A 55,629-nucleotide genomic window follows, 5' to 3' on the forward strand; every position below is an offset into this window, starting at 1 on the left:
GGCACGTCCGCCGTGCCTTCCGGCACCAGGATCTTCGCCAGCGTGCCCTCGTCGATGGCCTCGACTTCCATCGTGGCCTTGTCGGTCTCGATCTCGGCGATCACGTCGCCGGGCGCGACCTTGTCGCCTTCCTTCTTGAGCCACTTGGCGAGGTTGCCCTTCTCCATGGTGGGAGACAGGGCCGGCATGAGGATCTCGATCGGCATATCTGCTCTCCGTCCTCAGCAGCTTCAGCGATAGGTCACGGCCCGGGCGGCCTCGACCACTTCCTGGACGTTCGGCAGCGCGAGCTTCTCGAGATTGGCGGCGTAGGGCATCGGGACGTCCTTGCCGTAGACGCGCAGCACCGGCGCATCGAGATAATCGAAGGCCTGCTCCATGACGCGGGCGGCGATCTCGGCGCCGACGCCGGACTGGCCCCAGCCCTCCTCCACCGTGACCAGGCGGCCGGTCTTGCGGACCGAGGCGAGGATGGTCTCGGTGTCCATCGGGCGGATGGTGCGCAGGTCGATCACCTCGGCGTCGATGCCGAGCTTGGCGAGCTCTTCCGCGCCCTTCAGCGCGTATTGCATGCCGATCGACCACGCCACCAGCGTCACGTCCTTGCCGGGACGCGCGATGCGCGCCTTGCCGAGCGGGACGATGAAATCGTCGAGCTTCGGCACCGGCGAGGCGTGGCCGTAGAGGATCTCGTTCTCGAGGAAGATCACCGGGTTGGGATCGCGGATCGCCGCCTTGAGCAGGCCCTTGGCGTCGGCGGCGGTATAGGGCGCCACCACCTTGAGGCCGGGAATGTGCGAGTACCAGGCAGTGTAGTCCTGGCTGTGCTGCGCGGCGACGCGGGCGGCGGCGCCGTTGGGGCCGCGGAACACGATGGAGCACTGGATCTGGCCGCCGGACATATAGAGCGTCTTGGCGGCGGAGTTGATGATCTGGTCGATCGCCTGCATGGCGAAGTTGAAGGTCATGAACTCGACGATCGGCTTCAGGCCCGCCATGGCGGCGCCGACGCCGACGCCGGCGAAGCCGTGCTCGGTGATCGGGGTATCGATGACCCGCTTGGCGCCGAATTCCTGCAGCAACCCTTGAGTGATCTTGTAGGCGCCCTGATATTCGGCGACCTCCTCGCCCATGACGAAGACGTCGCCGTCGCGGCGCATCTCCTCGGCCATGGCGTCGCGCAGCGCCTCGCGCATGGTCTGGTTGACCATCTCGGTGCCTTCCGGCACCTCCGGCTCGGGCGCCGGGGCGGAGACGACGGCCGGGGCCGCCGGGGCGGGCGCGGCGGTGACGACCGGCGCCGGCTCGGCCGGGGCAGCGGCCACCGGTGGCGCGGATTCGGCGGCCTTCGGGGTCGGTGCCGCGGCGGCGGCGCCGGCATCCTCGCCCTCGGCGAGGATCAGGGCGATCGGCGTGTTCACCGCGACGTCCTGGGTGCCTTCTGGCACCAGGATCTTGCCGAGGGTGCCCTCATCGACCGCCTCGACTTCCATCGTGGCCTTGTCGGTCTCGATCTCGGCGATGACATCGCCGGACTTCACCGTATCGCCCTCTTTCTTGATCCACTTGGAGAGGTTGCCCTTCTCCATGGTGGGCGACAGGGCGGGCATGAGAATTTCGGTCGGCATGGCGGCGTTCCCCAAAGAACGAGCGTCGAGATCGCGCGTCACTGATGCGTCTGCGCCGGGAGCGCAAACGTCAGGTTGCTGTAGACGGCCAACGAAGCGGTGGCCACGAGAAAGGCGACGAAGAGGGCGACCAGCATCCGCGAGAGGCGTTGCGAAAGATTGGCCGCCCGGTCCGCCGGCGCCCCGGCGAGGTGGCGTATGGCGAAGGGCCACACGACCATCTTGATCCAGTCGACAGCCGCGTTGCTGCCGCCGCCGGCGCGGACGCCGGAAAGAATGCGGAACGCCGTGCCGACGGAAAACACCCACAGCACGACGATCGCCGATGCTCCGGCGACCCACAAACCCCAGAACAGCCAGGCGAGCATGCCCCCTACTCCGCGATCAGCGGAGGACGTCGGTGTAGAGCTCGGAGGGATCCGGCTCCGGGTCGTGGCTGGCGAAATCGGCGGCGGCGTTCATCACCTCGCGGATCTCGGCGTCGATGGTCTTGAGGTCTTCCTCGCTGGCCCAGCCCTTCTCCAGGAGACGCGCACGGACCTGCTCGATCGGGTCGTGCTCGGTGCGCATCTTCTGCACCTCCTCCTTCGACCGGTACTTGGCCGGGTCGGACATGGAGTGGCCGCGATAGCGATAGGTGAGCATTTCGAGGATGTAAGGGCCCTTGCCGGAGCGGGCGAACTCGACGGCGCGCTCGCCGGCGGCCTTGACCGCCCGCACATCCATGCCGTCGACCTGCTCGCCGGGAATGTTGAAGGAGGCGCCGCGCTTGGAGAAGTCGGTCTGGGCGGAGGCGCGGCTCACCGCGGTGCCCATCGCATACCGGTTGTTCTCGATGATGTAGACCACCGGCAGCTTCCAGAGCTCCGCCATGTTGAAGCTCTCGTAGACCTGCCCCTGGTTGGAGGCGCCGTCGCCGAAATAGGTCAGGCAGACATTGCCGTTGCCGCGGTAGTGATCGGCGAAGGCGAGGCCGGTGCCGAGCGACACCTGGGCGCCGACGATGCCGTGGCCGCCGAAGAAGCCCTTCTCGATGCTGAACATGTGCATCGAGCCGCCCTTGCCCTTGGAATAGCCGCCGCGGCGGCCGGTGAGCTCGGCCATGACGCCCTTGGGGTCCATGCCGGTGGCCAGCATGTGGCCGTGGTCGCGATAGCCGGTGATCACCTGATCGCCGGTCTTCAGCGCCATCTGCATGCCGACGACGACCGCTTCCTGGCCGATATAGAGGTGGCAGAAGCCGCCGATGAGGCCCATGCCGTACATCTGGCCGGCCTTCTCCTCGAAACGCCGGATCTCCAGCATCTGACGATAGGCGGCGAGTTCCTGGTCCTTCGAGAAGTCCAACTTTGCGGCGGTCCGTTCCGACCGCTTCGCGGGAGCTTTCGGCGCGGCGCTCTTGGCGGCGGCCTTGGGGGCGGGGGACTTCTTCGCAGCGACAACCATAGGCGCATCCCTAGCTCGTTACCGGATTTTGCCAGTGTCTTAGCGCAACTCCCCCGTCATTGCTACGCGCAGAATGCATTGCTGCGACGCACAACATGTTGCCAGCGCAAGGGTTTCCAATTTTCAACTTAAATCGAGTTAAATATGACATTTAACTCAAATCAGATTAAGCTATTGCGATCTATCGCTTTCCCATTGGTATGCCAGACATGCACCCGCGCGGGGCGCTTTTCGCGCCCTGCACGAATTAAACCTGTGATCGAGGTCTATTGCGCCAGAACCGCGTGGGCGCGCGGGCGCAGCAGGACGAGATCCTTGGGATGGACGAGATTGAGGAGCGAACGCGCCTGCTCGTCGAGCATGTCGGCGTCGACCAGCTCGGGCGACAGCAGGCGGACCTTGGCCTCGATGGCCTGGCGCTGGGTGCGCAGGACATCGCGCTCCTGCGTCAGCCCCTGCATCTGCTCCTCGAAGTGCCGCCGGGCGACCAGGCCGTACTGGCCGTTATAACCCTGGAAGGCGAAATAGCCGATGAGGCAGGCTGCGCCGAGATGCAGCGTGATGGTTTGGAGAATCGAGCGCCAGCGGGTTCTTGCTATCATGGAAGCGGAGCGTAGCCGGATCCGGTTTCAGCTCCGTTAACCGTAAGCGACAAATCGCCGGCAAGGGCGGTGGCGGGAGCCGGGAGCCGGTTCGGCGGCGAGGCCGGAGGGGGGATGTCGCGAGCGAAAGGGGCTTGGGGCGTCGAGGGCCCCTCACCCCACCCCTCTCCCCGACGGGGAGAGGGAGGCGCCCGGGTCTGCGCGGGGTGTGCCTGCGGGGTGGCGGATCCTGGTGGGGATGGGAGTTTCGGCGGCTGGGCGGAGGCGCAGGACGGGTGCGTCGCCGGGGACGGCCTTATCGGGCGGGGAAATGTCGAGGATCTGCAGTGAAGCGGCAGGCGCCCGGGTTGTGCCTCGGGGTCGAGGGGGATGCCGCGGGCGAAGGGGTTTGGAGTGTCGAAGGTCCCTCACCCTACCCCTCTCCCCGACGGGGAGAGGTAGGCGCCCGGGGTCGGTGCGGGGCGCGCATGCGGGAGACACGGGGCGCCGGTGGTGGCCAGTGCCGCGTCGGGATGAAGTGCCGGGCCCGCCCCTCCCCGCCGGGAGCGGGGCAGGCCCGGCAACGGGATCAGGCGAGCGCCTTCAGCGCCGAACGGCCGGCATAGATCGCCTGCGGGCCGAGTTCCTGCTCGATGCGCAGCAGCTGGTTGTACTTGGCGGTCCGGTCGGAACGCGCCAGCGAGCCGGTCTTGATCTGCCCGCAATTGGTGGCGACCGCGAGATCGGCGATGGTCGAATCCTCGGTCTCGCCCGAGCGGTGCGACATCACCGCGGTGTAGCCGGCCTTGTGGGCCATCTCGACCGCGTTGAGCGTCTCGGTGAGCGAGCCGATCTGGTTCACCTTCACCAAGATCGAGTTGCCGACGCCCTGCTTGATACCCGCTTCGAGCCGCTTGACGTTGGTGACGAACAGGTCGTCGCCGACCAGCTGCACCTTCGAGCCGATGGTGTCGGTGAGCAGCTTCCAGCCCGCCCAATCGTCCTCGGCCATGCCGTCCTCGATGGTGGCGATGGGATAGCGGGCGACAAGATCGGCGAGGTACTTCACCTGGGTCTCGATGTCGCGCACGACGCCCTCGCCCTCATAGTCGTACTTGCCGTTCTTGAAGAATTCGGTGGAGGCGCAGTCGAGGCCGATATAGACGTCCTCGCCCGGCTTGTAGCCGGCGGTCTCGATGGCCTTCACCACGAAGGCGAGCGCGGCGTCGGCCGACGGCAGGTTGGGCGCGAAGCCGCCCTCGTCGCCGACATTGGTGTTGTGGCCGGCATCCTTCAGCGCCTTCTTCAGCGTGTGGAAGATCTCGGCGCCGGTGCGCAGGCCTTCCGCGAAGCTCTCGGCGCCGACCGGCAGGATCATGAATTCCTGGAAGTCGATCGGGTTGTCGGCATGCGCGCCGCCATTGACGATGTTCATCATCGGCACGGGGAGCACGCGGGCGTTGACGCCGCCGACATAGCGGTAGAGCGGCAGCTCGCGGGCGGCGGCGGCGGCCTTGGCCAGCGCCAGCGACACGCCGAGGATGGCGTTGGCGCCGAGGCGGGCCTTGTTCGGCGTGCCGTCGAGCTCGATCAGGATCTGGTCGAGGGCCGCCTGGTCCTCGGCGTCCATACCGCCGATGGCGTCGAAGATCTCGCCGTTGACGGCGTCGACCGCCTTCTCCACGCCCTTGCCGAGATAGCGGGACTTGTCGCCGTCGCGCAGCTCGACCGCCTCATGGGCGCCGGTCGAGGCGCCGGACGGCACCGCCGCGCGGCCCTGGGAGCCGTCCTCCAGGATCACATCGACCTCGACGGTCGGGTTCCCACGGCTGTCCAGAATTTCGCGGCCGATAATGTCGACGATGGCAGTCATTCGCTTCCCCAATGCGTCATGGTGGGCGGTGTCGCAGGCGGTGCCTTCGGCGCTTCTACCGTCTCACCATGACATGCGAAAGAGGTACGGCTAAAGAACGCGGCCGGGGACGGGGCGAGGAGACAGAGATGACCGACGACATGCTGCAGCTCGGGCGCCAGACCGCATGGCCGGCCTCGCCGGAGGAGGCGGTGCTCGACCGCGTGCCCAACCCGCAGGCCGATACGCTCTACGTCGCCCGCTTCACCTGCCCGGAATTCACCTCGCTCTGCCCGGTGACGGGGCAGCCGGACTTCGCGCATCTGGTCATCGACTACGTGCCGGACGGGTGGCTGGTGGAATCGAAGTCGCTGAAGCTCTACCTCGCCAGCTTCCGCAACCACGGCGCCTTCCACGAGGACTGCACGGTGGCGGTGGGGCGCCGGCTTCACGATCTGCTGAAGCCGCACTGGCTGCGCATCGGCGGCTACTGGTACCCGCGCGGCGGCATCCCGATCGACGTGTTCTGGCAGAGCGGGGCGCCGCCGAAGGATATCTGGCTGCCGGACCAGGGCGTGCCGCCCTATCGCGGCCGCGGCTGACGCGCCTCGCCGGCTTGACACCGGCTGCCCCCGCCGGGAAGGTTCGTGCCCTCATGGAGCGGCTCCGGCCGGCATGAAAGGAGCGCTCCGTGCCGACATCCTTCGCGGTGGTGGTCACCAACTACAATTACGGCCGCTTCGTCCTCGACGCGGTCGGCAGCGCGCTGGCGCAGACCCGCCCGCCGGAGCGGGTGATCGTGATCGACGACGGCTCGACCGACGACTCGGCGATGCGGCTGACGCGGGCCTACGGGCAGGATCCGCGCGTCGAGCTGGTCTTTTCCGCCAATCGCGGCCAGCTGGCCGGCTTCGCCGCCGGCGTCGGCCGGGCGAGCGCCGACGTGGTGTGCTTCCTCGACGCCGACGACCTGTGGGAACCGGACTATCTCGCCCGGATCGGCGCGCTCTACGACGCCCGGCCGGAGGTCGATTTCGTGTTCTCCAACCTGCGGCAGTTCGACCAGTCGACCGCTGTCGAGGCCTTCGCGCCGGAGGAGGAGGATCTCGGCCATACGGCGGTGATGACCTATCTCACCGGCACCTGGTACGGCGCCTCGACCTCGGCGCTGTCGCTGCGGCTCTACTGGGCGCGGCGCTGCACCGACTTCCCCGAGCCGTTCCTGCGCATGTGGCGGCTCTGCGCCGATGGCTGCCTCGTGCTGTCCGCCAGCCTCTACGGCGCCCGAAAATATTACCTGCCGACCGATGCCGTCCGCTATCGCGTGCATGGCCATAATGGCTGGTACGGCAACCGGACCGACGTGTCCGACTACCGCGAATCCCTCGCCAAGCGCACCACTCTCAACCATTGCGCCCGGCTGATAGGGCTGGAGCCCAATTGCGCGGCGATGCTGCCGCTGGAGCTCGCCACCAAGCCGTCGCCGCCGGAGCGCGAGGTGGCCCGCTATCGCGCCCTCATCGAGCAGATGGCGCGCGACCCGGCCTCGGTGCATCCGCTGGCGCACGTACCCGCGCCGCGCCGGGACCTGACGGCCGGCGCCGCCGCGGCGGGGTACGATCCGCTGCGTCTCGCCGCCGCCCTCCGCGACGCCGGGGGGCTGCCGCGGATCCCGGACCCGCTCCTCGTCGTCGGGCGCCGCTCGCCGTGGCGCCATCCGCGCCGCTACCTGCGCGACGTCCTGCGCGTGGTGCTGCAGAAGCCGAACCTCTGATCCCTCACTCCACGGTGACGGATTTGGCGAGGTTGCGCGGCTGGTCGACGTCGGTGCCCATCTGCACCGCCGTGTGATAGGCGATCAGCTGGATCGGGATCGCGTAGACCAGCGGCGTCACGAAGGGGTGCATCTCCGGCAGCACCAGCGTCGCTTCGGTCTCGATGCCGGCCTCGGCGGCGCCGCGCGCATCGGTGAGCAGCACGATGCGGCCGCCGCGCGCCGCGACCTCCTGCATGTTCGACATGGTCTTGTCGAACACCTGGTCATGCGGGGCGATGACCACCACCGGCATCTTCTCGTCGATCAGCGCGATCGGGCCGTGCTTCAGCTCGCCGGCGGCATAGCCTTCCGCGTGGATGTAGGAAATCTCCTTCAGCTTCAGCGCCCCTTCGAGCGCGAGCGGATAGGAGGTGGCGCGGCCGAGATAGAGCACGTCCTGCGACTTGGCGAAGGAGCGGGCCAGCACCTCGATCTGCGGGCCGAGCCGCAGCGCCTCGTTCATCAACCGGGGCACCTCGATCAGCGCCCGCACCAGCTCGCGCTCGCGCTCCGGCGTCAGCACGCCGCGCGCGCGGCCCGCCGCCACCGCGACGGCGGCCAGCGTCGCCAGCTGGCAGGTGAACGCCTTGGTGGAGGCGACGCCGATCTCCGGGCCGGCGAGGGTCGGCATCACCGCGTCGCTCTCGCGGGCGATGGTGGAGGTCGGCACGTTGATGACCGCCATCACCTTCTGGCCCTCCTGTCGCGCATAGCGCAGCGAGGCGAGCGTATCGGCGGTCTCGCCGGACTGGGAGATGACGATGGCGAGGCCGTTCTTCGGCAGCGGCGCCTCGCGGTAGCGGAACTCGGAGGCGACGTCGATCTCCACCGGCAGGCGGGCGATCTGCTCGAACCAGTATTTGGCGATCAGCCCGGCATAATAGGCGGTGCCGCAGGCGGCGATGGAGATCCGCTCCAGGCCGGTGAAGTCGAACGGCAGGTCGGCTTCCAGCAGCACGGTCTCGGCGGCGAGGTCGAGATAATGCGCCAGCGTGTGGGAGACCACCTCGGGCTGCTCGTGCATCTCCTTGGCCATGAAGTGGCGGTGATTGCCCTTCTCGACCAGGAAGGCGGTGGCGGAGGAGCGCTGGATGGGGCGCACCACCACGTCGTTGGCGGCGTTGCGGATCTCCGCCCGGCCGCGATGCAGCACCGCCCAGTCGCCGTCGTCGAGATAGCAGATCTGGTCGGTGAAGGGGGCGAGCGCGATGGCGTCCGAGCCGAGATACATCTCGCCCTTGCCGTAGCCGATGGCGAGCGGCGAGCCCTTGCGGGCGCCGATCAAGAGGTCGTCCTCGCCATCGAACATGAAGGCGAGCGCGAAGGCGCCCTTGAGGCGCGGCAGCGAGGCGGCGACCGCCGCCTCCGGGCCGGCGCCGCTGCGCAGCTCGCGGGTGACGAGGTGGGCGACGACCTCGGTATCGGTCTCGCTCTCGAAATTGGCGCCGTCGCGCAGCAGCTCCTCGCGCAGCTCGCGATAATTCTCGATGATGCCGTTATGCACCACCGCCACCTGCGTGGTCGCATGCGGGTGCGCGTTGGCGACGCTGGGCCTGCCGTGGGTGGCCCAGCGCGTGTGCCCGATGCCGATCTGCCCGGCGAGCGGCGCCTGGGCGAGCTCGGTCTCCAGGTTGCGCAGCTTGCCCTGGGCGCGGCGGCGATTGAGCCGGCCGGCTTCCAGCGTGGCGATGCCGGCGGAATCATAGCCGCGATATTCAAGACGCTTGAGCGAATCGACGAGCCGATCGGCCACGGGGGCGGTACCGACGATGCCAATGATGCCACACATGGCGAAGACCTTTCGCGCGAACCAGCACAGAAGCTTACCGGTACGGGTTTAACCGGGTGTCACCGCACTGCAAAAATCAATTCGGATGACGATTCGTATCTCATCCCTCGGCGGGGGCTTTTCGGAACGCCTGAAGGCGTTCGCGCAGGCGGGCGGCAAGGCCCGGCTTGTTGACCTGCCGGGCGCGGCCGATGGCCAGCGCATCCGCCGGCACGTCCTCGGTGATGACCGAGCCGGTGCCGACATAGGCGCCGTCGCCGATGGTGACGGGCGCGACCATCAGGCTGTTGGTGCCGATGAAGGCGTTGGCGCCGATGGTGGTGCGGTGCTTGTTGAAGCCGTCATAATTGCAGGTGATGGAGCCGGCGCCGATATTGGTGCCCTCCCCGACCGTGGAATCGCCGACATAGGACAGGTGGTTGACCTTCACCCCCCGGGCGAGCTCGGCGTTCTTGATCTCCACGAAATTGCCGATGTGCACGCCCTCCCCCAGCGCGGCGCCGGGGCGCAGGCGCGCGAAGGGGCCGGCCGAGACGCCGGCGGCCAGCGTCGCGCCCTCGATATGGCTGAAGGCGCGGATGACGACGCCGTCCGCTACCGCGACGCCGGGGCCGAACACCACGTTCGGCTCGACCACCACGTCGCGGCCGAGGCGGGTGTCGGCGCTGAAGAACACGGTTTCCGGCGCGACGAGCGTGGCGCCGCCCTCCATCGCCGCCCGGCGCAGCCGCTGCTGCAGCACCGCCTCGGCCTCGGCGAGCTGGGCGCGGGTGTTGACGCCGGCGACCTCGCCGGCCTCCGCCTCGCTCACCGCCGCGGTGCGGCCGCGGGCGATGGCCGCCTCCACCGCATCGGTGAGGTAGTACTCGCCCTTGGCATTGGCGTTGCCGATGCCGGCCAGCAGCTCCAGCGCCAGGGCGCCGTCGAGCGCCATCAGGCCGGCATTGCACAGGTCGATGGCCTTTTCCGCCGGGCTGGCGTCCTTCTCTTCGCGGATGGCGACGAGACGCCCGTCCTGCGTCACCAGCCGGCCATAGCCGGCGGGATCGGCGGGACGGAAGCCGAGCACGGTGACGGCGGCCCCCTGCGCCAGCGGCGCGCGCAGCGCTTCCAGCGTCTGCGGCTGCACCAGCGGCGTGTCGCCATACATGACGAGGATGTCGTCATAGCCGCGCGCAATCGCCTCGCGGGCGGCGAGCACGGCATGGGCGGTGCCGAGCCGCTCGCGCTGCACGAACACGCCGGCGTCCGGCGCGACGCGCGCCACCTCGGCCGCGACGCGGTCATGATCGGGGCCTATGACCACCGCGATCTCGGCGGCGCCGGCCGCCCGCGCCGTCTCCAGCACATGGCCGACCATGCTGCGGCCGGCGACCTTGTGCATGACCTTCGGCAGAGCCGACTTCATGCGCGTGCCTTCTCCGGCGGCGAGGACGATGACGAGCAGGCGGCGCATGCGCTTATTCTCCGAATGGCGGGCGCCCGTATGTACCGCAGCGCCGCGGCTGCCGGGAAGCCGCAGCCGGAAAGACCGGGAAATTCCGGCCGTTGAATGGCGGCCGCCGCCGTGGCATCCAAGGGCGACTGTACCGGGCGCCCGCACAGGGCGCCCGCACGAGCCGAAACGAGGAGCCGACGATGAGCCAGCGCAATTTCATGCCGGGCGCCCGCGCCTGGAACGTCATCCTGGTGCTCGGCGGCTTCGCGCTCGGCTGGGCGATCTACATGCGCTACGCGTTGGTGGAGCAATCGGCGGTGGGGCTGGCCTGCCTCGGCGTCGAGACCGGCACCTGCACCGTGCGCGCGGCGGTCATCCAGCTGTTCGGCTATTCCGCCTTCGGCATCCTGGCGCTGGCGACCTCGGCGATCCAGCTGATCCGCCCGTCCGTCCCGATGTTCACGATCGCCGCCATGGCCACCGGCGCCGGGCTGGTGATGTACAACAACAACCTGTCCGGCGTGGCGGCGGGCCTGCTGCTCATCTCGTTTGCGCGGCCGTGGCGAGGCGCCAGAGGCTGAGCGCCATCACCACCAGCAGCGCGCCGGTCCACAGGCCCTGCCAGTTGGCGAGGGTCTCGTTGACGACGATGTAGAGGCCGCTGCCGAGGAACACGGCGGCGGCGATCTTTTCCGCCGCCGACGCTTCGGCGGTGATGCGGGGCGGCGCCAGCAGGGCATAGAAGGCGAAGGCCATGACGATGGGCGTCAGGCCGGCAAACTGGAAATCCTTGTAGCGCGGGTCGAACACCAGCCCGAGCGCCACATGCGCGATCAGCACCACGGCGGCGGCGAGCAGCAGCGCCATCACCCGCTCCACCGGCGCGGCGCTGCGGCGCACCTCGCCGTCCAGCACCTGGGTGAGCGCCGCCGCCCTCGCCTGCCGGCCGACCGCGAAGGCGGCGGCGAGCGGGACCAGGACCGCAAGGGCGAGAATCGAGCCGCCGCGGATCCAGCCGCCGACGCCGAGGCTCTCCACCGGCACCGAGACGAAGGCGCGGCCGATGGTCAGCCCGGAAAACAGGGCAATGCCGGACACCGCCAGCCAGCGGCGGGCGTCCATGCCCGCGAGGCGTCCGCCGAAGGCGCCGGCGGCGAACACGCCCAGCGCCAGCAGCACGCCGAGGAGCGCCTGGCGCAGCCAGGCGGGATGATCGGACACCGCCTCGCCCCAGCCGAACTTGAAGTCGCGGCTATAGGCATCGAGGAAGCCCCAATGGCCGCCGACCGTGCCCTCGGAGGCGCGCTTCCACGGCTGGTCGAACGCCTCGATGACGTTGATGCGGTAGCCCTTGTCCTTGGCGAGCGCCAGCAGCTCCTGGATCACCATCGCCTGGTTGGAGGGGGACGGCAGCGCGCCCTCGCGCATGCGCCCCTCGCTCGGCCAGCCGGTCTCGCCGATCAGGATCTGCTTGCCCTCGAACACCTTGCCGACATGCTCGCGGATCTCGCCGATATGGGCCGCGGACTTCGCCGCCGACACCGGCAGGTCCTCCCAGAACGGCAGAATGTGCACGGTGACGAAGTCGACATATTGCGCGAGCTCGCGATTGCGCTCCCAGAACTCCCAGACATCGGCATAGGTGACGGGCACCGGCACCTTCGACTTCACCTCGCGGATCAGCGCCGCCATGCCGGTGGCGGACTGCTCGCCGCGCAGCAGCACCTCGTTGCCGACGATGACGGCGTCGATGACGTCGGGATTGTCCTGCGCCGCCTTCACCGCCGCATCGATCTCGACGCGGTTCTTCTCCTCGTTGCGGCCGATCCAGATGCCCTGCAGCACCTTCAGCCCGTGCTTGCGCGCCATGGCCGGCACGACGTCGAGGCCCATCTCGGTGGAATAGGTGCGCACGCAATGGGTGATCTTCGCCAGCCGGGCGAAATCGTCGTCGATCTGCTCGGGCGGAATGACCAGCCCCTCGATGAAGGGCGACTGGCCGGGACGGAACGGCGCATAGGACACGCAGGGCATCTTCTCCCCGGCCGCCAGCGGCGTGGCCGGCATCGGCACAGGCTGTCCCAGCCAGGCCCAGACGGCGACGATCACCGCGCTGACGAGGGCGGCGAGCGGGAGGGCGATGCGCATGCGGGAGATCTCCAGCGGCGGGACAGGAAACGGCACCGGTTGGGGTAGCCGCGCAACATGGCGAGCGCAAGGGGGCCGCAGCGGGGTGGCAAAACCGTGTCCGCGCGCCCATTCTCCCCGATCCCGATGAAGATGGGGGGAGCCATGCGCGGGTCTTAATCGTCCGGTGAGCACAGTTACGCACAACGAGGCGGCATGGGCGCCGCGATGCTGACAAATTCAGCAGCTTCACCTAGTGTCTTCGAGCCCGTTCGGTTTTCCTCTCGCGTGTGACGAATTCTTCCATGTTGTGCTCCGTACGCCCCTTCGCCGCCGCTCTGTTCGGCGGCCTCCTCCTTACGGCCGCCGTCACCGCTCCGGCGTTCGCGCAGAACAGCGCTTCCGAGCAGAAGCCGGCCGAGCAGCAGTCGCCGGAAGAGCAGGCCAAGGAAGCCCAGCGCCGGTCGATCGAGGAATATAACGAGGCGGCCAAGCTGCCGGGCAATGCCGGCCTGCCGGAATGCGTGTGGAGCGGCCGGCGCATCGCCATGCTGCTGTGGCGCGACGACGTCGACACCGCCAAGCGCCACATGGAGCTCTATGAGCGCTTCGGCTGCCCGACCGAGCACCTGAAGATCGCCTTCCGCTGCCTCGTGCGGCAGGGCAACATAGATCCCAAGGCGCAGGAGCGGCTTTCCGAGCGCGTCCACGCCTGCTGGGTGAACCCGGATTCCACGCCCGCCGCCCCGGCGGCCCCGGCCGCGGCGCCGCCCGCGCAATGATTTGAGCCCAATGATTTCATGGCGTGGCCCCAGCCTCGACATGCCGTCGCCACAGACGGGAACCATCTTCCCCTCCGTGCGTTTGAAACAGGCCGCAGGCACGAATCGCTTTTTTTGCGATGCAGCCATGCGGATGCTGCAAAAGCGTAGAGTTTAAATTATATATTCGCCCGTTACCTCTCAAAAGCTGGTGGGTAGTTCCATGCGTCCCGCTGTTCGTGTCGCTGCCGCTGCGATTGCGGTAGTCACGTCCGTGCATGCCTTCATGTGGCTCGCGATGCGTTCGGAGGCGACAGCCCCGGCGATCCCCGACCGTTTGGCGAGCATGTCCTTCGCCCCCTATGGGCGCGACGCGAACCCGGACAAGGGCGAGCCGACGACCGAGGCCCAGATCCGCTCCGACGTGGAGGCCGTGGCGCCCTACACCAAGGCGGTGCGTACCTACGCCTCCACCGGCGGGCTGGAAAACGTCGCCCGCATCGCCTCGGAAAAAGGGCTGAAGACCACTGTCGGCGCGTGGCTCGACATGGACGAGGACCGCAACGCCCGCGAGATCGCCAACGCGGTCGACGCGGCGAAGAAGAACGCGAACGTCGTCGGCATCGTGGTCGGCAACGAGTCGATCCTGCGCGCCGAGCGCACCCCCGAGCAGCTGATCGACACCATCCGCCGCGTGAAGCGCGAGGTGAACGTTCCCGTCACCACCGGCGAGACCTGGGACGTCTGGCTCGAGCATCCCGAGCTGGTTTCGGCCGTCGACTACATCGCCGCGCATATCCTGCCCTATTGGGAAGGCGTGCCCGCCGACCAGGTGGTCGACCGCACCATCAACATCTACAACCGCCTGCGCGCCGCCTATCCCGGCAAGCGCATCGTCATCGCCGAGTTCGGCTGGCCGAGCGCCGGCTACAACCGCGACGCCGCGGTGCCGGGCGAGCTGATCCAGGCGCAGGTGATCCGCGACTTCGCCGCGCGTGCCGACGCGCAGGGCATCGACTACAACCTCATCGAAGCCTTCGACGCGCCGTGGAAGAGCTTCGAGGGCTCGGTCGGCCAGTACTGGGGCATGCTCGATGCCGACCGGCACCTGAAGTTCCCGCTCTCGGGCACGATCACGCCGGTGAGCTACAACGCCACCGCCGCCATCGCGCTGCTGTTCGGCATCGCCTTCTCGCTGCCGCTGTTCCGCTTCGCCCGCCTGACCTTCACCCAGGCGGCGGTGATGGCCGGCGCGGCCAATCTCGTCGGCGCGTGGATCGCCACCGTCACCGACCACTGGCTGACGCACTATGTCATCGGCGGCAACAAGATCACCTTCGTGGTCTCGATCGTGCTGCTGGTGCCGCTGGTCATCGTCATGCTGTACCGGGTCGAGGAGCTGGCCACCATCGCCTTCGGCCGCCGCCCGCGCCGGCTGATCAACAATATCGACGGGCCGATGCCGGCCCGCACGCCCAAGGTGTCGATCCACATCCCGGCCTACAAGGAGCCGCCGGAGATGCTGAAGCAGACGCTCGACAGCGTCGCCCGGCTCGACTGGCCGAACTATGAGTGCCTCGTCATCATCAACAATACGCCCGACCCGGCCTTCTGGGAGCCGATCGAGGCCTATTGCCGGCAGCTCGGCGAGCGCTTCAAGTTCATCAACCTGCCCAAGGTGGAAGGCTTCAAGGCCGGCGCGCTGCGCGTCGCCATGGAGCAGACCGCGCCCGACGCCGAGATCATCGGCGTGATCGACGCCGACTATGTGGTGGCGCCGAACTGGCTGCGCGATCTCGTGCCCACCTTCGAAGACCCGACGGTGGGCATCGTGCAGGCGCCGCAGGACCACCGCGACGCCAACCGCACCCTGCTGAACGAGGCGATGAACACCGAATATGCCGGCTTCTTCGACATCGGCATGGTCCAGCGCAACGAGCACGACGCCATCGTGGTGCACGGCACCATGTGCCTGATCCGTCGCGCCGCCATGGTGGAGGCCGGCGACTGGTCCAGCGACACCATCTGCGAGGACACCGATCTCGGCCTGTCCATCGTCGAGCGCGGCTGGAAGAGCCACTACACCAATGCCCGCTACGGCTGGGGCCTGCTGCCGGACGACTTCGCCTCGTTCAAGAAGCAGCGTCACCGCTGGGCCTATGGCGGCATGCAGATCATCAAGAAGCACTGGCGCCGCATGCTGCCGAACGGCGGCACCCGGCTCAACGCCGCCCAGCGCCGCGAATTCTCGATCGGCTGGGTGAGCTGGCTCGGCGCCGAGAGCATCGGCGCGCTGGTGGCGGTGCTGTCGCTCCTGTGGGCGCCGGTGGTGCTCGGCCTCGGCATCGCCGTGCCGCAGCGCATCCTCACCGTGCCGATCGTGTTCTGCTTCGGCATCTATGTGCTGCATTTCTGCGCCCTCTACCGCCTGCGGGTGGCGACCACGCCGCTGCGCATGCTGGGCGCGGCCTTCGCGGCGATGGCGGTGCAGTTCACCGTCGCCAAGGCCGTGTATGACGGCTTCCGCTACAAGGACCTCGCCTTCGCCCGCACCGCCAAGGGCTCGTGGCTGGCCGGCGCCGCCCGCGCCTTCCCGGCGCTGCCGGAGGCGGTGATCGGCGGCGGGCTGATGCTCAGCGCCGTCGCCCTGCGCATGACCAACTGGCATGCGGTGGTGGAGGTGAACCTGTTCGCCCTGGCGCTGGCGATCCAGGCGCTGCCCTTCCTCGCCGCCGCCTTCATCGGCTGGCTGGAGGGCTCGAAGTACAACGAGTTCGCCACCTGGACGGCGCTGCGCACCCGTGCGCTCGCCCTGCTGCCGGGGCGCACCGCCCAGCCGCTGCCGGTCGGCGTGACCGTCGGCACCTCGGTGGCCGAGCGCAACCCGGCCGGCCCGCAAATGTGAGCCGGGCCGCCGGGAACCTCCCGGCCGCCGGAGAGAGACTATCGGGACGCCGGCTCCTCGCGGGGCCGGCGTTCTGCTTTTGACGGCGCGGGGGCGGGCGGTGGCGGCCGGTGCGCTCAGGATCGTTGCGGAAGGGCGGCGCCTCGGCGGGCCGCGTGTGTCACGCCGTGGTCTCGGCGAGGATCGCCCATTGGCCGTCCTGCTCGACCAACGCCTCGCGGATGCCGGCGCGCGTCACCACGTCCTCCGCCATGCGGGCATAGGCGGCGCCGGCGGCCTCCAGCGAGCGCACCCAGAGATAAGGCACGGTCCGGCCGATGAGAGGACCGAGATCGGCCTGCGGCTGCCGGTGGGCGTGACTGTCGGCACCTCGGTGGCCGCGCGCAACTCGGCCGGGCGGTAGAGACGAGATCGTGCAGCCGGAACGATCGGGCCGGCGGGCGGGCAGGGAAACGCCGGTCTCCTGCGGGCCGGCGTTTTTCTTTGGGCGATTGGGGGGCCGATGGCATGACCGGGATGTCGGATCCGTCCCGCGGCTCTCTGCAAGGTCCATCCTTCGAGGCTCGCTGCGCTCGCGCCTCAGGATGAGGGTGCTCTTGCGTGAAACGCTTCCGTCGTCATCCCGGATGGTCGTAAGGCCGATCCGGGGATCGCGAAACTCGGCGAGCCATCCCGGCTCTGCGCTGCGCTCCGGCCGGGTGGCAGCCTTCGTCGAAGGCGCCGCCATGCCGAGAAATCGAGGCATCCATGGCCGCTCCATAGCGCCCCTCATCCTGAGGCGCGAGCGCAGCGAGCCTCGAAGGATGGACCTCTTGATGCGTTCAGTGCGCCCGACGAGCGTCCTTCGAGGTCCAAGCGTGGGGGCCGATAGACGCGCCCCGGACGACGGCGGCAAGCGCGTTGTCAGACAGAAGAACCCAGCCAATGAAAAAGGCCCGGAGCGGGCTCCGGGCCTTGATCGATCGTCGCGACGGCGCGCGCGCCTCACTCGGCGGCGCGGACGTCCGGCGCGGTGGCTTCGGCGGTGAGTGCGTCGAGCGCCTCGTCGAGGCCGGCGGCCGTCTGGTTCGGCGAGCCGAGGCGGCGGATGGAGACGGTGCGCTCGGCCGCCTCCTTGCGCCCGACCACGATCAGCGCCGGCACCTTGGCCAGCGAATGCTCGCGGACCTTGTAGTTGATCTTCTCGTTGCGGGTATCGAGCTCGACGCGCAGGCCGCGCTTCTTCGCCAGCGCGACGATCTCCCGGGCATAGTCGTCGCCCTCGGAGGTGATGGTCGCCACCACCGCCTGCACCGGCGCCAGCCACAGCGGGAAATGCCCGGCGAAATGCTCGATCAGGATGCCGGTGAAGCGTTCCATCGAGCCGCAGATGGCCCGGTGGATCATCACCGGCGTCTTCTTGCCGCCATCGGCATCGACATAGAAGGCACCGAACCGCTCCGGCAGGTTGAAGTCGATCTGGGTGGTGCCGCACTGCCATTCCCGGCCGATGGCGTCACGCAGCGTGTATTCGAACTTCGGCCCGTAGAAGGCGCCTTCGCCCGGCAGGATGCCGGTCTTGATGCGGCCGCCCGACTGCTCCTCGATCTGCTTGAGGACGCGGCTCATCACCTCCTCGGCATGATCCCACACCTCGTCGGAGCCGACGCGCTTGTCGGGGCGGGTGGAGAGCTTCACCACGATCTCGTCGAAGCCGAAATCGGCATAGGTCGAGAGGATGAGATCGTTGATCTTCAGGCACTCCGCCGCCATCTGCTCCTCGGTGCAGAAGATGTGGGCGTCGTCCTGGGTGAAGCCGCGCACCCGCATAAGCCCGTGCAGCGCGCCGGAGGGCTCGTAACGATGCACGGCGCCGAATTCCGCAAGCCGCATAGGCAGATCGCGGTAGCTCTTCAGGCCATGCTTGAAGATCTGCACATGGCCGGGGCAGTTCATCGGCTTCAGCGCGTAGACGCGGTCATTGTCCTCGGTGTTGCCGGCGGGCTGCACCTTGAACATGTTCTCCTTGTACCAGCCCCAATGGCCGGAGGTCTCCCACAGCGAATGGTCGAGCACCTGCGGGGCGTTGACCTCGTCGTAATCGGCCTTCAGGCGCCGGCGCATGTAGCTGACGAGGTTCTGGAACAGGCTCCAGCCCTTGGGGTGCCAGAACACGACGCCCGGCCCCTCCTCCTGGAAGTGGAACAGGTCCATCTCGCGGCCGAGGCGGCGGTGATCGCGCTTCTCCGCTTCCTCCAACTGGTGGAGATAGGCGTTGAGCTCCTCATCGGTGCGCCAGGCGGTGGCGTAGATGCGGGTCAGCATCGGGTTCTTGGCGTCGCCGCGCCAATAGGCGCCGGCCACCTTCATCAGCTTGAAGGAATTGCCGATCTTGCCCACGCTCGGCATGTGCGGGCCGCGGCAGAGGTCGAACCACTCGCCCTGCTTGTAGATCTTGATCTTCTGGTCGGCGGGGATGGCATCGATCAATTCGACCTTGAACGCCTCGCCCTTCTCGCCGAAGACGCGCTTGGCCTCGTCGCGCTCCCACACCTCCTTGGTGAAGGGGGCGTCGCGGGCGATGATCTCGCGCATCTTCTTCTCGATGGCGGCGAAATCCTCCGGCGAGAACGGCTCGTTGCGGAAGAAATCGTAATAGAAGCCGTTCTCGATCACCGGGCCGATGGTGACCTGCGTGCCCGGCCACAGCGCCTGCACCGCCTCGGCCAGCACATGGGCGGCGTCGTGGCGGATGAGCTCCAGCGCTTCCGGGCTCTCGCGGGTGACGAGCTCGAATTTCGCGTCGGCGGCGATGGGATCGGAGAGGTCGCTCAGCACGCCGTCCAGCTTCATCGCCAGCGACTTCTTGGCGAGCGACTTGGCGATGGAGGCGGCAACCTCGGCGCCGGTGGTGCCGGGAGCGTACTCACGGACGGCGCCATCGGGGAAGGTGAGATGGATCATGGTCTTTTCTCCCGCCCACTCCTGCGAACCACGCAGGTAGGCTGTTCTACGTGACGTGACCGGCGGGCCGTCGCCCGCCATCGCTCAGGCCCGGCGGGTCATTTCGACCATTTGCCTGGCGCCCGCGCGTAGCGCCACGGCATATACCACGCGGCTTTCGGCGGCAATTCGACCGGCACCGCCTCGAAGCCGGACCCGCCCCAGGGATGGCAGCGGCAGATGCGCCCCGCCGCCATCCAGCCGCCCGCCCAGGCGCCGTGGCGGGAGATGGCCTGATCGGCGAATTCCGAGCAGGTCGGCAGATAGCGGCATTGTCGACCCATGAAGGCGGACAGCGAATAGCGATAGAAGAGAATCGGCACCCGCAACAGATTGCGGGGCAGGCGCCGGAGCGCCGTCGCGACATCCACGCGCCTGTTCATGACCGCCACCCCGCACCCCTATCGGGGAACCGGCGGCGCCTCCGCGCATTATCGACCGGCCCTGGGAGCGTCGAGACGGGAGCTTGCCTCATATGACCACCACGCTGCGCCTCATCCTCGTTGCCGGCCTGACGGCCCTGGTGCCGCTTGCGGGCGTGCTGCCCGCCGCCGCCCAGGATCAGGCGCCCGCCACCCCGCCACCTGCTTCGCCGGCACCGTCCGCGCCACCGCCCCCCGCGGCATCGCCCCCCGGGCCGGCCGGCGGGACCCAGCCGGCCCCTTCGGCGGCGAAGTCGCCGGAGGTGGACCCGGATATGCAGCGCGTCGCGGCGTGCAAGCAGCGGGCGCTGGAGAGGCTCAAGGCGGTGTCGCCCTCCGTCGACGACATCTATATCGACGTCGACGGCCTCACCATCGCCACCGCCAACAGCAAGATCGGCGAGACGGCGGTCAACGGGGTGATCATGGGCGAGGCCTATATCCAGCGCGACCGCAAGGACGAGCCGAACCGCTTCCTCTGCCTCACCGGCGCCAAGGGCGAGGTGCTGTTCACCTTCTTCACCGTGCGGTGAGGTGCCCTACTCCGCCGCCTCGGTCGCCTGCCGCGCCTCGATCTGGTCGATGGCATCGACCACCGCGTCGAAGGTCAGCAGGGTCGAGGCGTGGCGGGCCTTGTAGTCGCGCACCGGCTCCAGCACCGCGAGCTCGCCCCAGCGCCCTTCCGGCGCCGGGCCGTTCTCCTTGAGCATGCGGCGCATCGTCTCGCGGACGGCGCGCAACTCCTGCGCGGTCGCGCCCACGACATGGTCCGCCATGATCGAGGACGACGCCTGGCCGAGGGCGCAGGCCCGCACCTCATGGGCGAAATCGGTGACGACCCCGTCCTTCATGGCGAGATCGATGGTGACGGTGGAACCGCAAAGCTTGGAATGCGCCGTTGCAGTGGCATCCGGCGCCGCAAGGCGACCGAGCCGTGGTATATCGGCGGCAAGCTCGAGGATGCGGCGATTATAGACGTCGTTGATCATGAGGGCGACCGTAGGAGCAGCTTTGCGCAGAATGGTTGGTTGCGACGCGGCATGTGTCCCTTATATAGGAAAGCGGGATCGTGGCGGAAGAAGCTCCGGTCCCGTCCGTGCCCCTGCGCATCGGGTGGGCGGCCGCTCCCGGCCTTCCTCATCCCGCATGGCGACTAAACCGGTGACACCCCGGCGCCCGGTTACCAATGCGCCGTCGAACGGAGTTCGTCATGGATGCCGTGCTGAATGCCCTGATGCGTAGTGCCAAGAACGAAACAGGAGGCCTCGATGCCTCCCCTGCTCCCGCCCCGCAGAAGCCCAGCCGCGAGGAAGCCGAAGCGGCCGTGCGCACCCTGATCGCCTGGGCCGGCGACAACCCGGAGCGCGAGGGGCTGATCGACACGCCCAAGCGCGTGGTGCGCGCCTATGAGGAACTCTACAAGGGCTACGCCACGCCGCTGGAGAACGTGCTGGACCGCACCTTCGGCGAGATCGGCAATTTCGACGACATGGTCGTCGTGCGCGACATCGTGTTCTATTCGCACTGCGAACATCACATGGTGCCGTTCATGGGCAAGGCGCATGTCGCCTATTTCCCGGTGGAGCGGGTGGTCGGCCTCTCCAAGATCGCCCGCGTGGTCGACATGTATGCCCGCCGCCTGCAGACGCAGGAGCACATGACCTCGCAGATCATCACCGCGCTGGACGAGACGCTGAAGCCCCGCGGCGTCGCCATCCTCGTCGAGGCCGAGCACATGTGCATGGCGATGCGCGGCATCCAGAAGCCCGGCGCCTCCACCGTCACCATGCAGTTCACCGGCGTGTTCCGCGACGACCCGCAGGAGCAGGTGCGCTTCATGAACCTGATCCGCGGCGCGCGCTCGTGAGCGAGGCGGCGAACTGGTTCGCCGCCGCCGGTGACAAGGCCGCGGTGGAGGAAGGCGACCGCCTCAGCCCCAAATTCGATGCCGACGGCCTGATCACCGCTGTCGCGGTGGATGTGCGCGACGGCGCGGTGCTGATGCTCGCCCACATGAACGCGCAGGCGCTGGCGCTGACCATCGCGAGCGGCTTCGCCCACTATTACAGCCGCTCGCGCCGCAAGCTGTGGAAGAAGGGCGAGGAAAGCGGCCACCTGCAGAAGGTGGTGGAGCTGCGGATCGACTGCGACCAGGACGCGGTGCTGATGCGCGTCGAGATGGCCGGCAGCGGCGCCGCCTGCCATACGGGGCATCGCTCCTGCTTCTTCCGCTCCATCCCGCTGGGGGCGACCCCGACCCCGGAGCTGCGTCTCGTCGTGAATGACGGCGGCAAGCTTTTCGACCCGCAGAAGGTCTACGGCACGCCGGACAAGACCGACGTGCCGCGCTTCTGAGGCGCCTTGCAGGGGCCGCGCGGGGCAGGCGCGCCGCAGGCTCCACGCGATCCGAAGGGCGCGCCTCCGCTGTCGATTGCGGCGATCGGCCTCACGTCGACAGGATGTATTCCCGCATCGCCGAGCTCTCGCGCTCGAATTCCGCCAGGCGATGCTTGACCACGTCGCCGATCGAGACGAGGCCGATGAGCTTGCCGGCCTGTACCACCGGCATGTGGCGGAAGCGGCCGGCGGTCATCTGCTCCATGAGCTGCGGCACCGTCTCGTTGGAATCGCAGGTCACTACCTTGGTGGTCATGACCGCGCCCACCTCGTCATCAAGCCGTTCCGGGCCCTCGAGGCCGATCACCCGGACAAGGTCGCGTTCCGAGAGAATGCCGATGACCCGTCGCTCGCGGTCGGTCACCACCAGGGCGCCGATGCGCTTCTGCGCCATCACCTCGGCCGCCTCGCGCAACGTGGCGCCGGCGCCGATGGTTTCAACATTGTAGCCCTTTTCTTCCAAGATGGACCGCACGGTCATGCTTGCCTCCTTCCCGGCGGGCATCATCCGTCGCGTGATGCCCGGTTTGTCGGGCGGATCGTTTCCTCGTCCGCCAGCGTCGAAACGTCCCGTGGCGTCGGGGCGTTCCGTAGCGGGAGATGATGGTTCCTAATGAGCCGGACGGCAATAGGGTTGGATTGCCGCGCTTCGGGACCGCGTGGTGCGGTACCGGTTCAGTCGGCGTAGCGGCGATCGCCGGGGGTGCGGCGCACCGGATCGAACAGCGGGAAGGCGAACAGCCCGGCGAGGAAGCCGCCGATATGCGCCTCCCAGGCCACGGAGCCGGAGGCGATCCCGCTCGGCGCGCCCAGCCCGAAGGCGATGTTGATCGCGAACCACACCGCCACGAAGCTGATCACCCGCCGGTCCCGCAGCACCCGGCCCAGCGGCGGCGCCGGCATATGCGCCGCATGCTGGGCGGTATCCGCGCGCCAGGCCGCGTAGCCGTCGGTGGCGAACATGAAGCGCAACGCGGCCGCCATGCAGCCGGACACCGCCGCCGAGGCACCGATCATCGGTATCGGCTCGCCGGCATGGGTGAGCAGATGTAGCCCCGCGCCGGCCGCCGCGGTGAACAGGAAGAAGACCAGGAAGCGGCCGGCACCGAAGCGGCGGGCCACCGGGGACCCGAAGGCCAGAAGCCACAGCGCGTTGATGCCGACATGCATGAAATCGGCATGCAGGAAGGCATAGGTGACGAAGGTCCACACATCCGCCCCGCTGCCGCCCGGCAGCACGCCATCCGCGAAGACGGTGGCATCGAAGCGGGCGGGAATGAAGGCGAACAGGGCGAGGATCTCGACATCGAGCTCCTCGCCGACCAATTGGCGCACCAGCTGGATGGCGACGAGCAAAGCCACGAGCACGACGATCACCGCCGGCACGTTGAAGATGGGCTGGTGCCGGGGATCGGCATGTCGGGTCGCGTCAAGCACGCCGATCACATAGGCGTCCCGCGCCGACTCGGCAAGCGCCGCCCGCCCCGCGCCTGCCCGACGAGTGTAAATAAAATGCCAGCCCCAATGGTTAACAAGCAATAGAAAACCCGTTAACATTCCCTCGCCTCAGTCATTACGAATTCCGCGCTTCGCTTAGACCAAGATCAAAATCTCTCTGGCATGATCTCATCATGGACAGGGAAATGGAGTTCGCGATGATGAAGAGCCTCACAGGGGCCCTGGTCGCGGTGGCGGTAGCGGTTCTGGCGGTGCCGGCCATAGTGGCGCCGGCGCGGGCGAGCGAGGCGGTGGCGATGCTGTCGCCCTTCGCCGCCAACATGGCCGTCAGCGGATCGACCTCGACCCCGGTGGGCTATGCGCGCTTCTGCGAGGAACTGCCGCGCGAATGCGACAACGGCAACGGCAAGGCCGGCCGCGTCGTCGTCAACGAGGCGGAATTCCTCCAGCTCAAGCAGGTGAACGACGAGGTCAACCGCCGCATCCAGCCGATGACCGATCTCGATCATTACGGCGAGGTCGAGCGCTGGACCTTTGCGGAAGACGGCTACGGCGATTGCGAGGAATATGTGCTGGTGAAGCGCCGCGAGCTGATCGGGCTCGGCTGGCCGCCGGAGACGCTGCTGATCACCGTGGTGCGCGACAAGAAGAATGCCGGCCATGCTGTGCTCACCGTGGTGACCGACCGCGGCGACCTCATCCTCGACAACCAGGAAGCGCCGATCCTGCTGTGGCACGAGACCGGCTATCGCTTCGTGAAGCGGCAGGCGCAGGGCAACCCGAACCACTGGGTGTCGCTCGGCGACGTGCTGGCGCCGGCCACCGTCGGCCGCGCCAGGTGAGGCCGGCAGGCGGGGCGGGCCCCCTCTCCTGCCCCTTGCGGCGCGTGTCGGCCGCGTGCCGCGATGGTTGACGGCTCCTGAAGATCTCCGGCGGATTTACATAAAAGAAACGCTCCCGACCGATTGGCGGGAGCGTTTTTTGTTTAACAGGCCCTTGCGATGACTTGCCCGCGTCGCGGGCAGCCATCAGTCGACGCGCTTCAGGCCTTCGGCGAAGCGGCGCCAGTTGCGCACGTAATGCGCGGCGGTGCCGTGGATGCGCGCCTGCCATTCCGGGCCGAGCTCGCGGATCGCCTTGGCAGGGGCGCCGACGATCAGCGAATTGTCGGGGAATTCCTTGCCCTCGGTGATCAGCGCCCCGGCCCCGACGAGGCAGTTGCGGCCGATGCGGGCGCCGTTGAGGATGGTGGCGCCCATGCCGACGAGGCTGTTCTCCCCGATCGTGCAGCCGTGCAGCATCGCCTTGTGACCGATGGTGCAGTCCTCGCCGATGGTCATCGGGAAGCCGGGGTCGGTGTGCAGGACGCACAATTCCTGGATGTTCACCCGGGCGCCGATCGAGATCCGCTCATTGTCGCCACGGATGACGGAGCCGAACCACACGCTCGCCTCGTCGGCGAGCCCCACATTGCCGATGACGGTGGCATCCGGCGCGATCCAGAACCGCCCGAGAGCGGGCAGGTCCGGCTGGACGCCGTCCAGGGCGTAGACCGGCATCGGTCAATCCTCGAGGTCGGTATCGAGGATCGCCATCTGGAAATTATAGGACAGGTCGCCGTCTTCCTTGTCCTCGAACATCACGCCGATGAACTCGTCGCCGATATAGACCTCGGCCGAATCCTTCTTCTTCGGGCGCGCGACGACCTTGATCTGCGTGTTGTTGAACAGACGACGCATATAGGTCTGGACGCGCTCGAGATCCTTCTTTTCCAAAACCGTGCTCCCACGATGGTGTGTCGGGCCGCAGCCACGTCCCCGAGCCTTGCCATGCCCCGGCGCCCGGCGCAACCGCGCCGGCGCGACTTCCCCGGCTCAGATCGACTCGCCGAGGAAGGGCAGGTCGAACAGCTGGTCCATGCTGCGCGAGGGGTCGCAGCAGGAGCCGGTCTCGCCGACGATCCGCGCCGGCACGCCGGCCACCGTGGTCTTGGGCGGCACCGGCTTCAGCACCACCGAGCCGGCGGCCACGCGGGCGCAATAGCCGATGTCGATATTGCCCAGCACCTTGGCGCCGGCGCCGATGAGCACGCCGCGACGGATCTTCGGGTGGCGGTCGCCATGCTCCTTGCCGGTGCCGCCGAGGGTGACACCCTGGAGGATGGAGACGTCGTCCTCGATCACCGCCGTCTCGCCCACTACGATGCCGGTGGCGTGGTCGAAGAAGATGCCGCGCCCGAACGGCGCCGCCGGGTTGATGTCCACCTGGTAGCAGACGGAGGCGCGGCTCTGCAGATAGAGCGCGAAGTCCCGCCGGCCATTGTGCCACAGCCAGTGCGCGAGGCGATGGGTCTCGATGGCGTGGAAGCCCTTGAAGTAGAGCAGCGGCTGCAGCGCCCGGTCGGTCGCCGGGTCGCGGTCGCACACCGCCATGATGTCGGCGCGGATGGCGACGCCGATCGACGGATCCGCCGAGAAGGCGTCGTCATAGGCCTGGCGGATCAGTTCCGCCGGCACGTCGGCATGGTCGAGCCGCTGGGAGATGCGGTGCGCCACCGCCTTCTCCAGCGACTGGTGATGCAGCACCGTGGAATAGACGAAGCTGGCCAGCGCCGGATCATTGGCCGCGACCTCCTCCGCCTCCTGGCGGATACGCGACCAGACCGGGTCGACCTTCTCGATGAGGGAGCGCGTCGCATGGTCCGCGCGGGAGTTCACTAGCTGCACCATCGGCTTCCGTCCTGTCTTCCGCCCGGGGGCGAGGCGGTCGGCTTCGAGGCCGCCGCAATTTGTCATGGTTCTAGCACAGTCGCGGCGGGCGGCCTATCGGGTCCGGCCCTTCGCCCGCGCCGATCCGCGGGGATTCGCGCCGTCTCACGGATGCCGCGCGAGGAACTCCAGCGCCGCCTGCTTGAACACCTTGTCGCCCACCGCCAGCATGTGGTCGCGGTCGGGAATATCGACCACCTCGGCGCCGGGGATCAGTGCCGCGAGCGGGCGGGCGGCGCCGGACACCGCGTCGCGGGTGCCTATGGCGATGAGGGTCGGCACCGCGATGCGGCCGACCTCCTCGCGCGTCAGCGTGCGGCGCGAGCCATAGATGCAGGCGGCGAGCGCCCGGCGGTCGCTCCTGGTCTGCTCGGCGAAGGCCCGGAAGGTGCGCCCGGTGGGATCGGTGACGTCGTCGAGGCTGTCGGCGAGCAGCGCCTCGGCAACGGTGACCGGCAGGCCGGCTCCCTCGACCAGATGAATGCCGATGCCGCCGAGGATCAGCGCACGCACCCGCTCGGGCGCGGCCAATGCGAGGCAGGCGCCGATGCGCCCGCCCATCGAATAGCCCATGACATCGAAGCGCGGCAGGCCGAGATGGCTCATCAGCGCCAGCACGTCGCCGGCCATGATCCGGGGATCATAGGCATCCTGATCGTAGAGCTTCACCGAGGCGCCGTGGCCGCGATTGTCCATGGCGACGACGCGACGCCCGGCGCGGGTGAGCGTCGACACCCAGCCGGGACCGACCCAGTTGATCTCCTTGGTGGAGGCGAAGCCGTGGATGAGAACGATCGGCTCGCCCTCGCCCTCGTCGAGATAGGCGAAGTCGAGGCCGTCATGGGAGAAGGTCGGCATGGCAGCAATGGGCTCCGGCGAAGCGGGACGGCGATGGGAGCCGGCAAGCTAGCGAGGGTGCCGGGGCCTGCCAAGACGACCATCGGCATGCCCGATATGCGTCCCGGGCACTCAGGCCGGCTGGAGGCGGCGGCCGTCGCGTCGCCGCCATAGCGGGCGGCACAAGGCCACCATCATGTTGTTGATGCCGGCCACCAGGCCGAGAAAGTTCGCGGCGGCGGCGATGACCCAGAAGGCGAGCCTGGCCGCGATCTCGCCGAGCACCAGCGCTCCGCGGCCGAGCGTCTTCAATACCGCCAGCGTCTGGCCGCCCTTGGCTTCGGAGAGGCGACGCAGCCGGGCGACGTCGGTCACGTCGTCGGCATGGCGCAAGCCCGCCAGCGTGGCGCGCACGCCCGCCTTCTCCCCGGCCCGGCCGATATCGGCGACGGCGGCGATGGCGCGGGCATGGCGACCGGAGCGGAGCAGCCCGGCGAGGTCGTCGCCGAGCCGCAGGCCGACCGCGCCGACCCTGCGGGCGCCCTTGGCGAGGCTGAGGCCGGCACGCAAGGTCAGCGGCGTGCCGAAGGCGGCATAGGTGGCGGCGGTCGCCGCAATGCCGGCGCCCGCAAGGCCGGTCATCAGCGGGTCGATCGGCTCGTCGCGCAGATAGTGGCCGGCCTGCCGGCCGAGATCGCGGACATCGCCCCAGACGGTGAGGTCGCCGGCCGTCGCGCCGGCGAGACCGGCGAGATCGTCCGCCTCGCCGGTGACGAAGCCGCGGCCGAAAGCGGCGGCCTGCCGCACCGTGCCGGCGGAGGCGGCGGCCAGCACGCGGGCGCGGCGATCGGCCGGAACCGGCAGGGCGCGGGAATCGGCGAGCTCGAGGAAGCTGGCGGCCAGCTCCGCATCGTCATTCGCCAGCGCCTCGTCGATCTCGCGGTTGGCGCGCCCGGCGGTCAGCTCGGCATCGAGGCGCAGATCGGCGAGGCGCGCGGCATCGTCCCGCGCCATCAGCAGGGCAAAGGCCTCCCGTCCCAGCGGCAGCAGCCAGTGGGCCGAGCCGGCGAGGGCGAGCAGGAGCGAGGCGGCGGCGAGGACGCGGGCGAGGTTCGGACGGCGCATCATGGAGGACCAGCGGAACACGCTGCGTCATGCGCGTGCATTGTGGCGAAGCCAAGAGTGCGAAGCCAAGGGCAGGCACGCGGTGCGAGGCCTCGGGCGGCTGGCGGGAAGCCGGGTTTCGGCGTTGCCATCCTGGGGGCGAGGCGCGCGCCGCCGCGCCGCCTCTTTCGCCGGGAGGCGCCAGCGGCTATCTTGCCGCCACTTCAGGATCACACCGGACAGGGCAGAGACATGGCGGGCCACGTCGTTCCTCATTTCCACAACTCGGCGGGCGTGCCGGCCATCACCGTCGGCGCCAAGGAATTCATGTGCGTCGGCGCCAAGCCGCCCTACGACCATCCGCATGTCTTCCTCGACATGGGCTCGGACGACGAGATCATCTGCCCCTACTGCTCCACCCTCTACAAGTTCGACGCCAAGCTGCACGGCGACGAATCGGTGCCGGCCGGCTGCCTCTACGAGGCCGCGGCGGCCTGAGGAGGCCTCTTGTCGGAGCGTGACATCCTCGTCGCCGGTGCCGGTGTCGGGGGACTGAGTGCCGCACTCGCGCTGGCGCGAGCGGGATTCGAGGTCACGATTCTCGAACGCGCGTCGGCGCTGGAGGAAGCGGGAGCCGGCGTGCAGCTCGCCGCCAACGCCACCCGCTGCCTCGCCCGGCTCGGCGTGCTCGATCAGGTGGCGGCACGGGCGGTGCAGCCCGCCTTCATGCGGGTCATGGACGCGCGGCGCGGCGGGCTGCTCGCCGAGGCGGCCATGGGCGAGGCCGCGGAGCGGCGTTTCGGTTCGCCTTTCCTCGTCATCCACCGCGCCGACCTGCAGGCGGTGCTTGTCGAGGCCGCGGCCGCCGAGCCGCGCATCCGGCTGATTCTCCGCTCGACCATCGAGGGATTCTCCGAGGATCACGGCCGGGTGCGCGTCGCGATCCGGCGCGGCGAGACGCCGGAGATCTTCGACGGGGCGGCGCTCATCGGCGCCGACGGGCTGCGCTCGGCGGTGCGCGGGCAATTGTTTCCGCATGCCCTCCCCGTCTTCCGCCACCGCGCCGCCTGGCGGGCGACGGCGCCGATGGCCCGCCTGCCGGCGCCGCTCGCCGACATGGCGACACGGCTCTGGCTCGGGCCCGGCGCGCACCTCGTCACCTATCCGGTGCGCGGCGGCCGGGCGGTGAACCTCGTCGCCATCACCCCGGACGTGCGCATGGCGCATGGCTGGAGCCATGAGGGCGAGGAAGGCGAACTCGCCGCGCATTTCCGGGGATGGTGCGCCGAGGTGCAGGCGTTGCTCGCGGCGCCGGGCGCCTGGTTGCGCTGGGCGGTGTTCGACCTCGACCCGCTGCATGCCTGGAGCACCGGGCGGGTGACGCTGCTCGGCGATGCCGCCCACGCCATGGTGCCCTTCCTGGCGCAGGGGGCGGCGCAGGCGATCGAGGACGCCGTGGTGCTGGCCGACTGCCTGCGCGAAGACGACGACATCCCCGCCGCGCTGCATCGCTACGAGACGCTGCGCCGGCCGCGTACCGCGCAGGTGCAGGCCGCCGCGCGCGGAATGGACCGGGTGTACCATCTTGCCGGCCCCATGGCGTTTGCGCGCAACCTCGTCATCCGCGCCAAGGGAGGCGCCGGCGTCCTGGAGCGGTATCGCTGGATCTATGAATGGCCGGGCTGACGCGGGAGGGTCGGCAGCGGCTCGAGGAGATCGCCACCGCCGTGCGGCGTTTCCTCGAGGAGGTCTGGCCGGCGTGGCATGCCGCAAGGGGCGAGGCGCCGGCGGTGCCCTCGCGCTGGACCTGCGGACGCTCCAGTCTTTTCCTTCTCCGCGTTCTCGACGAACAGGGCCTGCCGGGCCGCTGGGTCAGCGGCACACCGCGCTTGGGAGAGGGGCAGCCGGAGATCGGTCCCTACGGGTTCTTCGACGGCCGGCAATGGCATGCGCATGCGTGGGTTCGGCTGGGCGATTCGATCGTCGATGTCACAGCCGACCAGTTCGGCGCCGCGCCGGTGCTGGTGGTTGCCGCCAGCGACCCGCGCTATGGCGAGGGAACCGGTGACACTGCGCTGCCGGCATTCGCCGCCGCCCGCGAAAGGGCGGCGGCCGAGTTGATGCCGCGCTGGCGCGCTTCGCCGGAGCGGGCACGCCTCGGGGCCGGGGACTAGCTGCTGATCTGCAGCCCGGCGACGCCGCCGATCAGCGCGGCGGTGGCGAGCAGCTTGCCGAGGCCGAGAGGTTCGCCGAAGAAGGCGGCACCCAGGATCACCGCGCCGAGCGTGCCCATCGCCGTCCAGGCGGGATAGGCCAGGCTGACCGGCATGGTCTTCATCGCGAAGGTCAGCAGCGCCAGGCTGATGCCACCGGCGACCAGCGTCAGCAGGCTGGGAACGAGGCGGGTAAAGCCCTCCGAGGCCTTCATGGCGAGGGCGAAGACGATTTCAAACCCTGCCGCCAGCACGAGAAACAGCCAAGCGGTCATGGAGCACTCCTGTCAAAAAAGATGAGACACGTTCAGGTGTCTCTTGCCGGCAAGGAGATAAGGCTTTCATCCATGTCCGACAAATGCGAAGTTCTCAGTCGATGCATGAGTAAGATTCATTCATGAGGCCGCCATGCGCCGCTTGCCGCCGCTGGGATCGCTGCGCGCCTTCGAGGCGGCGGCCCGGCTCGAGAGCTTCAAGAATGCCGCCGCCGAGCTCGGCGTGACGCCGACCGCCATCAGCCATCAGGTGCGGCAGCTCGAGGAGGAGCTCGGCACGCCGTTGTTCATCCGCCGCACCCGCAAGGTGGTGCCCACCGTCGCCGGGCGGGCGCTGGCGGCGCGGCTCGGCGGGGCCTTCGACATCATGGCCGAGGCGGTGGCGCAGGCGCGCCCGCGACCCGGCCGGCGGCAGGCGACGCTCTCGGCCACCCTCGCCTTCTCCTCGCGGCTGCTGGTGCCGCGCGCCGGGAAGTTCCGCTCGCTCTATCCGGGCTGGGATCTTCGCCTGCACGCTTCCGACGAGGCGGTGGACCTGATCGCCGGCGAGGCGGATGCGGCGATCCGATCCGGGCGCGGCGGCGAACGTCCCGGGCTGGTCTCGCTGCCGCTGATCACCGAATATTTTGCCCCGGTGTGCAGCCCCCGCATCGCCCCCCGGCAGCCGGAAGAACTGCGGCAGGCCACGCTGATCCATTTCGACTGGCTGTTCGCCAAGCCGACCATCCAGCTTCCCAACTGGCGGACATGGGCCGAGGCGGCCGGCCTCGGCGGCTTCGATACCGGGGCGGGGCTGACCTTCACCGACGAGAACAGCACCATCGAGGCGGCGGTGGCGGGACAGGGCATCGCCCTGCTCAGCCTCGCGCTGGTCGCACCGGAACTGCGCTCGGGCGTGCTGGTGCAGCCCTTCGGGCCGTTGATCGAGGGGTTGCGCTTCGACTTCGTCTATCCTGAGGGCGCGGAGGGACGGCCGGAAGTGGCGACGCTGCGCGACTGGATACTCGGCGAATTCGGCCCGGAGGCGACATCGCGTTGACGTGATACATAAGAATCACGAGACAATGCGTTGATAAAAATAGTAATATTCGAATCTATCTGCCGATCTCCATCGCCGGCGGCTTGCCGCCGACCAGCAGCAGGTCGCTCTCGTCCTTGAGGTTGACGCCGGTGAGGCGCCGCGCGAGGGCTTCCCTCAGCAGCCATGCCAGCTTGAAGGCGGCGTGGTCGTGGGAAAGTCCCTCGCCGCGCACATTGGAGATGCAGTTGCGCTCGGCATCCGAGCGGCCGACCTTCGGCGCGAAGGTGAGGTAGAGGCCGAGGCTGTCCGGCGAGGACAGGCCCGGCCGCTCGCCGATCAGCACCACCACGGCCCTGGCGCCGAGAATCTCGCCGACCTCGTCGCCCAGCGCGACGCGGGATTGGCTGGCGATGATCACCGGGCCGGTGCGCCAGCCCTCCTTTGCGAGATGCGGCTTGAGCGCGGCGAGAAACGGGGCCGCCTGCGCGTGGATGGCGGTGGAGGACAGCCCGTCCGCCACCACCAGCGCGAGGTCCGGCGCGCTGCCGGCATGGGACGCGAGGGCGGCGCGGCCTTCCTGCGAAAGCTTCCGCCCGAGATCGGGGCGGCGCAGATAGACCTCGCGCGACGGCGCGGCGGAGCCGACAGTCAGCGTCTCGAAGCCGAGCGAGGCGATGGCGGCGGCGGTCGCCTCCGCCTCGAAGACGGTGTGCACGGCGTCGCGCGCTTGCGCATGGGCGAGGGTGAAGCGCAGCACCTCGCGGGTCGGCAGGCCGGTGCCGGCGCGGCCGAGCGCGATGCGCGCCGGGGTGGCGCGGGCGAGCTTCGCCCAGGCATCCTCGATGACATAGGCGCTGGAAGGACTGCCGGAAGGCCTGGCGTCGCGGCTCATGCTGCTGCCCTCACGCCGCGAGGCCGGGAGCGTAGGCGAGCAGCGCATTGGCCCCGCCCGGCGGCTTGAGGCGGCCGTCCGGGCCGGTGATACCCATGGATTGCAGCCACGCCTCGAATTCCGGCGCCCGCTTCAGGCCGAGCACGTCGCGCAGATAGAGCTGGTCGTGGAACGAGGTCGACTGGTAGTTCAGCATCACATCGTCCGAGCCGGGAATGCCCATGATATAGGTGACGCCCGCCGCGCCGAGCAGCGTCATCAGCGTGTCCATGTCGTCCTGGTCGGCTTCGGCATGGTTGGTGTAGCAGACGTCACAGCCGAGCGGCACGCCCATCAGCTTGCCGCAGAAATGGTCCTCCAGACCGGCGCGGATGATCTGCTTGCCGTCATAGAGATATTCCGGGCCGATGAAGCCGACGACGGTGTTGACCAGGAGCGGCTTGAACGGCCGCGCGACGGCATAGGCCCGGGCTTCCAGCGTCTGCTGGTCGACGCCGTGATGGGCGCCGGCGGAGAGCGCGGATCCCTGCCCGGTCTCGAAATACATCACATTGTCGCCGAGCGTGCCGCGCTTCAAGGACAGCGCGGCCTCGCGCCCCTCCTTGAGGACGGCGAGGTCAATGCCGAAGGAGGCGTTGGCGGCCTGCGTGCCGGCGATCGACTGGAAGACTAGATCCACCGGCACGCCGCGATTGATCACCTCGGTGGAGGTGGTGACATGGGTGAGCACGCAGGCCTGGGTCGGGATGTCGAAGCGGGCGATGATGTCGTCGGTGAGCTTCAACAGCTCGCTCAGCACCGGCACGCTGTCCGAGGCGGGGTTGATGCCGATCACCGCGTCGCCGCAGCCATAGAGCAGGCCGTCGAGGATGGAGGCGGTGATGCCGGCGGGGTCGTCGGTCGGGTGGTTGGGCTGGAGGCGTACCGCCATGGTGCCGGGCAGGCCGATGGTGTTACGGAACTTCGTCACCACCCGGCACTTGCGGGCCACCGTGATGAGATCCTGGTTGCGCATGATCTTCGACACGGCGGCCGCCATTTCCGGCGTGATCGCGGGCGCCAGCGCGGCCAAGGCCTGCGGCGAGGCGGCGTCGGAGAGCAGGAAGTCGCGGAAGTCGCCGACCGTCATGTGGGAAATCGGCCGGAAGGCGGCGGCGTCGTGCGTGTCGACGATGAGGCGCGTCACCTCGTCGATCTCATAGGGCACCAGCGCCTCGCTGAGGAAGGTCGCAAGCGGCACCTCGGCAAGGCACATGCGGGCGGCGACGTTCTCCTCCGCCGAGCCGGCGGCGATGCCGGCCAGCATATCGCCGGAACGGATGGGCGTCGCCTTGGCCATCAATTCCTTCAGATCGGCAAAGACGTAAGCGCGCGGCCCGATGAGATGACGATACGGCATATGCCCTCCCCGATCGGCGGCGCTGCCCAATCCGGCGCCATGGCGCGAAAACATACTCCGGCGCGGCCGGCGGCGAAAGACGGCATGCGCGGCTTCGCGGGACGGCCCGAGGCCGGCGGCCAATGTTGCGGGCGGCTGGACGGGATGGCGCGACGCAGCTAGGACGGCGCGCAAAATACCAGATCGAATGGCGAGGAATCGATGGCGACTTTCATCCTCATTCACGGCGCATGGCACTGGGGCGGCTGCTTCGTGCAGGTGGCGAACCGGCTCGCGGCCATGGGCCATGCGGTGATAACGCCGGACATGGCGGGGCACGGCTTCGATCCGACGCCGATCTCCCACATTCCCGACCTGCCGACCTATGGCGCCAGCGCCCGTTCGGCGCTGGAGGAGATCGAGGGCAAGGCCATCATCGTCGGCCACAGCGTCGGCGGTGCCACCGCCAGCTGGCTCGGCGAGCTGATGCCCGAGCGCGTGCAGGCCCTGGTCTATCTCAGCGGCTTCATGGCGCCGAACGGCAAGAGCGCCCGCGATTTCGTGATGACGCAGACCCACCTCAAGCATCCCGCCATCCTGGAGACGCAGGGGATGCTGCGCGTGAACCGCGAGGGGCTGGCGCTGGATTTCTCCAAGCGCCATCTGATCGTGCGCTCGCTCTATTCCGACTGCACGCCGCACCAGATCGAGGTGGCGCTGCCGAACCTCATTCCCGTCACGCCGCATATTCCCTTCGCGGCCATTTCCACCATCACGCCCGCCCGCTACGGCCAGCTTGAGCGGCACTACATCGAATGCCTGGAAGACTGCGCCCTGCCGCTGCCGGTGCAGCGCGAGATGCAGGCGGCGGTGCCGGGCGCCACGGTGCATTCGCTCGACGCCGGCCACTCCCCGTTCTTCAGCCGGCCGGACGAACTGGCGGATATGCTCGACGCGATCGCCTGAGGCTGGCCTCCCCCTTCCCAATCGGGGAGAGGGCTGGGGCGAGGGGTCTTCGACGCGTCCCAATGTCGTCTCCCCTTACCGCCCCGCTTGTGCGGGCCACCTCTTCCCAACGGGGAGAGGGAGGGCGAGAGAGCAAAGCTACCGGCAATCACTCCGCCATGAAGCGGTAGCCGACCCCCGGCTCGGTGCGCAGGATCGCCGGGCGGGTCGGGTCGCGCTCGATCTTCGCCCTGAGCTGGCCGATGAAGACCCGCAGATAATGCAGGTCCTCGCCATGGGCCGGCCCCCAGATGGAGGTGAGCAGCGTGCGGTGCGTGACCACCCTGCCCGCGTGACGCGCCAGCAGCACCAGGAGGTCGTATTCCTTCGGGGTCAGCTTGACCGTCGCGCCGTCCCGGCTGACGAGGCGCCGCAGCGTGTCGATGACGAGGCCGTCGACCTCCACATGATCGGCCTCCGCCTCGGCGGCGAGACGATGGCGCAGCGCGGCGCGGATGCGGGCGGTGAGCTCGCCGATGCCGAAGGGCTTCTCGACATAATCGTCGGCGCCGAGGTCGAGGGCGGCGATCTTCTCCGTCTCGCGGTCGCGGGCCGAGAGAATGATGATCGGCACCTGCGACCAGCCGCGCAGCTGGGCGACGACCTCCTTGCCGTCCATGTCCGGCAGGCCGAGATCGAGAATCACGACGTCGGGCGCCGTCGTCGCCACCGCCTTGAGCGCCGCCGCACCGGTGGCCGCCTCGACGACATCGTAGCCGGCGGCGGTGAGCGCGGGTTTCAGGAAACGCTGGATCTGCGGCTCGTCGTCGACGACGAGGATACGATCGCTCACGCCGGCGGCTCCCCGGTCATCGCCGCGCCGGACGGGATCGGGAAGCGCAGCACCATGCGGGTGCCGCGGCGTCGCGAGGCCGGGCTTTCGGCCCTGATGCTGCCACCCATGGCGTCGACGAAACCTCGTGCGATCGAAAGGCCCAATCCGGTGCCGGGCGGGCGTCCGTCCGGCGTGCCGGGACGAAAGAACTTTTCGAACACCTTGTCGAGGTCTCCCGGCGCGATGCCCTTGCCGGCATCGGTGACGGAGATGACGATCTCGCCGCCTTCCGTGCGGGCGAAGATCCTCACCGGCTCGCCGGCAGCATATTTGGCGGCGTTGTCCAAGAGGTTGAACAGCACCTGGCCCAGCAGCACGCTGTCGCCCTGCATCAGCGGCAGGTCGGGGGCGACGGAGACCTCGACCGCGAGCTGCGGGAAATAGCGGGCGCAACGCTCCATCGCGGCGCGGATGACATCGCCGACATCGATCCAGTCGCGTCGCGCCTCCAGCGTGCCGGCCTCGATGCGGGTCATGTCCAAGAGGTTGGAGACGAAGCGCGACAGCCGCCCGCCCTCCTCCTCGATGGTGGCGAGCAGGTCGTCGCGGCTCGCCGCGTCCATGCGGTCGCCGAGCTGGCGCAGGCTGGTCACGGCGCCGGTGATGGTGGCGAGCGGCGTGCGCAGGTCATGGGAAATGGAGGAGAGCAGCGCGGCGCGCAGGCTGTCGCCCTGCAGCCGCGCGGCCTGGGCGAGGCTTTCCTGCGCCAGCCGGGCGCGGTCGAGCGCGATGGCGGTCTGGTCCATGATCGCCGCCAGCATCGGCTCGGCGGCGCCGTCGAAGGGTTCGCCGTCCCAGCGCAGGCCGAGAATGCCGACCACGCCATGCGGGCTCGTCATCGGCCGGAACTGCCAGCGGCTGGACGGCAGCGTGCCGGTGTCGCGGCCGGCCGCCTCGCGATGTTCGAAGGCCCAGCGCGCGGCGCTCATGTCGCCGACATCGAGATCGGCATCCGGCGGCCAGACGGCGGCGAGGCTCAGCGTGCCGTTCTGCGGGGTGAGCAGCACGGCGGGGCGGTTGAAGCTCTCATGCAATTGCGAGACGGCGGCCCACAGCACGTCGTCCGCCTCGGCATTGCCGGAGAGCTTGCGCGAGAAATCGTAGAGCGATTGCAGGGCGGCGGCCCGCGCGCGCGCCGCGCGCGCCTGCTCGCTCACCCGCGAGGCGAGGCCGCCGGCGAGCAGCGCCGCCAGCAGGAAGACGACGAAGGCGAACACCTCATGCGGCGAGGCGATGGTGAAGGTGTAGAGCGGCGGGATGAAGAAGAAATTATAACCGAGGCCGGACAGGATCGCCGCCATGAAGGCGGCGCCGTAGCCCGCGCGGATGGCGGAGACCACCACCGCCATCAGGAACAGCAGGGAGACGTTCGGCAGGTGCATCACCCGCTCGATGCCGGTGCCGATCAGCGCCGCCATGCCGACGCTGCCCGCCGCGTAAAGGCCGGCCCGGGCGACGTCGCGCGGGCGCTGCACACGCCGGCGCGGGCGCTCCGCCGGTGTCTCGGAGGCATCGCCGGTGACGACATGCACGGCGATGCCGGGAACGCGGGCGACGATCTCGTCGGCCAGCGAGTTCCGCCAGACCAGCGGACGCCGCCGGCGACCGGCGGCGCCGATGACGATCTGGGTGACATGCTCGCGCCGCGCCAGCCGGATGAGTTCGGTGACGAAATCATTCGCAGTGATGCGCCGCGTCTCGGCGCCCAGCCGCTCGGCGAGGCGCAGCAATTCGTCGATGCGTGCCGGGGCGCCCTCCTCCGGCTCGCGGTCGGCGCGCTCCAGCGACACCACGGTCCAGGACGCGTTGAGCCCGGAGGCAAGCCGGCTGGCCTCGCGCACCACCTTCTCCGACAGGGCGTCGGCGCCGACGCAGACCAGCAGCCGCTCGGCCGAGGCCCAGGCGCCCTCGATGGCATGGCCCTTGAGATAATCGACCATGTCGTCGTCGACGCGGTCGGCGGTGCGGCGCAGGGCGAGTTCGCGCAGGGCGGTGAGGTTGCCGAAGCGGAAGAAGCGCTCGGAAGCGCGGCGCGCGCTTTCCGGCAGATAGACCTTGCCGTCCTTCAGCCGCTCGATCAGCTCCGCCGGTGGCAGATCGACCAGAATGACTTCGTCGGCCTTCTGCAGCACGGTGTCCGGCACGCGCTCGCGCACATGGATGCCGGTGATGTTCGCCACCACATCGGCGAGGCTTTCGAGGTGCTGGATGTTCAGCGCCGTCCAGACGTCGATGCCGGCGGCGAGCAATTCCTCGATGTCCTGGAAGCGCTTGGGATGGCGCGATCCTTCAGGGTTCGAAGAGGCCAGCTCGTCGAGGACGAGGATGCGCGGCTTGCGGGCCAGCGCGGCGTCGAGGTCGAAGGTCTCGATGACCCGGCCCTTATAGGGCACGCGCCGGCGCGGCAGGATATCGAGGCCGTCGAGCAGCTCGGCGGTTTCGGTGCGGCCGTGGGTCTCGGCGAGGCCGACCACGATGTCGGCCTTCATCTTGCGGGCGCGGGCGAGCATCGCATAGGTCTTGCCCACCCCCGGCGCGGCGCCGAGGAAGATGGTGAGGCGGCCCCGGCCATCCGCGCGCGAGCCGTCCGCCCGGGTCTCCTGGCGCATGGTCGCCAGCAGCGCGTCCGGGTCCGGCCTGCCCTCGTCGCGGGGCTCGGTTGCCGCCATCTCCTTGGAATCCCGTCAGCTCTTCATCGCATCGAGCGCAAGATTCAGCCTTAGCACATTGACTCGCGGCTCGCCGAGAAAGCCGAGCTCGCGGCCCTGCGCGACGCTCTCGACGAGGGTGCCGACCTCCGCCTCGGAGAGCCCTCGGGCCTTGGCGACCCGGGCGATCTGGGCGCGGGCGTAGTCCGGCGAGATGTCGGGATCGAGCCCCGAGCCGGAGGCGGTGACGGCATCGGCGGGGATGACCCCCTCGATGCCGGCGGCACGCAGCTTCTCGACATCGGCGGCGACCCTGTCCTTCAGCTTGGCCGCGGTCGGGCCGAGATTGGAGCCCGAGGAAGCCCCGGCATTGTAGGGATCCGGCGAGGTGGCGGACGGGCGCGGCCAGAAATAGCGCTCGGAGGCGAAGTTCTGGCCGATGAGCGCGGAGCCTACCACCGTACCGTTGCGGGTGAGGAGACTGCCTTCCGCCTGCCCGGGGAAGACGGTGCCGGCAATGCCGGTGATGGCGAGCGGATAGGCGAGCCCCAGCAGGCCGGTGAGAAGTACGGTGAGGACGATGGCGGGACGAAGATGCTTCAACATGATCACACCAGATGCAGAGCGGCGACGACGAGGTCCACCGCCTTGATGCCGACGAAGGGCAGGACCAGTCCGCCAACGCCGTAGACGAGCAGGTTGCGCCGCAGCAGCGCCGCCGCACCGGACGGGCGGTAGGTGATGCCCCTCAGCGCCAGCGGGATCAGCGCGATGATGATCAGCGCGTTGAAGATCACCGCCGAGAGGATGGCGGATTGCGGCGAGGCGAGCGCCATGATGTTGAGGGCGCCCAGCCCCGGATAGGTGGCGACGAACAGCGCCGGGATGATCGCGAAATATTTCGCGACGTCGTTGGCGATGGAGAAGGTGGTCAGCGAGCCGCGGGTCATCAGCAATTGCTTGCCGATCTCCACGATCTCGATGAGCTTGGTCGGCGAGGAATCGAGGTCGACCATGTTGGCGGCCTCACGCGCGGCCTGGGTGCCGGTCTGCATGGCGACGCCGACATCGGCCTGGGCGAGCGCGGGGGCGTCGTTGGTGCCGTCGCCGCACATGGCGATCAGCCGGCCGCCCTCCTGCTCCTTGCGGATATAGGCGAGCTTGTCCTCCGGCGTTGCCTGGGCGAGGAAGTCGTCGACGCCGGCCTCGGAGGCGATGGCGGCGGCGGTGACCGGGTTGTCGCCCGTCACCATCACCGTGCGGATACCCATGGCGCGCATCTGCGCGAAGCGCTCCTTGATGCCGGGCTTCACCACGTCCTTCAGATGCACCACGCCGAGCAGCCGGTCGCCCTCGGCCACCGCGAGCGGCGTGCCGCCGGAGCGGGCGATGCGGTCCACCGCGGCGCGGAAGGCTTCCGGCGCGCGGGCCGGCTCGACGCCGGCGAAGCGCAGCACCGCATCCACCGCGCCCTTGCGCAGCCGGCGGGTGCCGAGGTCGACGCCCGACAGCCGGGTTTCGGCGGCGAAGGGGATCACCGCGTCCGGCTGCGCGGCCGGCGCCGGCACTTGGTATTCGCCGGTCGCCAGCGCGACGATGGAACGGCCCTCCGGGGTCTCGTCGGCGAGGCTGGCGAGCAGCGCGGCTTCTGCGAGCGCCTTCTCGGTGATGCCGGGCACCGGCAGGAAGTCGGTCGCCATGCGGTTGCCGAAGGTGATGGTGCCGGTCTTGTCGAGCAGCAACGTGTCGACGTCGCCCGCCGCCTCCACCGCCCGCCCGGAGGTGGCGATGACGTTGAAGCGCACCAGCCGGTCCATGCCGGCGATGCCGATGGCCGAGAGCAGGCCACCAATGGTGGTGGGGATCAGCGTCACCAAGAGCGCCGCCAGCACCGTCACCGAAAGAACCGTGCCGGAATAGCCGGCGAGGCCCCACAGCGTCACCACGGCGACGAGGAAGATCAGCGTCAGGCCGGAGAGCAGGATCGACAGGGCGATCTCGTTGGGGGTCTTCTGCCGCTTGGCGCCCTCGATCAGCGCGATCATGCGGTCGACGAAGCCGCCGCCCGGCGCCACCGCGACGCGGATGACCAGCCGGTCGGACAGAAGCTGGGTGCCGCCGGTGACGGCGGAACGGTCGCCGCCGGCCTCGCGGATCACCGGCGCGGATTCGCCGGTGATGGCGCTCTCGTTCACCGAGGCGACGCCTTCGATCACCTCGCCATCGGCGGGGATCAGCTCGCCGGCCTCGACGATGACGACATCGCCGATCTTCAGCGTGGTGGCCGGCACCTTCTCGATGCGGCTGCCCTCGTGCTTCAGCCGCGCGGTAAGCTCGGAGCGGGCGCGCTTCAGGCTGTCGGCCTGTGCCTTGCCCCGCCCTTCCGCCACCGATTCCGCGAAGGTGGCGAACAGCACGGTGAACCACAGCCAGGCGGCGATCTGGCCGGAAAAGCCGGCATCGCCGCTGGTGGCGAGGTCGCGGACGAACAGCAGGGTGACGAGAGCCGCCACCGCCTCGGTGACGAAGATCACCGGATTGCGCATGAGCTGGCGCGGATCGAGCTTGCGGAAGGCGGCGACGACCGCCGGGCCGAGGATCGCCGGGGCGAACAGGCCGGGCGCGGCCGGCGCGTGGGGGGACGTCTTTTGCGACGACATGACGGGAACCTCAGAAAGTCTGGCCGGCGAGCATGGCGAAATGCTCGGCGATCGGCCCGAGGGCGAGCGCGGGGAAGAATTGCAGGCCGCCCAGGATCAGGATGATGCCGATCAAGAGGCCGACGAAGAGCGGGGTGTGGGTGGGAAAGGTGCCGGCGGAGGCCGGCGCCTTCACCTTGGCCGCGATGGAGCCGGCCAGCGCCATGACCGGAACGACATAGGCGAAGCGGCCGAGCAGCATGGCGATGCCGAGGGTGGTGTTGTACCAGGGCGTGTTGCCGGAGAGGCCGCCAAAGGCCGAGCCGTTATTGCCGGCCGCTGAGGTGAAGGCATAGAGGATCTCCGACAGGCCGTGCGGGCCCGGCGTGCCGATGCTGGCGACCGCGACCGGCAGCATGGCCGAGACGGCGGCGAAGCCGAGGATGGCCACCGGCAGGATGAGAATCGCCAGCACGGCGTATTTCATCTCGCGGCCCTCGATCTTCTTGCCGAGGAATTCCGGCGTGCGCCCGACCATCAGGCCGGCGACGAACACCGAGAGCAGCGCGAAGACGATGAGCCCGTAGAGGCCCGAGCCGGTGCCGCCCGGCAGCACTTCGCCCAGCTGGATGAGGAACATCGGCACCAGGCCGCCCAGCGCGGTGAAGGAGCCGTGCATGGCGTTGACGCCGCCATCCGACAGGCCGGTGGTGACTGCCGCGTAGAGGGCGCTGGCGGATTGGCCGAAGCGCACCTCCTTGCCCTCCATGTTGCCCATGGCGGGATCGAGGCCGAGCGAGGTCAGGATCGGGTTGCCGGAGGTCTCCGCCCAATAGGCGAGGCCGACGCCGGCGACCAGCAGCACCGCGATGGTGGCGAGGAACGCCCAGCCCTGCCGGCGGTCGCCGACCATCTGGCCGAAGGTGTAGGCCAGCGCCGCCGAGACGGCGAGCATGACGTAGATGTTGAGCAGGTTGGACAGCGCCGTCGGGTTCTCGAACGGATGCGCGGCATTGACGTTGAAGAAGCCACCGCCATTGGTGCCGATCTGCTTGATCGCCTCCTGGCTCGCCACCGGGCCGAGCGCGAGGGTCTGCTGCGCGCCTTCCAGCGTGGTGGCGGTGACGGAGGCATCGAGCGTCTGCGGCAGCCCCATGGCGACGAAGGCGAGCGCCGTCACCACCGCGAAGGGCAGCAGCACATAGAGATTGGCGCGGACGAGATCGACCCAGAAATTGCCGAGCGTCGCGACCTTGGAGCGCGCGAAGGCGCGGGTGACGGCCATGGCCAGCGCGATGCCGGTCGCCGCCGAGGTGAAGTTGTGCACGGTGAGGCCGGCCATCTGGGTGAGATGGCTCATCGTCGCCTCGCCGGCATAGTTCTGCCAGTTGGTGTTGGTGAGGAAGCTGACCGCGGTGTTGAAGGCGAGGTCCGGCGGCACGGCCGGGAAACCCTGCGGGTTCAGCGGCAGCACATCCTGGAACCGCATGATCGCGTAGAGCGACACGAAGCCGGCGACCGAGAAGGCCAGCATGGCCAGCGTGTAGGCGAGCCAGCCCTGCTCGCGGGTCTCGTCAATGCCGGCCAGGCGGTAGAAGCCCTTCTCGACCGGGGCGAGGACGGGTGTGATGAAGGTGCGCTCGCCGGAGAAGACGCGGGCCATGTAGAGGCCCAGCGGCTTGACGGTGAGGAGCACGGCGAGGAACAGGGCGGCGATCTGCGCCCATCCGACGAGGGTCATGTTGTTCTCTCCCGTCGTTCAGAAACGTTCGGGACGCAGCAGCGTCACCACGAGATAGGCGCCGAGCGCGAACGCCACGGCGAGCCCGAGTAGCGGTTCGATCATGATGGGCGGCCTCACGACAGCCGGGCGAGCAGGCGGGCATAGACGCCGAGCGCGGCCAGCGCGGCGATGCCGACAAGGAGAAAAACGACGTCTGCCATGGCAGAGCTCCCAAGGTTGCAGGGTCGCGGGAGACTGCTCCCGAGGCGGGTCAGGTTTCGATTGCGGATGCACGGGCCCGGCATAAGGAAAGCGTAAAGACACGGCGGCGTGCCGGCGCCCGTCTCGGGGCGGGCCTGCCGCTGTCGGCGTGCCATCCGCGGAGGGCTTGCCGCGCCATGCGATCGCCATCGACGTTCCGAATGGCCCCTATCGGAACATCTCGTTTCCCGATGCCGACCCCCTCGCCTATGGTCGCGCGACTTTTACGGACCGAGCGTTCCCAGAGGCCGAGATGAGCCAGAATTCCCTGTCAGGCGGCAATGCCGCCCTCCCCGATTCCGGCCCCGCCGAGGGCGCCGGCGCGGTGTCGGGCCGCCAGCTCTTCGCGCTGGTGCTGGCCTTCTGCCTGCTGTGGTCCTCGGCCTTCGCCTTCGCCAAGATGGCGCTGATGGACTGCCCGCCGCTGATCCTGCTGGTGCTGCGCCTCACGCTGGCCGGCGGCATCATGATGGCGCTGGCGGTGAAGGTAGACGGCCGGGCCCGGCTCGCCAGCATGCGCCGGCGCGACGTCTGGGCGCTGATGCTGTGCGGCGTGCTCAACAACGCCGTCTATCTCGGGGTGAACTGGACGGCGCTGACCTTCACCTCCTCGGCCTTCAATGCGGTGCTGATCAGCTGCAACCCGCTGGTGGTGGCGCTGCTGGCCGGGCCGCTGCTCGGCGAAAGGCTGAACCTCACCAAATGGATCGGGCTGGGGCTGGGGCTGGTCGGCGTCGTCATCGTGCTGCGCTCGCGCCTCGCCGGCGGCCACGAGGACCCCTTCGGCACGCTGCTGATCGGCATCGGCATGCTCGGGCTGGCCGCCGGCACGCTGGCCTTCAAATATTTCAAGCCGCGCGGCGGGGTGTGGACCGGCAATGCGGTGCAGTGCCTCACCGGGGCGGCGGTGCTGCTGCCCTTCGCGGCGGCGACCGAAAGCCTCGCCGACGTGCATGTCACGCAGGGGTTCCTGGTTGGCCTCGGCATCCTCGTCTTCGCGGTGTCGATCGGCGGCTACGGGCTGTGGTTCTACCTGCTGACCCGCGCGAGTGCCACCACCGCCTCCAGCCTGCATTTCGCCATGCCGCCGCTGGGGCTGTTCTTCGGCTGGCTGCTGCTGGGCGAACAGGTGCCGCCGCTGGATTTCCTCGGCATCGCGCCGATCGCGCTCGGCATCTGGCTGGTGACGCGGTCCGGGCGCCGGGCAAGGCCCGCGGCGCTCGCGGAGGGTGCCAAGGAAGGCCGGGCCTGAGGGTGGTGGGGGCTGGAAACGGAGTGGTTGCACCTTTTGAGAAAAGAGGTACAACCCATGCCGTTTCCTGCGGGCCAACCAAGCGGAGCTCCCCATGGCCACCACCACCATCGGCCTGAAGATCGACGAGGAGCTGCGGGCGCGGCTCAAGGCTGCGGCCGAGGGCCAGGGACGCACCCCGCATTCGCTGCTGAAGCAGGCGGTGGTCGGCATCATCGAGCGCATCGAGCAGGGTCTACCGATCGATCCCGAGCCGGCGGATCCCGATGCGGCGGCGCATCACCTGGAGAGCGAAAGCCCGTTCCTGCCCTTCGCCCGTGGGGTGAAGCCGCAAAGCGTGCTGCGCGCCCGCATCACCAACGCCTACCGCATGCCGGAGACCGAGGCGGTTTCCATACTGCTGCCGGCCGCCACCCTGCCCGCGGCCAAGGCGGATGCGGCGCGGGAGCGTGCGGGCGCGCTGGTGGCCGCCTTGCGCGCCAAGGGGCAGCAGGGGGCGGTGGAAGGGCTGATCCACGAATATGCCCTTTCCAGCCAGGAGGGCGTGGCGCTGATGTGCCTCGCCGAGGCGCTGCTGCGCATTCCCGACCGCGCCACCCGCGACGCGCTGATCCGCGACAAGATCGGCCATGGCGACTGGCAGGCGCATGTCGGGCATTCGCCGTCGCTGTTCGTCAATGCCGCCACCTGGGGGCTGGTGCTCACCGGCAAGCTGACCACCACCAATAGCGAGGCGGGGCTGACCGGGGCGCTGACCAAGCTGATCGGTCGCGGCGGCGAGCCGCTGATCCGCAAGGGCGTGGATGTGGCCATGCGGATGATGGGCGAGCAGTTCGTCACCGGCCAGACCATCTCGGAAGCGCTGGCGAACAGCCGCGCCATGGAGGCCAGGGGCTTCCGCTATTCCTACGACATGCTCGGCGAGGCGGCGACCACGGCGGAGGACGCCGCGCGGTATTTAGCCGACTATGAGCAGGCGATCCACGCCATCGGCAAGGCCTCGGCCGGGCGCGGCATCTATGAGGGGCCGGGCATCTCCATCAAGCTGTCGGCGCTGCATCCGCGCTATGCCCGCGCCAAATATGAGCGGGTGATCGGCGAATTGCTGCCCCGGGTGATCTCGCTTGCCCGCCTCGCCCGGCACTACGACATCGGCCTCAACATCGATGCCGAGGAAGCCGACCGGCTGGAACTGTCGCTCGACCTGATGGAGGCGCTGTGCTTCGAGGAGAGCCTCGCCGGCTGGAACGGCATCGGCTTCGTGGTGCAGGCCTATCAGAAGCGCTGCCCCTATGTGATCGACTATCTGATCGACCTCGCCCGCCGCTCCGGCCACCGGCTGATGATCCGGCTGGTAAAGGGCGCCTATTGGGACAGCGAGATCAAGCGCGCGCAGGTGGACGGGCTGGAAGGCTTCCCGGTCTATACCCGCAAGGTGCACACTGACGTGTCGTACCTCGCCTGCGCCCGCAAGCTGCTCGGCGCGGCGGACGCGGTGTTCCCGCAATTCGCCACCCACAACGCCCAGACGCTGGCGAGCATCCACGAGCTGGCCGGGCCGAACTATTATGGCGGCCAGTACGAGTTCCAGTGCCTGCACGGCATGGGCGAGCCGCTCTATGAGGAAGTGGTCGGCAAGGACAGGCTGAACCGGCCGTGCCGCATCTATGCGCCGGTCGGCACCCATGAGACGCTGCTCGCCTATCTGGTGCGCCGGCTCTTGGAGAACGGCGCCAACTCCTCCTTCGTAAACCGCATCGCCGACGAGAAGGTGCCGGTGGCGGAACTCGTCGAGGCGCCGGCCGAGGTGGCCGGCCGCATCGAGCCGGTGGGCGCGCCGCATCCGAAGATCGCCGCGCCGTCCGAGCTGTTCGGCGACGCGCGGAAGAATTCGCAGGGGCTCGACCTTTCCAACGAGCAGCGGCTCGCCTCCTTGGCGGCGGCGCTGCTCGCCGGCTCGGCGCAGGCGCTGAAGGCGGTGCCGCTGCTGGGTGACGGGGCTGCCGAAGGCATCGTCCGCGAGATCCGCAACCCGGCCGACCGGCGCGACCTGGTCGGCACGGTGGAGGACGCGACACCGGAATTGTGCGCCCACGCCATGGAGCTGGCGGTGGCGGCGGCGCCGATCTGGCAGGCGACCACGCCGGCCGAGCGGGCGGCGTGTCTCTTCCGCGCCGCCGATGCCTTCGAGGCGCGGATGCCGGAGCTGATCGGCATCGTGGTGCGCGAGGCCGGCAAGTCCTACCCCAACGCGGTGGGCGAGGTGCGCGAGGCGGTCGACTTCCTGCGCTATTACGGCGCGCAGGTGCGCGACACTTTCTCCAACGACACCCATCGCCCGCTGGGACCGGTGGTGTGCATCAGCCCGTGGAACTTCCCGCTCGCCATCTTCACCGGGCAGGTGGCCGCCGCGCTGGCCGCCGGCAACCCGGTGCTGGCCAAGCCCGCCGAGGAGACGCCGCTGATCGCCCATGCGGCGGTGAGGATCCTGCACGAGGCCGGGGTGCCGGCCGGCGCGCTGCAAGTGCTGCCGGGCGCCGGGGATGTCGGCGCGGCGCTGGTGGGCGATGCACGCACCCGCGGGGTGATGTTCACCGGCTCCACCGAGGTGGCACGGCTGATCCAGCGCCAGCTCGCCGGACGGCTGCGCCCCGACGGCCAGCCGATCCCGCTGATCGCCGAGACCGGCGGGCAGAACGCGATGATCGTCGATTCTTCCGCGCTCGCCGAGCAGGTGGTGGCCGACGTCATCGCCTCCGCCTTCGATTCGGCCGGCCAGCGCTGCTCGGCGCTGCGCATCCTCTGCCTGCAGGAGGATATCGCCGAGCGGACGCTGAGCATGCTCAAGGGCGCGCTGCACGAGCTCGCCATCGGCAACCCGGTGTATCTGTCGACCGATGTCGGGCCGGTGATCACCACGGAAGCGCAGGCGACCATCGAGGCGCATATCGAGCGCATGCGCGCGGCGGGACGGCGCGTCGAGCAACTGGCACTCGCCGAGGACTGCGCGCATGGCAGCTTCGTGCCGCCGACGCTGATCGAGATCGGCTCCACCGCCGAGCTGACGCGCGAGGTGTTCGGCCCGGTGCTGCATGTGCTGCGCTACAAGCGGGACGAGATCGGCGCGCTGATCGAAGCGGTGAACGCCACTGGCTACGGCCTCACCTTCGGCCTGCATACCCGCATCGACGAGACCATCGCCGAAGTGACCCGCCGCATCGAGGCCGGCAATCTCTATGTGAACCGCAACATCATCGGCGCGGTGGTGGGGGTGCAGCCCTTCGGCGGGCATGGGCTTTCCGGCACCGGGCCGAAGGCGGGCGGGCCGCTCTATCTCGGCCGGCTGCTCGCCACCCGCCCGACTCCCGGCCTGCCGGAGGTCTCGGCGGAAGCGGCCGAGGCGGCGCGGCTGTGGACGGACTTCGTGGCCAATCCCGAGGCGCGGGCGCTGTGCGGCGCGGTGCTCGCGGCGCCGGGGCTGCCGGCGTCGACCGTGCTGGCCGGCCCTGTCGGCGAGCGCAACGCCTATGAGCTCGCCCCGCGCGGTACCGTTCTCTGCCTGGCCCAGACGGAGGCGGGGCTCGCCGTGCAGGTCTGCTCCGCGCTGGCGACCGGCAACCGCGTGCTCATCGGCAGCGCCACCCTGCCGGCGTTGCCGCAGGCGCTGAAGCGACTGGTGGCGGCGACCGACGACCTCGGCGCCGCGCGGTTCGACGCCGTGCTGTTCGAGGGCGATGGCGACGCCCTGCGGGCGCTCAACGAGCAGGTGGCCGGCCGCGAGGGGCCGATCGTGCTGGTGCACGGCCTTACCCCGGACGATCTCGCCCGCGGGGCCGGCTATCCGCTCGACCTGCTGGTGGAGGAACGCTCGATCAGCACCAACACCGCGGCGGCCGGCGGCAATGCCAGCCTGATGAGCATCGGGTGAGGGCGGGCCCTCCCGGACATTTCCCCCGGAGAGCGGCGTCATCCTGGGAGGGCGGCAATTTTCTTTGCTCTCCCCGGTGGGGAGAGGTAACCCGCGCGGCGGGTCGTTGGGGCGACAATTTTGTGGAGCGCAAGAAGGCCCCTCACCCCACCCCTCTCCCCGACGGGGAGAGGGAGCTTCGCCGCTCCTTCGGCAATGACGGGCTGGACGTCGAGGCGCCGGGGCGGGGCCGGCCCCGAGACGCCCCTACCGGGCGCGCTCAAGCGAGCATCCTTCGAGGCTCGCTGCGCTCGCGCCTCAGGATGAGGGGGCTGGAGGTGCGAAAGCCGGTTCGTCGCCCGCTTCCCGACAACCACCTCGGGAGGACGGCGTACCCGCGGAAAACAGAGCGGCGATGCCGGCCGGCTGGGCATCGGGCGGCGCTGCACAGATAAATGGCGTCGCAGATGTCGCGCCCCCTCCCCGACCCGCGCCGGGCCGGATAGATTTCCTCTTCCCTTGGTGAAGAGGACCTCATGTCGGACCAGGACAAGCTCGCGCAGCTGCGGGCGAAATATGCCGGCGTCGCCGGCGGTGTCGTCTACGATCCCACCTTCAAGCGCGTCGCCGAACTGCAGTTCAAGGACGGCGAGAAGCGGGTCTGGCCCTGGGCGGGCGCCGCCACCCTGCTCGACGCTCCCTACCGGCCGGAGGTGCAGGAGCTCGCCGATTTCGGCGGCCTCGACATGGCGCTGATCGGCGTGCCGATGGATCTCGGCGTGACGAATCGCGCCGGCGCCCGGCTCGGGCCGCGCGCGGTGCGTGCCATCGAGCGCGTCGGGCCCTATGAGCATGTGCTCGGCATGGTGCCCGCCGCCGAGGTGAAGGCCGCCGACATCGGCGACGTGCCGTTCCGCTCGCGCTTCAGCCTCGACGAGTGCCACGCGGATATCGAGGCCTTCTACAAGAAGGTGGTCGGCGCCGGGGTGATCCCGCTCTCGGTGGGCGGCGACCACTCGATCACCGGCTCGATCCTGAAGGCGGTCGGCGAGACGCGGCCGGTGGGCATGCTGCATATCGACGCCCATTGCGACACCTCGGGCACCTATGAGGGCGCGAAGTTCCACCATGGCGGGCCGTTCCGCAACGCCGTGCTCGACGGCGTGCTCGATCCCGAGCGCACCATCCAGATCGGCATTCGCGGCGGGGCGGAATTCCTGTGGGAGTTCTCCTATGAGAGCGGCATGACCGTCATCCACGCCGAGGAGGTCACCGGCATGGGCGTGCCGGCGATCATCGCCAAGGCGAAGCAGGTGCTGGGCGACGGGCCGGTCTATGTCTCCTTCGACGTCGACAGCCTCGACCCGGCCTTCGCGCCCGGCACCGGCACGCCGGAGATCGGCGGGCTCACCTCGCGCGAGGTGCTGGAGCTGCTGCGCGGCCTCAACGGCCTCGACGTGGTGGGCGGCGACGTGGTCGAGGTGGCGCCGCAATATGACGCCACCTCCAACACCGCCCATGCGGCGGCGCAGGTGCTGTTCGAGATCTTCTGCATGGCGGTGACGGCCCACAAGGCACGGAAGGAAAGCTGATGCGCCTCGCCATGCTGCAGACGGCGGGAGACCGGCACGGCAATCCCGCCGCCAATCTCGACCGCCTCGGCGCGGCGGCGCAGCAGGCGGCGGCCTCCGGTGCCGACCTGCTGCTGGCGCCGGAGATGTTCCTCTCCGGCTACAATATCGGCCGCGCCGCGCTGCAGGCGCGTGCCGAGGCGCCGGACGGCCCCGCCGCCCGGCATGCCGCCATCCTCGCCCGCCGGCACGGCATCGCGCTCGCCTATGGCTATCCCGAGCGCGGGCCGGATGGGGCGATCTACAATGCGGCGCGCCTCGTGGACCGTACCGGGCAGGTGCGCCTCACCTATCGCAAGACGCATCTCTACGGCGCGCTGGACCGCGACATGTTCGCGGCCGGCGACGGGCTCGGAGCGATCGCCGAGATCGCCGGGCTGAAGATGGGCCTGCTGATCTGCTACGACATCGAGTTCCCGGAGGCGGCGCGGGCGCTGGCGCTCGCCGGCGCCGACCTGATCCTGGTGCCGACCGCCAACATGAAGCCCTTTGTCGGTGTCTCCAATGTGGTGGTGCCGGCGCGGGCCTTCGAGAACCTCGTCTATGTCGCCTATGCCAACCGCGTCGGCTCGGAGGGCGAGCTCACCTATCTCGGCATGAGCTGCGTCGGCGAGCCCAATGGCGGGCATCTGGTGCTGGCCGGCGAGGAGGACGGGTTGATCTATGCCGATCTCGACCCGGCGGCGCTCAAGGCGGCGCGGGCCGCCAACGGCCATCTCGCCGACCGCCGGCCGGAACTCTATACCGCCCTCGCCTCCCGCTGACCGGCGGCGCAGGCGCCTACAAATGAAAAGGCGCGCCGTCCGGGGACGGCGCGCCTTCGTGTTTTGAGGCCGGAGCTCAGTGCGCCGGCTGGCTGCTGGCCGCCGGCACCGGGCTCGCCGCCGCCTCGGTGGCGGTCTGGGCGATGAAGCGGGCGCGCAGCGGCTTTAGCACGAACAGGGCGAGCAGCGCCGCCACGGCGTTGAGGCCGACGGCGACGGCGAACACCGCGTACCAGCCATAGGCGGCGGCGATGACGCTGGCGATCGGCACCAGCAGCGCCGCCGTGCCCTTGGCGGTGTAGAGCATGCCGGCATTGGTCGCCGCGAACTTCGAGCCGAAGGTGTCGCCGCAGGTCGCCGGGAACAGCGAGTAGATCTCGCCGAACACGCCGAAGAAGCAGGCGGTGGCGATGACGAACACCAGCGGGTTCGAGCCGTGGAAGACCAGGATCAGCAGCATCACCGCGGCGGTGCCGAAGGCGATGAACATGGTGTTCTCACGGCCGATGCGGTCCGACACATAGCCGAACATCGGACGGCCGAAGCCGTCGAAGATGCGGTCGAGCGAGATGGCCAGCGTCAGCGCCGCCGCCGAGATGCCCATGATCGAGACCGGCGTGTTGGCCACGCCGAGGTCGTGGGCGATCGGGCCGATCTGCGCCGCCGCCATCAGGCCACCCGAGGCCACCATGACGAACATGAGATAGAGCAGCCAGAACACCGGCTTGCCGAGGGTCTGCGAGGGCTGGTAGTCGACCTTGCTCTGCGGCAGCGACGACAGCTTCTTCGGCGGCGCGATCTTGTTGCGCGGCGGATAGAGGAACTGCGCCAGCACGAGGACGACGATGCCCTGGCCGATGCCGAAATACAGGAACGCGCTCTCATAGCCCGAGGCGGCGATCATGTTGGCGATCGGCACCACGGTGATGGCGGCGCCGGCGCCGAAGCCGGCCGCGGTGGCGCCGGCGGCGAGGCCGCGGCGATAGGGGAACCACTTCAGCGCGTTACCGACGCAGGTGCCGTAGATCGAGCCGGCGCCGATGCCGCCGAAGATGGCGCCGGCATAGAGCATCGCCAGCGACGAGGCGTAGGCATTGGTGATCCACGACAGGGCGATCATGAAGCCGCCGAAGGTGATCACGATGCGCGGGCCGTAGCGATCCACGAACCACGCCTCGACCGGCACCAGCCAGGTCTCGGTGAGCACGAAGATGGTGAAGGCGGTCTGGATGGCCGCACGGCCCCACTGGTGCTTGGCGTCGATGGGATCGACGAACAGCGTCCAGCCATATTGAAGATTGGCGATCATCGCCATGCACAGAACGCCGCAAGCGAGCTGAACCCAGGGCTCCCACGGGCGCGTCGCCTTAACTGTGGCCTGCATGATTTCTTTCCTCGACCTGAATGCTGACATTCACGGCTCTTGTTCCGGCCGCTTGGGGACGAGACGCCCGCAGGCGCCGCCCGATCACGAAGCTCCACACAGGATCGAGCAGTTCCCCTGAGGCTGCCTGATTCACCGTGACCCAAGGTAAAACATTACGATCGGTCAGGTCGAAACGGATCCATATGCGTCTTTTCACTACCGTACACAAAATACCACGGTAGGAATACTGACAAAATTAAACTTTTTGATAGGCGAAATGCAAAGTGTTCACTTGGATGTAGGCGAGCATATCTTGGATTGAGGCGAAACATACTTTGATATCGTGAAGAGGAAACCTAAGTATTATCCTGAGCACTCGGCCATTACGACAGGGCGCGCCGGGATATGGCGCCGGATGTGACGCAGGGTTTCGACATGCCGGACGACGGCCGGCGCGCGTCTCGATTGCGGGGATGCGGCGGCGTCACCTGCGGCAGGACGACACATCACGCAGAGGCACCGGCTGCCGACGCTGCGGCAAGGCGGTGAGGTAGCGGGTGGAACCCGGAGGCGCCGATCGGCGTTCGTTCAGGGCTCGCCGCGCGGCGAGCCCCGCATCGATCCCGATGCGCGGACCCGAGTCGGGGCCGCGCCGCCTTGAGGAGACGAGATGAACCGATCGGTCCTTTATGCCGTCATCGCCGTGCTGGTGGTCGTGGCGGGCGTGTTCGCCTATCAGGCCTATCAGCGCGACCAGAACACGCTGCAGATCGAGGTCGGGCCCAAGGGCGTGAAGGTCGATCCGCCGGGCTGATCCGGCGACGCGGCGCGACGGCGGCCGGCGTCAGATAACCGCCAGCGCGCCCTGATAGAGCATCCAGGTCAGCAGCCCCATGACGCCGGCGCTGATGGCGGTGGCGACGATGCCGGCGCAGATGAAGGCGCCGTCGCGCTCGACGAGGCCGAGGCCGAGGATGCACACGGCGATTCCCGGCGGCAGATTGCCGAAGATCGGGATCGGCAGCAGCAGCAGCAGGCCGAGCAGCAGCACCAGCCCGCCCAGCACCAGACGCGCCGAGCCGTTGGAAAAATAATGCAGGCGGGGGCGCGAATAGCCCTCGAAGCGTCGCACCCACGGCAGGGCGCCGTTGACGATCTTTTCCAGCAGCGCCCGCGAGAAGGTGCGCCGGGCGATCCAGCCCGGCAGCCACAGCTCGTCGCGCCCCATCATCATCTGCACGCCGACAAGGCAGAGCAGCAGGCCGCAGATGACCGGAATGCCCGGCGGCATCGGCAGGCAATTGGGCAGGCCGAGCAGCAGGATCGATAGGCCAAAGGCGCGGTTGCGCAGCGCGTGGACGACCTCGCCGACGCCGATCCGGTCCGCCGAATGGGCCGTCGCGAGAGCGCTGAGCAACTCCGACGTGCGCGGAGAACGATGATCCACCAGCCCTACCAAATGCCTCAAACACCCCGAGGCGCCCGCGAGGGCACCCTTGTTTCCGGTGACCTCTTAACACGCGGAAAGCGGCAATGAGAGGGCATTTTGCCGTCGAGCCCGCCGGCGCGGCGGTGCCGCTGGGTCAGTTGAGGCGGAAAATCCCGTCCACGGAGCGCAGCTCCGCAGGCTTGATCAGGCGCGAATGGGCGACGGTGACGGAGTGCACGGGCCCCTCCAGCTCGCGGGCCCAGAAGTCGAGGAAACGCTTGAGCTCCGGGAAATGCGGGAAGAGATCATAGTGCTGCCAGAGATAGCTCTGCAGCAGCGCGGGATGATCGGGCATGCGGTAGAGGATGTGGGCGGTGGTCAGGCCGTAGCCGCCCATCTGCTTCACGAAATCCGCCGAGACCGGCGTAGCATCGGATGCCATGCGGAACCTCCTTTCGCGAACATGCCGGGGCATGATGAGCGTGCCCATAGGGGCCCGGCAAGAGCAAAAATTGGATTTCGCGTTCGATATCAATGCATTGTCAGCATATGCGACAGAGTGCTGACAGGAGGGGCGCCGCAGGGGCTGGCACTCTCCTTCCGTGACTGCCAGATTTTTGCCCTCGCCCCCTTGCGCGCGTAGCGGCAGCCTCCTAGATGGTCGCCGACGATGCCCGGAGCGGGACCCGCATCCGCGGCCCGCCTCCGGCGTCGTTCGGCAAATTCACCGCTCGTTCAAGACTTTCTGGAGAGAACCGATGAAGTTCCGTCCCCTGCATGACCGCGTGGTGGTCAAGCGTGTCGACGCGGAAGAGAAGACCGCCGGCGGGATCATCATTCCCGACAGCGCCAAGGAAAAGCCCTCCCAGGGCGAAGTGGTCGCCGTCGGCCCCGGCGCCCGCGACGACGCCGGCAAGCTGGTCCCGCTCGACGTGAAGGCCGGCGACCGCGTGCTGTTCGGCAAGTGGTCCGGTACCGAGGTGAAGCTCGACGGCGTCGACTACCTCATCATGAAGGAATCCGACATCCTCGGCATCGTCGAGGGCGCCGGCTCGGCCAAGAAGGCCGCGTGATCCCGACGATTGCGTGATCGACCGGAGCCCGAGCCCGGCCCTCCCCCGAGCGCCGCGCGGCCAAGGCTCCCGAACCGCGAAACACACACGACACTCGGAGTTTCAGGACATGTCTGCCAAGGAAGTTAAGTTCTCCGGCGATGCGCGCGACAAGATGCTGCGCGGCGTCGACATCCTCGCCAATGCCGTGAAGGTGACGCTGGGTCCCAAGGGCCGCAACGTCGTGATCGAGAAGTCCTTCGGCGCCCCGCGCATCACCAAGGACGGCGTCACCGTCGCCAAGGAGATCGAGCTCGAGGACAAGTTCGAGAACATGGGCGCCCAGATGGTGCGCGAAGTGGCCTCGAAGTCCAACGACCTCGCCGGCGACGGCACCACCACCGCCACCGTGCTCGCCCAGGCGATCGTCCGTGAAGGCGCCAAGTCCGTGGCCGCCGGCATGAACCCGATGGACCTGAAGCGCGGCATCGACCTCGCGGTCGAGGCCATCGTGGCGGACCTCAAGAAGAACGCCAAGAAGGTGACCTCGAACGACGAGATCGCCCAGGTCGGCACCATCTCCGCCAATGGCGACGCCGAGGTCGGCAAGTTCCTCGCCGAGGCGATGCAGAAGGTCGGCAACGAGGGTGTCATCACCGTCGAGGAAGCCAAGACCGCCGAGACCGAGCTCGACGTCGTCGAAGGCATGCAGTTCGACCGCGGCTATCTCTCCCCCTACTTCATCACCAATGCCGAGAAGATGCGCGTGGAGTTCGAGGATCCCTACATCCTCATTCACGAGAAGAAGCTCTCGGGCCTGCAGGAGCTGCTGCCGGTTCTCGAAGCCGTGGTGCAGACCTCCAAGCCGCTGCTGATCATCGCCGAGGACATCGAGGGTGAAGCCCTTGCGACCCTCGTCGTCAACAAGCTGCGCGGCGGCCTGAAGGTCGCAGCCGTGAAGGCGCCGGGCTTCGGCGACCGTCGCAAGGCCATGCTGCAGGACATCGCCATCCTGACCGGCGGCACC

Annotated in this window: 53 protein-coding genes (2 of these 53 cut by a window edge); 21 read left to right on the forward strand and 32 right to left on the reverse strand. The window is 68.8% G+C overall.

Annotation, left to right across the window (positions count from 1 at the left end; translation table 11 throughout):
• From KHC19_RS05780 to eno, 6 genes are all read right to left on the reverse strand, one after another.
• Positions 1-206, reverse strand: partial view of a pyruvate dehydrogenase complex dihydrolipoamide acetyltransferase gene (locus tag KHC19_RS05780; protein WP_213351377.1) — the start only. It extends 1,150 nt beyond the left edge of the window; the window shows 206 of its 1,356 coding nt (coding positions 1-206); its start codon is at positions 204-206; its stop codon lies beyond the left edge, outside the window.
• Positions 207-230: 24 nt separating this feature from the next.
• On the reverse strand, positions 231-1,628 hold the full coding sequence (locus tag KHC19_RS05785; protein WP_213351379.1) for a pyruvate dehydrogenase complex E1 component subunit beta: 1,398 nt from the start codon (positions 1,626-1,628) through the stop codon (positions 231-233).
• Positions 1,629-1,666: 38 nt separating this feature from the next.
• Entirely contained in the window at positions 1,667-1,996 is a 330-nt protein-coding gene (locus KHC19_RS05790) for a hypothetical protein (protein WP_213351380.1), read from the reverse strand.
• 16 nt (positions 1,997-2,012) lie between these two features.
• Positions 2,013-3,074 (reverse strand): pyruvate dehydrogenase (acetyl-transferring) E1 component subunit alpha, encoded by a 1,062-nt coding sequence (pdhA, locus tag KHC19_RS05795; RefSeq protein ID WP_213351382.1) that lies wholly within the window; start codon positions 3,072-3,074, stop codon positions 2,013-2,015.
• 266 nt (positions 3,075-3,340) lie between these two features.
• Positions 3,341-3,676: an FtsB family cell division protein gene (locus tag KHC19_RS05800; RefSeq protein ID WP_213351384.1), complete on the reverse strand. Its 336-nt coding sequence runs from the start codon at positions 3,674-3,676 to the stop codon at positions 3,341-3,343.
• A gap of 568 nt (positions 3,677-4,244) precedes the next feature.
• Entirely contained in the window at positions 4,245-5,528 is a 1,284-nt protein-coding gene (eno, locus tag KHC19_RS05805) for a phosphopyruvate hydratase (protein ID WP_213351386.1), read from the reverse strand.
• 128 nt (positions 5,529-5,656) lie between these two features.
• Between eno and queF the strand changes: the two genes are divergently transcribed.
• Together queF and KHC19_RS05815 are read left to right on the forward strand one after the other, a co-directional pair.
• On the forward strand, positions 5,657-6,109 hold the full coding sequence (gene queF / locus KHC19_RS05810) for a preQ(1) synthase (RefSeq protein WP_213351387.1): 453 nt from the start codon (positions 5,657-5,659) through the stop codon (positions 6,107-6,109).
• An 89-nt stretch (positions 6,110-6,198) separates the two neighbouring features.
• Complete coding sequence (locus KHC19_RS05815) at positions 6,199-7,281, forward strand: glycosyltransferase family 2 protein (RefSeq protein WP_213351388.1); 1,083 nt, start codon at positions 6,199-6,201, stop codon at positions 7,279-7,281.
• Between the two features lie 4 nt (positions 7,282-7,285).
• Here KHC19_RS05815 and glmS read toward each other — a convergent pair whose 3' ends face one another.
• Together glmS and glmU are read right to left on the reverse strand one after the other, a co-directional pair.
• Positions 7,286-9,112, reverse strand: a complete 1,827-nt coding sequence (glmS, locus tag KHC19_RS05820; protein ID WP_213351389.1) for a glutamine--fructose-6-phosphate transaminase (isomerizing) — start codon at positions 9,110-9,112, stop codon at positions 7,286-7,288.
• Between the two features lie 100 nt (positions 9,113-9,212).
• On the reverse strand, positions 9,213-10,568 hold the full coding sequence (gene glmU, locus KHC19_RS05825) for a bifunctional UDP-N-acetylglucosamine diphosphorylase/glucosamine-1-phosphate N-acetyltransferase GlmU (protein ID WP_213351391.1): 1,356 nt from the start codon (positions 10,566-10,568) through the stop codon (positions 9,213-9,215).
• Positions 10,569-10,750: 182 nt separating this feature from the next.
• Here glmU and KHC19_RS05830 point away from each other — a divergent pair, with 182 nt between their 5' ends.
• On the forward strand, positions 10,751-11,131 hold the full coding sequence (locus KHC19_RS05830) for a hypothetical protein (protein ID WP_213351393.1): 381 nt from the start codon (positions 10,751-10,753) through the stop codon (positions 11,129-11,131).
• Here the strand turns inward: KHC19_RS05830 and KHC19_RS05835 are convergent.
• Complete coding sequence (locus tag KHC19_RS05835) at positions 11,091-12,698, reverse strand: glycoside hydrolase family 17 protein (protein WP_213351394.1); 1,608 nt, start codon at positions 12,696-12,698, stop codon at positions 11,091-11,093. The two genes, KHC19_RS05830 and KHC19_RS05835, sit on opposite strands and share 41 nt — an antisense overlap.
• Positions 12,699-12,982: 284 nt before the next feature.
• Here KHC19_RS05835 and KHC19_RS05840 point away from each other — a divergent pair, with 284 nt between their 5' ends.
• Positions 12,983-13,459, forward strand: a complete 477-nt coding sequence (locus KHC19_RS05840; RefSeq protein WP_213351395.1) for a hypothetical protein — start codon at positions 12,983-12,985, stop codon at positions 13,457-13,459.
• A gap of 325 nt (positions 13,460-13,784) precedes the next feature.
• Positions 13,785-16,343, forward strand: coding sequence for a glycosyltransferase (locus KHC19_RS05845; protein ID WP_246548292.1), 2,559 nt, complete (start codon positions 13,785-13,787; stop codon positions 16,341-16,343).
• A 160-nt stretch (positions 16,344-16,503) separates the two neighbouring features.
• Here KHC19_RS05845 and KHC19_RS05850 read toward each other — a convergent pair whose 3' ends face one another.
• The 3 genes from KHC19_RS05850 to yidD form a co-directional block, all read right to left on the reverse strand.
• Positions 16,504-16,650, reverse strand: a complete 147-nt coding sequence (locus tag KHC19_RS05850; RefSeq protein ID WP_213351398.1) for a hypothetical protein — start codon at positions 16,648-16,650, stop codon at positions 16,504-16,506.
• 677 nt (positions 16,651-17,327) lie between these two features.
• Complete coding sequence (thrS, locus tag KHC19_RS05855; RefSeq protein WP_213351400.1) at positions 17,328-19,286, reverse strand: threonine--tRNA ligase; 1,959 nt, start codon at positions 19,284-19,286, stop codon at positions 17,328-17,330.
• Between the two features lie 98 nt (positions 19,287-19,384).
• Positions 19,385-19,708 (reverse strand): membrane protein insertion efficiency factor YidD, encoded by a 324-nt coding sequence (gene yidD, locus KHC19_RS05860; protein WP_213351401.1) that lies wholly within the window; start codon positions 19,706-19,708, stop codon positions 19,385-19,387.
• A 92-nt stretch (positions 19,709-19,800) separates the two neighbouring features.
• Between yidD and KHC19_RS05865 the strand changes: the two genes are divergently transcribed.
• Complete coding sequence (locus KHC19_RS05865) at positions 19,801-20,280, forward strand: hypothetical protein (protein ID WP_246548294.1); 480 nt, start codon at positions 19,801-19,803, stop codon at positions 20,278-20,280.
• 6 nt (positions 20,281-20,286) lie between these two features.
• On the opposite strand, the gene KHC19_RS05870 is transcribed toward KHC19_RS05865, so the two are convergent.
• Positions 20,287-20,736, reverse strand: a complete 450-nt coding sequence (locus KHC19_RS05870; protein ID WP_213351402.1) for an iron-sulfur cluster assembly scaffold protein — start codon at positions 20,734-20,736, stop codon at positions 20,287-20,289.
• Between the two features lie 221 nt (positions 20,737-20,957).
• On the opposite strand from KHC19_RS05870, the gene folE reads away from it, so the two are divergent.
• On the forward strand, positions 20,958-21,614 hold the full coding sequence (folE, locus tag KHC19_RS05875) for a GTP cyclohydrolase I FolE (RefSeq protein WP_213351403.1): 657 nt from the start codon (positions 20,958-20,960) through the stop codon (positions 21,612-21,614).
• Positions 21,611-22,102 (forward strand): phosphoribosyl-AMP cyclohydrolase, encoded by a 492-nt coding sequence (gene hisI, locus KHC19_RS05880; protein WP_213351404.1) that lies wholly within the window; start codon positions 21,611-21,613, stop codon positions 22,100-22,102. Before folE ends, hisI begins: the two co-directional genes overlap by 4 nt.
• Before the next feature lie 91 nt (positions 22,103-22,193).
• Here hisI and KHC19_RS05885 read toward each other — a convergent pair whose 3' ends face one another.
• Both KHC19_RS05885 and KHC19_RS05890 read right to left on the reverse strand, forming a co-directional pair.
• Positions 22,194-22,625, reverse strand: coding sequence for a CBS domain-containing protein (locus KHC19_RS05885; RefSeq protein WP_213351406.1), 432 nt, complete (start codon positions 22,623-22,625; stop codon positions 22,194-22,196).
• Positions 22,626-22,819: 194 nt separating this feature from the next.
• A complete protein-coding gene (locus tag KHC19_RS05890; RefSeq protein WP_343207660.1) occupies positions 22,820-23,590 on the reverse strand; it encodes a rhomboid family intramembrane serine protease in 771 nt (256 codons plus the stop codon).
• Between the two features lie 209 nt (positions 23,591-23,799).
• Here KHC19_RS05890 and KHC19_RS05895 point away from each other — a divergent pair, with 209 nt between their 5' ends.
• The gene (locus tag KHC19_RS05895; RefSeq protein WP_213351410.1) at positions 23,800-24,444 is read left to right on the forward strand and encodes a transglutaminase-like cysteine peptidase; all 645 of its coding nucleotides are present in this window, start codon (positions 23,800-23,802) and stop codon (positions 24,442-24,444) included.
• A gap of 186 nt (positions 24,445-24,630) precedes the next feature.
• Here KHC19_RS05895 and KHC19_RS05900 read toward each other — a convergent pair whose 3' ends face one another.
• The 5 genes from KHC19_RS05900 to KHC19_RS05920 all read right to left on the reverse strand — a co-directional run bounded on the left by KHC19_RS05900 (position 24,631) and on the right by KHC19_RS05920 (position 28,353).
• Entirely contained in the window at positions 24,631-25,161 is a 531-nt protein-coding gene (locus tag KHC19_RS05900; protein WP_213351412.1) for a gamma carbonic anhydrase family protein, read from the reverse strand.
• A gap of 3 nt (positions 25,162-25,164) precedes the next feature.
• Positions 25,165-25,377, reverse strand: a complete 213-nt coding sequence (locus KHC19_RS05905) for a DUF3126 family protein (protein WP_213351414.1) — start codon at positions 25,375-25,377, stop codon at positions 25,165-25,167.
• Between the two features lie 99 nt (positions 25,378-25,476).
• The gene (gene cysE / locus KHC19_RS05910) at positions 25,477-26,331 is read right to left on the reverse strand and encodes a serine O-acetyltransferase (RefSeq protein ID WP_213351416.1); all 855 of its coding nucleotides are present in this window, start codon (positions 26,329-26,331) and stop codon (positions 25,477-25,479) included.
• 144 nt (positions 26,332-26,475) lie between these two features.
• Positions 26,476-27,228: an alpha/beta fold hydrolase gene (locus KHC19_RS05915; RefSeq protein WP_213351418.1), complete on the reverse strand. Its 753-nt coding sequence runs from the start codon at positions 27,226-27,228 to the stop codon at positions 26,476-26,478.
• 111 nt (positions 27,229-27,339) lie between these two features.
• Positions 27,340-28,353 (reverse strand): hypothetical protein, encoded by a 1,014-nt coding sequence (locus KHC19_RS05920; protein WP_343207661.1) that lies wholly within the window; start codon positions 28,351-28,353, stop codon positions 27,340-27,342.
• A gap of 210 nt (positions 28,354-28,563) precedes the next feature.
• Between KHC19_RS05920 and KHC19_RS05925 the strand changes: the two genes are divergently transcribed.
• From KHC19_RS05925 to KHC19_RS05935, 3 genes are read left to right on the forward strand one after another with little or no spacing between them, the layout of a single operon-like run.
• Positions 28,564-28,809 carry a zinc-finger domain-containing protein gene (locus KHC19_RS05925; protein WP_213351420.1) on the forward strand — a complete coding sequence of 82 codons (246 nt, stop codon included), beginning with the start codon at positions 28,564-28,566 and terminating at the stop codon, positions 28,807-28,809.
• A 9-nt stretch (positions 28,810-28,818) separates the two neighbouring features.
• Positions 28,819-29,997, forward strand: coding sequence for an FAD-dependent monooxygenase (locus KHC19_RS05930; protein WP_213351421.1), 1,179 nt, complete (start codon positions 28,819-28,821; stop codon positions 29,995-29,997).
• On the forward strand, positions 29,985-30,485 hold the full coding sequence (locus KHC19_RS05935) for a lasso peptide biosynthesis protein (protein ID WP_213351423.1): 501 nt from the start codon (positions 29,985-29,987) through the stop codon (positions 30,483-30,485). The genes KHC19_RS05930 and KHC19_RS05935 overlap by 13 nt, the downstream gene beginning before the upstream one ends.
• Here KHC19_RS05935 and KHC19_RS05940 read toward each other — a convergent pair.
• Positions 30,482-30,799 (reverse strand): DMT family transporter, encoded by a 318-nt coding sequence (locus tag KHC19_RS05940; protein WP_213351425.1) that lies wholly within the window; start codon positions 30,797-30,799, stop codon positions 30,482-30,484. The two genes, KHC19_RS05935 and KHC19_RS05940, sit on opposite strands and share 4 nt — an antisense overlap.
• 133 nt (positions 30,800-30,932) lie before the next feature.
• Between KHC19_RS05940 and KHC19_RS05945 the strand changes: the two genes are divergently transcribed.
• On the forward strand, positions 30,933-31,838 hold the full coding sequence (locus tag KHC19_RS05945; RefSeq protein WP_213351427.1) for a LysR substrate-binding domain-containing protein: 906 nt from the start codon (positions 30,933-30,935) through the stop codon (positions 31,836-31,838).
• 55 nt (positions 31,839-31,893) lie between these two features.
• Here the strand turns inward: KHC19_RS05945 and eutC are convergent, their stop codons facing one another.
• Together eutC and KHC19_RS05955 are read right to left on the reverse strand one after the other, a co-directional pair.
• Complete coding sequence (gene eutC / locus KHC19_RS05950) at positions 31,894-32,712, reverse strand: ethanolamine ammonia-lyase subunit EutC (protein WP_213351429.1); 819 nt, start codon at positions 32,710-32,712, stop codon at positions 31,894-31,896.
• Between the two features lie 10 nt (positions 32,713-32,722).
• Positions 32,723-34,111, reverse strand: a complete 1,389-nt coding sequence (locus KHC19_RS05955) for an ethanolamine ammonia-lyase subunit EutB (RefSeq protein ID WP_213351431.1) — start codon at positions 34,109-34,111, stop codon at positions 32,723-32,725.
• Positions 34,112-34,312: 201 nt separating this feature from the next.
• Between KHC19_RS05955 and KHC19_RS05960 the strand changes: the two genes are divergently transcribed.
• Positions 34,313-35,056: an alpha/beta fold hydrolase gene (locus tag KHC19_RS05960; protein ID WP_213351433.1), complete on the forward strand. Its 744-nt coding sequence runs from the start codon at positions 34,313-34,315 to the stop codon at positions 35,054-35,056.
• Positions 35,057-35,204: 148 nt separating this feature from the next.
• Here the strand turns inward: KHC19_RS05960 and KHC19_RS05965 are convergent, their stop codons facing one another.
• From KHC19_RS05965 to kdpF, 6 genes are read right to left on the reverse strand one after another with little or no spacing between them, the layout of a single operon-like run.
• Positions 35,205-35,888 (reverse strand): response regulator, encoded by a 684-nt coding sequence (locus tag KHC19_RS05965; protein ID WP_213351435.1) that lies wholly within the window; start codon positions 35,886-35,888, stop codon positions 35,205-35,207.
• Positions 35,885-38,599 carry a sensor histidine kinase gene (locus KHC19_RS05970; RefSeq protein WP_213351437.1) on the reverse strand — a complete coding sequence of 905 codons (2,715 nt, stop codon included), beginning with the start codon at positions 38,597-38,599 and terminating at the stop codon, positions 35,885-35,887. The genes KHC19_RS05965 and KHC19_RS05970 overlap by 4 nt, the downstream gene beginning before the upstream one ends.
• A 15-nt stretch (positions 38,600-38,614) precedes the next feature.
• Entirely contained in the window at positions 38,615-39,184 is a 570-nt protein-coding gene (gene kdpC / locus KHC19_RS05975) for a potassium-transporting ATPase subunit KdpC (protein WP_213351439.1), read from the reverse strand.
• Positions 39,185-39,186: 2 nt separating this feature from the next.
• A complete protein-coding gene (kdpB, locus tag KHC19_RS05980; protein ID WP_213351440.1) occupies positions 39,187-41,238 on the reverse strand; it encodes a potassium-transporting ATPase subunit KdpB in 2,052 nt (683 codons plus the stop codon).
• A 10-nt stretch (positions 41,239-41,248) separates the two neighbouring features.
• On the reverse strand, positions 41,249-42,958 hold the full coding sequence (gene kdpA / locus KHC19_RS05985; RefSeq protein ID WP_213351442.1) for a potassium-transporting ATPase subunit KdpA: 1,710 nt from the start codon (positions 42,956-42,958) through the stop codon (positions 41,249-41,251).
• An 18-nt stretch (positions 42,959-42,976) separates the two neighbouring features.
• Positions 42,977-43,078: a K(+)-transporting ATPase subunit F gene (gene kdpF / locus KHC19_RS05990; protein ID WP_213351443.1), complete on the reverse strand. Its 102-nt coding sequence runs from the start codon at positions 43,076-43,078 to the stop codon at positions 42,977-42,979.
• Positions 43,079-43,454: 376 nt separating this feature from the next.
• Between kdpF and KHC19_RS05995 the strand changes: the two genes are divergently transcribed.
• From KHC19_RS05995 to KHC19_RS06010, 4 genes are all read left to right on the forward strand, one after another.
• Positions 43,455-44,453 carry a DMT family transporter gene (locus KHC19_RS05995; protein WP_213351445.1) on the forward strand — a complete coding sequence of 333 codons (999 nt, stop codon included), beginning with the start codon at positions 43,455-43,457 and terminating at the stop codon, positions 44,451-44,453.
• Between the two features lie 94 nt (positions 44,454-44,547).
• Positions 44,548-48,381, forward strand: coding sequence for a trifunctional transcriptional regulator/proline dehydrogenase/L-glutamate gamma-semialdehyde dehydrogenase (gene putA / locus KHC19_RS06000; RefSeq protein ID WP_213351447.1), 3,834 nt, complete (start codon positions 44,548-44,550; stop codon positions 48,379-48,381).
• Positions 48,382-48,896: 515 nt separating this feature from the next.
• Entirely contained in the window at positions 48,897-49,952 is a 1,056-nt protein-coding gene (gene speB / locus KHC19_RS06005) for an agmatinase (protein ID WP_213351449.1), read from the forward strand.
• Complete coding sequence (locus KHC19_RS06010) at positions 49,952-50,755, forward strand: carbon-nitrogen hydrolase family protein (RefSeq protein ID WP_213351451.1); 804 nt, start codon at positions 49,952-49,954, stop codon at positions 50,753-50,755. The genes speB and KHC19_RS06010 overlap by 1 nt, the downstream gene beginning before the upstream one ends.
• A gap of 76 nt (positions 50,756-50,831) precedes the next feature.
• On the opposite strand, the gene oxlT is transcribed toward KHC19_RS06010, so the two are convergent.
• Positions 50,832-52,139, reverse strand: a complete 1,308-nt coding sequence (gene oxlT, locus KHC19_RS06015) for an oxalate/formate MFS antiporter (protein ID WP_213351453.1) — start codon at positions 52,137-52,139, stop codon at positions 50,832-50,834.
• Between the two features lie 652 nt (positions 52,140-52,791).
• On the opposite strand from oxlT, the gene KHC19_RS06020 reads away from it, so the two are divergent.
• A complete protein-coding gene (locus KHC19_RS06020) occupies positions 52,792-52,935 on the forward strand; it encodes a hypothetical protein (protein ID WP_213351455.1) in 144 nt (47 codons plus the stop codon).
• A 30-nt stretch (positions 52,936-52,965) separates the two neighbouring features.
• Here the strand turns inward: KHC19_RS06020 and KHC19_RS06025 are convergent, their stop codons facing one another.
• Together KHC19_RS06025 and KHC19_RS06030 are read right to left on the reverse strand one after the other, a co-directional pair.
• Positions 52,966-53,568 carry an exopolysaccharide biosynthesis protein gene (locus KHC19_RS06025; protein ID WP_343207662.1) on the reverse strand — a complete coding sequence of 201 codons (603 nt, stop codon included), beginning with the start codon at positions 53,566-53,568 and terminating at the stop codon, positions 52,966-52,968.
• Positions 53,569-53,704: 136 nt separating this feature from the next.
• On the reverse strand, positions 53,705-53,992 hold the full coding sequence (locus KHC19_RS06030; RefSeq protein WP_213351457.1) for an usg protein: 288 nt from the start codon (positions 53,990-53,992) through the stop codon (positions 53,705-53,707).
• 316 nt (positions 53,993-54,308) lie between these two features.
• On the opposite strand from KHC19_RS06030, the gene groES reads away from it, so the two are divergent.
• A complete protein-coding gene (groES, locus tag KHC19_RS06035; RefSeq protein WP_213351458.1) occupies positions 54,309-54,623 on the forward strand; it encodes a co-chaperone GroES in 315 nt (104 codons plus the stop codon).
• Positions 54,624-54,732: 109 nt separating this feature from the next.
• Positions 54,733-55,629: the 5' portion of a chaperonin GroEL gene (gene groL, locus KHC19_RS06040; protein WP_213351459.1), read on the forward strand. It continues 750 nt past the right edge of the window; only the first 897 of its 1,647 coding nucleotides appear in the window; the start codon lies at positions 54,733-54,735; its stop codon lies beyond the right edge, outside the window.

Source organism: Ancylobacter oerskovii (assembly GCF_018390555.1).
Lineage (GTDB): Bacteria > Pseudomonadota > Alphaproteobacteria > Rhizobiales > Xanthobacteraceae > Ancylobacter > Ancylobacter oerskovii.

Coding starts and splice junctions, on each gene's coding strand:
- KHC19_RS05830 (WP_213351393.1), top strand. CDS start 10,751: ATGAGCCAGCGCAATTTCATGCCGGGCGCCCGCGCCTGGAACGTCATC.
- KHC19_RS06030 (WP_213351457.1), bottom strand. CDS start 53,992: ATGGCATCCGATGCTACGCCGGTCTCGGCGGATTTCGTGAAGCAGATG.
- eno (WP_213351386.1), bottom strand. CDS start 5,528: ATGACTGCCATCGTCGACATTATCGGCCGCGAAATTCTGGACAGCCGT.
- glmS (WP_213351389.1), bottom strand. CDS start 9,112: ATGTGTGGCATCATTGGCATCGTCGGTACCGCCCCCGTGGCCGATCGG.
- putA (WP_213351447.1), top strand. CDS start 44,548: ATGGCCACCACCACCATCGGCCTGAAGATCGACGAGGAGCTGCGGGCG.
- KHC19_RS06020 (WP_213351455.1), top strand. CDS start 52,792: ATGAACCGATCGGTCCTTTATGCCGTCATCGCCGTGCTGGTGGTCGTG.
- KHC19_RS05970 (WP_213351437.1), bottom strand. CDS start 38,599: ATGGCGGCAACCGAGCCCCGCGACGAGGGCAGGCCGGACCCGGACGCG.
- folE (WP_213351403.1), top strand. CDS start 20,958: ATGGATGCCGTGCTGAATGCCCTGATGCGTAGTGCCAAGAACGAAACA.
- KHC19_RS05995 (WP_213351445.1), top strand. CDS start 43,455: ATGAGCCAGAATTCCCTGTCAGGCGGCAATGCCGCCCTCCCCGATTCC.
- kdpC (WP_213351439.1), bottom strand. CDS start 39,184: ATGTTGAAGCATCTTCGTCCCGCCATCGTCCTCACCGTACTTCTCACC.
- KHC19_RS05785 (WP_213351379.1), bottom strand. CDS start 1,628: ATGCCGACCGAAATTCTCATGCCCGCCCTGTCGCCCACCATGGAGAAG.
- KHC19_RS05790 (WP_213351380.1), bottom strand. CDS start 1,996: ATGCTCGCCTGGCTGTTCTGGGGTTTGTGGGTCGCCGGAGCATCGGCG.
- queF (WP_213351387.1), top strand. CDS start 5,657: ATGACCGACGACATGCTGCAGCTCGGGCGCCAGACCGCATGGCCGGCC.
- KHC19_RS06010 (WP_213351451.1), top strand. CDS start 49,952: ATGCGCCTCGCCATGCTGCAGACGGCGGGAGACCGGCACGGCAATCCC.
- speB (WP_213351449.1), top strand. CDS start 48,897: ATGTCGGACCAGGACAAGCTCGCGCAGCTGCGGGCGAAATATGCCGGC.
- KHC19_RS05865 (WP_246548294.1), top strand. CDS start 19,801: ATGACCACCACGCTGCGCCTCATCCTCGTTGCCGGCCTGACGGCCCTG.
- KHC19_RS05885 (WP_213351406.1), bottom strand. CDS start 22,625: ATGACCGTGCGGTCCATCTTGGAAGAAAAGGGCTACAATGTTGAAACC.
- eutC (WP_213351429.1), bottom strand. CDS start 32,712: ATGAGCCGCGACGCCAGGCCTTCCGGCAGTCCTTCCAGCGCCTATGTC.
- KHC19_RS05960 (WP_213351433.1), top strand. CDS start 34,313: ATGGCGACTTTCATCCTCATTCACGGCGCATGGCACTGGGGCGGCTGC.
- KHC19_RS05935 (WP_213351423.1), top strand. CDS start 29,985: ATGGCCGGGCTGACGCGGGAGGGTCGGCAGCGGCTCGAGGAGATCGCC.
- oxlT (WP_213351453.1), bottom strand. CDS start 52,139: ATGCAGGCCACAGTTAAGGCGACGCGCCCGTGGGAGCCCTGGGTTCAG.
- kdpB (WP_213351440.1), bottom strand. CDS start 41,238: ATGTCGTCGCAAAAGACGTCCCCCCACGCGCCGGCCGCGCCCGGCCTG.
- KHC19_RS05845 (WP_246548292.1), top strand. CDS start 13,785: ATGTCCTTCGCCCCCTATGGGCGCGACGCGAACCCGGACAAGGGCGAG.
- kdpA (WP_213351442.1), bottom strand. CDS start 42,958: ATGACCCTCGTCGGATGGGCGCAGATCGCCGCCCTGTTCCTCGCCGTG.
- KHC19_RS05915 (WP_213351418.1), bottom strand. CDS start 27,228: ATGCCGACCTTCTCCCATGACGGCCTCGACTTCGCCTATCTCGACGAG.
- KHC19_RS05840 (WP_213351395.1), top strand. CDS start 12,983: ATGTTGTGCTCCGTACGCCCCTTCGCCGCCGCTCTGTTCGGCGGCCTC.
- KHC19_RS05940 (WP_213351425.1), bottom strand. CDS start 30,799: ATGACCGCTTGGCTGTTTCTCGTGCTGGCGGCAGGGTTTGAAATCGTC.
- KHC19_RS05800 (WP_213351384.1), bottom strand. CDS start 3,676: ATGATAGCAAGAACCCGCTGGCGCTCGATTCTCCAAACCATCACGCTG.
- KHC19_RS05900 (WP_213351412.1), bottom strand. CDS start 25,161: ATGCCGGTCTACGCCCTGGACGGCGTCCAGCCGGACCTGCCCGCTCTC.
- KHC19_RS05955 (WP_213351431.1), bottom strand. CDS start 34,111: ATGCCGTATCGTCATCTCATCGGGCCGCGCGCTTACGTCTTTGCCGAT.
- groES (WP_213351458.1), top strand. CDS start 54,309: ATGAAGTTCCGTCCCCTGCATGACCGCGTGGTGGTCAAGCGTGTCGAC.
- KHC19_RS05870 (WP_213351402.1), bottom strand. CDS start 20,736: ATGATCAACGACGTCTATAATCGCCGCATCCTCGAGCTTGCCGCCGAT.
- KHC19_RS05895 (WP_213351410.1), top strand. CDS start 23,800: ATGATGAAGAGCCTCACAGGGGCCCTGGTCGCGGTGGCGGTAGCGGTT.
- thrS (WP_213351400.1), bottom strand. CDS start 19,286: ATGATCCATCTCACCTTCCCCGATGGCGCCGTCCGTGAGTACGCTCCC.
- glmU (WP_213351391.1), bottom strand. CDS start 10,568: ATGCGCCGCCTGCTCGTCATCGTCCTCGCCGCCGGAGAAGGCACGCGC.
- pdhA (WP_213351382.1), bottom strand. CDS start 3,074: ATGGTTGTCGCTGCGAAGAAGTCCCCCGCCCCCAAGGCCGCCGCCAAG.
- KHC19_RS05925 (WP_213351420.1), top strand. CDS start 28,564: ATGGCGGGCCACGTCGTTCCTCATTTCCACAACTCGGCGGGCGTGCCG.
- cysE (WP_213351416.1), bottom strand. CDS start 26,331: ATGGTGCAGCTAGTGAACTCCCGCGCGGACCATGCGACGCGCTCCCTC.
- KHC19_RS05945 (WP_213351427.1), top strand. CDS start 30,933: ATGCGCCGCTTGCCGCCGCTGGGATCGCTGCGCGCCTTCGAGGCGGCG.
- yidD (WP_213351401.1), bottom strand. CDS start 19,708: ATGAACAGGCGCGTGGATGTCGCGACGGCGCTCCGGCGCCTGCCCCGC.
- KHC19_RS05835 (WP_213351394.1), bottom strand. CDS start 12,698: ATGCGCATCGCCCTCCCGCTCGCCGCCCTCGTCAGCGCGGTGATCGTC.